Raw genomic sequence first — 49,613 nt, forward strand, 5'->3', positions numbered from 1 at the left:
ATTCAGGAGTGAGTACACAAGCCGATGAAGCTGCCTCCCCATTCAAACCCGTTGCCTCTGAAAGTAATTTAACGGCAACGTTTCCTGAAGAGGAAGCCGCCTATTTTGTGGCCATAAAAGATTACGCTGCAGACATACAAGACATGTCACTGCATTTTGTAGGTGCCGCCAGCCCCTACCGCCTTTTCGTTGACCAGTTCTCGAATCAATGGCATTTGATGCAAACCGCCATGCAGTTATCCATGTTTGGGGCGAGTGATGAAATAAACATGCCATGGAGAGTAAAGCGCAATCACCAAGAGCTTGCCTTCTATGGTGACATGGCAGAATATTATGATTCATCGACCCACCTTAATTTAGCTGAAAAAAACAAAGGGGCGATTCAGTCAGGCTACCCTGCCCAATTTTCTTCGGGCGCTATTGAATCCAGTCAAAATACACAGTCTGCTGTTGCTCAGTCTATCCAAGAGAAATACGGTATATCCGCCAGTCGTTTTGGCTACTACGAACAGTGGATTGCTAGCGACCGCTGGCGCAAGCAGCTCAATTGGAAACAGATGTTGAGTGAAATGCAGGCGCTATCAGAGCAAAAAGAGACCATTCTTGCTCAAGTGACTTCCGTAAAGCGTGACTTTATTTCGGTATTAGAAACGCTCACTCCTCATCATCTTGAACGTATCTTCGACCTTTACAACGAGGAGACGCAATATAGCCTCTATCAGCTTCACCTAGCAGCGGTAGAAGCGTTTAGCCTTGTGATTGAAGAAGAAGACCGCATTTGGGCAGAAAGCCAATGGGAGAAACCGACCAGCTTATTACCACTCTATACCTCAGGCTTCAGTCGAAGTGTCTATAATGAGTTGAAAAAATCAATTCCCGAGCCCCTATCAATATCGACAAGCGATGAAGATACATGGTTAAAGCATGTCTCTTCGGTGAGCAATAAAACGGGGATGTATGCGAAGGTCATGGACTTTGTCACAAACCCGAACACCTCCGAAACCGACATTTTGAAAGACTTGGCAAAAGGCTTTAAAGAGCTCGATACCCTATTCAAAGCCTCTATCAGCGCTGCTTTAAAGGGGACGTTAGAGCTGGGTGTGAGTTTTACCTCTCAAGCTTCCATTCTATTGATGCCAACACTGGCTAAGCCATTGTCACGAAATGGTTTCGTATGGCGAGCGACTATAGCTGAGCGTATGGCGCAAACGATGCCAGTGAGTATTAACGACAATTATGCTCAAGGATTTAAGGATTGGAAAACGCGCATTGAAGATAATCTTGCTGAGCTAAAGAAAAACAACCTCATTATTGCTGAGGTGAATCAAAATCAGCGCAAGGCGACGGCTAAGTATAAAGAGGCGTTAAAGAATCAGCGTCGACTCAAAAAATCATTAGCGGTGGCGACGTTAGAATACCCACAACGCATTATACTTCCGGACGACCTACCAAAAGCAACGGTAGAATTTAGGACAAGGGTAATCAGCGATGCCGTAGGTGATTTACACAAACTGTTCGAAAACGCAGGTGGGTTGGGGTTTCTCGCTCTTCTGTTTAACAGCATTGCCTTGACCGATGCCATGAGCAGTATTGCCGATACTGGCTTGATGAATTCAGATGAATTTTTAGACATACAACAAAAGCTGTTTTACACCGCCAGCGCGTGGACGGGGATTCGGACGGGTAAGTTGTGGGAGAGCGTGAAGGGGAGTGACGAACTCAGAGAGCACTCGCTGAAAACTCTTAAAAAGTTAGTAGATCGAAATGCAAGTGGCTTTGAAAACTTGATCCTTGATGACTTGAAGGTATTCAATAAATGGCTCGCGATCACAGGGGCTTTGGGGGCGCTAGCTTCAGGTATTGAGGCATATCGTTCTTGGCAGAGTGCTGATGAGGTTTATGGTCTTGAAAAATACCTGCATGTAGCAAATATAGCAACACTTGGTTTAACTGGTGCAATTGGTGTGTTCCAGTTCATAGGAGCTTCTAGTGGTACCTTTTCGACTAACTTGCTATTTGGTGGTCCGGTAACGGCAGCTTTAGTTATTCTTACTGTTACTTACCTAGCCATTAATTATAAGTTGAACAAGCTGAAGCAAGACGATTTCCAAAAATGGTTAGATAAACTGCCTTGGGGTTATCACCCGAGTCGTACTCAGTGGAGCCAATCTACGAGCTTGCCTGAAAGAGAAAAGCATAATTCAGCATTAGTACGTCAAGCGCTGTTTGACCTGCAATCCATTATTCAGCAGCCAACAGTATACCATCAGCCGATTGAAAAAGTGCAAGCCTATCCGGGTTACACACATCGTGAATTAATTGGTTTGGACGTGCATATTCAACTGCCACGTCATTCTGCAACGAATGGTATTACCGTGAGTACAAATACCAAGGCAACAGAAGATGAATTGACGTCCGGCTCGTGGCATCAAAACGCAGATTTAGTCACGCTACAAACTCAGAGCCAAGCTAGCAAAGAATTACTGGTGTATAAGGTAACATTACCGATCAAAGAAGCCGATCGATACCTTGCCATGCAAGTAGCGTACGATGTGGAAGATGATGCCCCAACTAAGCGTGAGTATTGGTTCCAAAACGGCGTAAAACAGAGTGCAACTTATGGTGTGATTTCAGACAATAGCAAACAAAGCACTATTCAGAAATCACTTACCCCCGTTGTCGGCACATTAGGTTTTCAGGAGTAACCCTTGGCATATTCACCATTTTATATCACCCCAGAAGAGTTGGTAGTTTACCAAGAGGCACAAGAACAAGAGATTCTTACAGGGAACAATTTAACAACGTGGCACAAATATGATGTAGAAGAGCCGTTTCGCTACTACTACAAACTATTTGCGCTTCCATTTGTGAGCGCGCCATTCCTATTAACTTTTTTGATACATACAAGTGACACGGTTGGTGCAACCATTTTTTCTTTTATTTTGTCGGTGATGGTGTCTGGAGCTTTCTACCTTACCATCGGCCTCGATTATCGGTATGACTACATTTTTTCTGACAAGGGCTTTGTGATGAAAAAGCGTCGCAATATGCCTAAGTGGGTAAATACCGCCACGCAAGCTGTTGGTTGGATAGGCGCGGTGGTGTGTGTGACGATGGTAGCGGTGGTTGGCCCAATGGCATTAGCGGGAGCTGGCGCCCTTATTTTACTCTCATTTGGTATGTTAAAACGCCAGCCCGATGAGAGAACCGAAATTAAAGTGGGTGAACGAGAAGATTGGCTGTTTGCTGGGTACCACAAGAAAAGAAAAGTGATCCAGTTTTATTTTAAGCATGACATATGCAGATATCGAGATACTGCTCATAAGACTATCTTTCGCTCACAAGACCGATTTGATTGTTATGTTTTCTTTAAAACTGAAGCGGATTTAGAATCCATGGTCGCGCAAATGTCAAAGGTCTACAAACTGAATTGTACAGAGGTCGATGACCATAAAAAGCTGTTTGAAGCAAAGCCAGAATCAAGGCTCTTTAGTATCCCTGTTTGTAGTAGAGAATATCAAACTGATGAGGTGTTTGATTTAAGGGCTGCTAAAGAGCCACTACCAGAGTGTAAGTACCTTTACAACGGCAAGTGGCGAACCGAGTCTGAGATTGAACAATTTGAGGCAGAAGGTACAAACAACCTGAGTGACAATATCTGATATCACCTTTGTCACTCGCGCTAGTTGTTAAAGTGTAGAAACCAAGAAGCCTCCAACATTGGAGGTTTCTTTATATTCACAATATGTAAAAGAACTAAGCTCGGGTGGGAAGGTGCAAAAGATTTAGCATTCGTGCTCAGCTAGGGTAAGCATGACGGAACCAGTAAATTGCTACTTTTGAATATCTATTCGAAACATACTTAATAGCAACTGAGATAAATGCCATTTTTCATCCAAAAAAGTAAGATCAGGAGAGCTAATTAGAGTTTTATATCTAAGTAACTTTTGTCCAAAAACGAGATGAGCGAAGCCGCTCGGCGATTATGACCCGACTACCAGCTAACCCTGTTTAAAGTCCGTCAATTTTAGCAAACCTTCATAATCGCTGAGTTGATTTTTCATATACGCCAGAAACGAAAAATGTCGCATCCATGCGACATTTTTCTTTTGGCGGCCAAACCAGTTTTGCTATATCCATTCTAGATTTCAATCCATTAGGAGATTATTCAGAATGTACATATAAGACGCTGTTAATGTTGATTAGTTCCCGTTACGCCGCATTTTTTTTCGATTTATTTTCTAAGTCGAATGACGCTGCGATTAACTTCTTGGTGTAGTCATTTTTCGGTGCATTGAAAATCTCTTCTGCAGACCCTTCTTCCATCACTTCACCCTTCTGCATCACCAATACACGATCCGACAGTGCTTTCACTACCGAGAGGTCATGGCTGATGAACAGAAAGCCGATATTGTGCTTGGCTTGAATGTCTTTTAGCAGGTCAATCACGGTCAGTTGTACTGAGCGATCGAGTGCCGAAGTTGGTTCATCCAGCAAAATGAAAGAGGGCTCTAGAATCAGTGCGCGAGCAATCGCGATACGTTGTCTTTGTCCGCCAGAGAACTCATGCGGATAACGGTTTATTGAATTCGGCTCTAAGCGAACTTCAATCAATGCTTTGCGCGCTCTTTCTAAACGTTCTTGCTTGGATAGATGAGGTTGATGCACCGTTAAGCCTTCGGTGATTATTTCCCCAACGGTCATGCGTGGTGATAAAGAACCATAAGGATCTTGGAACACCATTTGGACATCTTTCTTGAGCTTGTGACGCTCTTTATCATTTAATAAGCTAACGTCTTGGCCTTTGTAAACAATACGTCCGGTACTTGGCAGCAAGCCGATTAATGCACGTCCAAGGGTCGATTTACCTGACCCTGATTCACCCACAATGCCTAGCGTTTCGCCTTGTTTAAGATTCAACGAAATGCCTTTTACGGCTTCGAAATACTGACTTTTACTCTTGATGAAATGTGATTTAACTAAGAATTGAACTCGGATATCGTCAGCACACAATAGTTCTGGAGCTGACGCCTCAACAGGAACCTTAGCGCCTTTAGGAATCGAGTTAATCAGCATGCGTGTGTAATCGTGTCTTGGATTCTCGAATAAGGCTTGAGTCATCCCTTCTTCAACTAGCTCACCTTTGCACATCACCAAAACACGGTCGGCAAAATGTTTCACGACGCCAAGGTCATGGGTGATGAACAAAATTGCCATGCCCATTTTGTTTTGGATTTCTTTGATAAGAGAAAGCACTTCCGCTTGTACGGTCACATCCAATGCGGTGGTGGGTTCGTCGGCAATCAAAATGTCGGGCTCGTTGATCAAAGCCATCGCAATCATGATGCGCTGTAACTGACCGCCTGAAAACTCATGCGGATACTTGTTGTAAGCCTGTTCTGGCATTGGTAAGTGCACAAGATTGAAGAGCTCTAGCACACGCTGTTTTGCTTTTGATTTCGATACATTGCGATGACACATAATGGCTTCAGCCACTTGTGTGCCCACGCGCAGGTATGGGTTGAGAGAGGTCATCGGTTCCTGAAAGATCATGCCGATTCTGTCGCCACGAATCGACTGCATTTCTCGTTCAGTCTTGCCAAGTATTGATTGCCCCTCAAATTCTATTTCAGATTGAGCATCAATGATGGCGTTATCAGGGAGCAAACGCATGAGTGCGTTAGAAGAGACTGATTTACCTGAACCTGATTCACCAACAATGGCCAAGGTTTCGCTAGAATTAAGGGTAAAGTTAACCTTTTTTACCGCATCAATGATTCCATCATTGGTTGTGAAGCTAACGGAGAGGTTATTGACTTTAAGTATGGCCCGGTCCGACATGATATATCCTTATCAATTTAAGACATTAGGTGAAGATTTCACTTCTGACGTGGTTTTAAGTTGCCCAAAATGGTGATGAGCACGTTGAATTTGTTCTAGTTCGAGCATCCAATACGAACTGCGTTGAGCACTGCAAAAAGCGATCAAGTGATTGAGTAGATCTTCACTCTGTTTTTCCAGCAGTGAATAGGTGCGTTGGATCAGTTCTGTACTTTCGAGAGAGATAAATTGCATCAGTGCGTAAGACTGATTCAAGGTGTCGAAGGCTTGCTGATGATGGCCTAAACGGTTGAAAATCTCTGATTGAGCGACACTTGCGTCTCGAAGCCCTGCAAGTAGACAGGCAAATTGGCAGGGCTTGATGTCGCTTTGGTATGCAGCATCTTGGATGTGGTGAGGAAGAGACGTTAGAACATCACCATACAGGCGCTGTGCTTCTGGCCAGTGACCTTGTTCCATTAACTGTTCAGCTTTTAGGTAGTGCATCCAGCATCGTTCAATTTCCATATCCACATCCTCAATTTATAATATCCGAAAATGTTAATGATATTTATTATCAAATGCAAATTAAAATCATTCACATGTTAAGTTGGTAAATAAAGTGGCCGGTTATTCTTAAAAATGGCTCAAATTGTGCGTTATTTGCTCAGTTGAACAGCGATGTTGCGTAAGTCACTAAATTTATAGGAAATTACATCTACACTGATTTTATCTACACCCAAGTAATGAAGGACTAAGGAGGCGGCGATGGCGATGCAAAGACTCAATACAGAACAGCTGTATAAGGTAGCGGAACTCGATAAGCTACCATGTAAGTCGACCAAAGAACTGGCTCCAATTGACGAAATCGTCGGGCAAGAACGTGCACAAAAGGCCGTTGAGTTCGCGATGTCAATCAAGGAAAAGGGTTACAACATTTATGCGATAGGGCGAAATGGTTTGGGTAAGCGCACCATGATTTTGCGCTATCTAAACCGACACACTCAAGAGGTCCAAGAGCTTTTTGATTGGTGTTATATCGCGAACTTTGAAGATATTCGTACACCGAAGGTACTCAAGTTGCCACGTGGCGTGGGCAGCAGCTTAAAGCAAGACATTGAAAAGCTGATGCGTAAATTGCTTAAAGCCATGCCGCTCGCATTCGACAATGAGATGTACTTTAGCCGTGCAGATAGGCTTAAAAACCAATTGGCCACGAAGCAACAAGCTGCGCTCGAAACAATTAGCCAAGAAGCGAAAGACAAGGGCATCAACCTGACGATTACCACTCAGGGTGATTACCAGTTTGTCGCAATGAATGGGGATGATCTTCATACCGAAGAGAGCTTTGATCTACTTTCGCCGGAAGAGCAAGACCAGTTCGATAAAACCATTGATGGATTGGAAGTGGGCCTACGAACCATTTCTCGCGAACTGACCGAGCTTGAAGAGACGTATACAGAGAAAATTCAAAAGCTTAATGATGATACGGCGCGAGATGTGATCACGCACTTCATCAAGCAGTTGAAGCAAGACTACAGCCAATATCCAGATATCAAAAAGTACCTGACGGCACTGCGTAAAGACATTGTCGACAACGCAGATATTTTCTTGGAAGAGAGCACAGAGCAAGCAGAAGTTGCGACCGCCTCTTTGGATAAGAAAATGCCACGTCGTTACAAGGTTAATGTGATTGTGAGCCAGAAGGAGGAGACGCTGCCGATCGTGGTTGAAGAGAATCCGAATTATCACTCTCTGTTTGGTTATGTCGAGACGGCAACTTTTAAAGGCACTGTATTTACGGACTTCTCATTGATTCGCGCCGGTAGCTTACACAGAGCCAATGGCGGTGTGTTGTTGATGGATGCGGTTAAAGTCCTCGAACAGCCTTATGTTTGGGAAGGCCTGAAGCGCGCGCTACGTTCGCGTCAATTGAGCTTCACTTCATTAGAAAAAGAGGTCACGTTAACGGGAGCGGTATCGCTTGATCCAGAACCCATTCCATTAGACGTTAAGATCATTTTGTTTGGTGATTACCGCACTTATCAACTGCTGCAACATTACGATGCGGAGTTCGGTGAACTGTTCCGTGTCACAGCCGATTTTGAAGATGAGATGAAGCGTACTGCGGATTCTGAAATGCATTATGCACGCTTCATTTCGAGCATCGTACATGACAACAACATGCTGCATTGTGATCGTAAAGCGATTGCTCGGATCATTGAGCACAGTTCTCGTCAGGCGGGTGACCAAGGTAAGTTGTCGCTGCACTCGGCACACATTGCGAATCTGCTTCGTGAGTCAAACTACGTAGCGAGAGGCTCAAAATCGAACTTGATTCGTGCAACGCACGTCGACCAAGCGTTATCTAACCAACAGATGCGTGTCGGACGACTGCAAGACAGCGTAATGGAAACCTTCACTAACGGCACAACGCTGATCCACGTAGATGGTCAGGCGGTTGGGCAGGTCAATGCGCTTTCTGTACTCAGTACTACCGATCATATGTTTGGTGCGCCGAACCGAATCACGGCTACCACCGCTTACGGTGACGGTGAAGTGATTGATATTGAAAGAAACGTAGACCTAGGTGGCAGTATTCACTCGAAAGGGGTGATGATCTTGTCTGCTTATCTTTCTTCAGTGTTTGGTAAGACGGCCAAAGTTCCGCTCACCACTAACATCACCTTCGAACAATCGTATGGTGGCGTCGATGGTGACAGTGCGAGTATGGCCGAGTTCTGTGCGGTGGTGTCTGCGTTTTCTAAGCAGCCAAACCGCCAAGATATTGCGATTACCGGCTCAATGAACCAGTTCGGTGAGTCTCAGCCTATTGGTGGTGTGAACGAGAAAATTGAAGGTTTCTTTGATGTGTGTGAAATCAAAGGACGTTCAAACGAACAAGGCGTGATAATCCCACGCTCGAATGTTCATAACTTAATGCTGCGCGGTGACATCGTGAAAGCAGTTGAAAAAGGCGAGTTCAATATCTGGGCCATTGACCATGTCACAGAGGCGATTGAACTGTTCACAGGCAAAGCCGCAGGTGAGGCAAGTGATGAGGGTAGCTATCCAATTGATACTATTTTTGGAATCGCTCAAGCTAAACTGAACGCACTGCGTAAATAGTTGTATAGCTAGATAGCTAGTTTATGCCCAGATAAACAGATAAAAACAGCCAAAACGCAAAAGCCATCGATTCTAGAGTCGATGGCTTTTTATTGGTTGCGACTTTGCTCGTGAGTGAGTTGTATTTGGTCAATTTACGAATTAGACGAGCGCAGCGTGTTAAATGATCTTAGCCGTTTCGTAAGCAGAGCTTGGTGCCATCGAACTTCAATTTTGCCAACAAGTGTTTAGCGTTAGCGCGGCCAATATCATCAAATTCCACACCGTATCGAGCGTAGTGCGTCGATTTTTGCAGATTACAGATGATGCCTCTCAATGGAGGGATAAGAGGGCCATTGTAGTTTTCAGGTGTAATCTCGATAGACACTCGATCGGCAATCTGAATTGCACGAGAGGTCGGTGAGGTCACAAAACGACAACCACTTTTCGATAAGTCTCTTATCTCACAGTTTGCTCGTTGGTCGTTGAAGATAATTCTTGAAGCCAAGTTCACTTCATAGCGTGTTTCTTTACGCAGCTGAGTGACTTGCATCGTGCTTGGTGTCGAAAGCACAAGAATAGGGAAGGGTTCACCAATCTTATGGTGAATTTGGCTTCTAAAGTGAATAAGTGCGCCTTCACCTCGTAGAGAATAGGCACGAGCGGTCATCCAAAAACCTTCTTGAAAGAAAAAATTCAGATCTTCATTGGATACCTCGGGAACCTCAACCACAATACAGTTATCACTGTGTGTACCGATAAATTTGGTGGTGGCGAGAAACTTAGTGCCAACCGGAGTCGAGACATTTAATGTCAGTTCACTGCCGTGCTCAATCATGGCCAGTGCATCGGTGCTGTTTATCGTAGAAACGGTGCGGTTACGAGGGTCTTGAAGTGCCTGATTATGCTCCAAAGGCTTCTTCAGTGGTGCGTTCATTATATATTCTCCATGCGCCAACATGCGTCTGTTAGTTATATTGGTAACTTGCTAACAAGGGGTTATTACGTGCTAGATTGAGTGGGCGTACTCACATAGATTTATAGAGTGCCTTTTATCATTGCTGTTTTTATATTAAGCCGATGGCACTGAATTAACTACTTTGTTTGTAAGTACTTAGTTTTATTTATATGCACTTGCGTTAGTCTATTACAAGGAACTCATACTTCAAACTTTTATTGTTTGTCGTATCAATTATTTGCAGGAGTTGAGAATGCAGGCAGTAAAATGGGATCAAGAAGTGAACCAGATCACAGTTGAGCTAGAACCCAACCAGTTCGCGGTCGTTAAGTATCAAAAGGACGGAGATGTACTACATATCACTTCGACACGAATCCCTGATGAACTACAAGGCAAGGGCTTTGGCAAGGTGATGATGGAGTCGGTCTTGCCTGAAATTGAACAAGCAGGTTTCAAAATTGTGCCAGTTTGTAGCTATGTCGTTCACTACATGAATAGGCAGCCTCAGTGGTCACATCTTCTATCTGATAAAGCATAGCAACGAGTAATATGTCTCAATCAATATCGTCAAATAATCGGGCTCAACCTGAGCTTTATCAAAATGAGCTTTATCAAAAAATAGCGACCTCGTTGGGTTGTCATGAAGGGTTTGATGTCCAAGTGATTCAACGCCTGTGGGGTGGATATGGCGAGTTAGTTCGCTTGGTCTTTTCTCAAGAAAGCCATACTGAACTGAAAAGTGTGATTGTTAAACATGTGGCGTTGCCAGATAAAGCAGAACACCCAAAAGGTTGGAATACCAAACTCTCTCACCAACGAAAGGTGCACTCTTACCAAGTGGAAACGGCTTGGTATCAATCGTTCACTCAACAGTGGGATGAGCGTTGCCCTGTACCTGCAGGGCTGCATTGTGAGCTACAAGAAAGCGAGTGGCTGATTGTGATGCAAGACTTAGCCGAAATCGGCTTTCCGTTGGTTTCTCAGTTTGATGTGCTTGCTGTTTCTGACGATCTGGCAACCAAAGATACTCCGTACGAATGCGCGTCTACCTACACCTCAATCGAGCAAAAACAACGTGATGCCTGCCTAAAGTGGCTCGCTAATTTTCATGCAAAGCATATCCATATTGCCCACGAACAATCAGCCTCATTGTGGCAAGTCGCCACATACTGGCATTTAGACACACGCCCTGATGAGTTTAATGCGTTGACTGACTTACCATTGAAGAATCAAGCACAGCACATCGACCGTTTACTAAAAGAATGTCCATATCAAACTTTGGTACATGGCGACGCCAAGCTTGCCAATTTCTGTTTTGATTCAGAAAGCCAAAACGCAGCTGCCGTCGATTTCCAATATGTGGGTCATGGTTGTGCGATGAAAGACGTGGCTCTATTTATGAGCAGCGCAGTGAGGCCACAAGATTGTGCAGAGCTTGAATCACAGATGTTAGAGACTTACTTCCGATACTTGGAAGAGGCATTGACGTACTATCAGCCACAGCTTTCGTTCGATGAAGTCGAAGCTTCATGGAGACCAATGTTTTATGTAGCGTGGGCTGATTTTCAACGTTTTGTAAAAGGCTGGAGTCCAGAGCATTGGAAGATAAACCCGTATACTGAGCATTTGACTCAAACGGTGATTGAGCAGCTAGAAAGCCCAGAATACATTGCCTCATATCTGCAAACCAAATAAGAAAAAATCGCCCAATTTATGATTGGGCGATTTTGATTTTATCTAGCGTAGGCCTTAGTTCGTTTGGCTATCAGCTTCTGTTGTTCGTGTGTAAGCGAGCTTATTGGCAAGTTTGAGTTTTTTATTGAAACTCTCTTTATCAATATCTCCCATTACACGCGCAGGCTCTATTTCACCGCTGGCGGGTGAGTAAAAGAAAATTGCTGGTGGGCCAAATACATTCTTATCATTAAGCCACGCCATTTGCTCTGGAGAGCTTTCTGTCACATCAAGCTTTATTGTCTTCCACTCTTTAAGTTTTTGGCTCACTTGTTGGTCGTTGAACACGTTGGTTTCAATCACTTTACAAGACACACACCAATCTGCGTAAAGGTCGACTAGCACCTTTTGGTCGCTGCTCGCTGCGGTTTGTAACTGTTGTTCTAGCTGAACAATAGAGTCAGTTTTTTCGAAGGGAGTGACGGCAATGGATTGGGTTGATTCTCTATTCGCGAGCGGGTTAAGAGGATCGGTATTACCTAAGAAGAATCCGACAAATAGAATGAGACCGTAACTCAGTGGCAGCAAAGCAGAAAACTTACGAGTACGCGCCCAACCCGGTTGTGCGGCTTCTAAAGCACCGAAATGTACACCAGAACCGATGGCGAGCAGCGACCATAAGATCATGATGACCGATGGAGCGACAAAGCGGCTCAACAGGACAATAGCAACAGCTAACAACAGCACGCCAAACACTTGTTTAACTGACACCATCCAAGCGCCACTTCTTAATAACAGACGCCCGCCACTTGCGCCGATAGCGATAAGCGGTATGCCCATACCAAGCGCCATAACGAACAGAGTCGCTCCGCCAAACACCCAGTCTTGAGTTGTTGAGACGTACAGCAACGCACCAGCCAATGGAGCACTGACACAAGGTGACACAACCAAGGCTGATATTGCGCCCATGGCAAAGACACTGGCGATCTTACCGCTGCCAAGCTTGTCTGAGCCGCTGTTGAGCTTTTGCTGCAGGGCGGCAGGCAGTTGGAGTTCATAGAATCCGAACATCGCCAATGCGAGCAGAACAAAAACCGCTGCAAAGCTACTTAACAACCAAGGCTGTTGCATCGCGGCTTGCAGGTTGACGCCTTTTGCCAAGGTGGTGACTAAGATCCCCGTCATGGCATAGCTGGTCGCCATACCCAGAACATAGGAACTGGAGAGTGCCGCCCCTTTCTTGCCTGTCATCGCTTTTTCGCCACCGATGATACTGGCTAAGATTGGAATCATCGGCAGTACACATGGGGTCAGTGATAAACCTAATCCAAGTAGGAAGAATACTAGTAGTGCTTGTAACTTGCCCGCTTGGGATAGGAACGAAGATAAGCTATTGGTATCTTCACTGAACTCACCTAGGGTTTGATATAGAGAGTTTGATGGGTCCTCAACTAGGGCTTCAGCTACGGTTTCGAACATCGGCAAATCGAGCACTAACTTTTGCGGCAGATAACAAAGTCCTTTGTCTGCGCAACCTTGATAACGCAAGGTGAGTTTCCCACTTCCCGAGTAAGGAACAGTAACGGTAACGGGCTCGTGAAACACGATGACGTTACCAAAGTTAGGATCCTCTTTCTCTTCACCTGGCAGCGAATAATTCGGTTCTAACGTTGATAATGACGACTCCCCTTTGAACGAAAATCGAGATTGATACAGGTAGTAACCCTTGTGGGTATCAAAGCTGATGACCGCGCCTTGGTCTGTGGCTTCCCATGTGACGGGGAAGGCCTCTTCAACGGGAAGAAACTCGTTTTCTTGAGCATGTAACAATCCGCTAAACAATAGAATTAACGTAAGTAGGTAGCACTTCATGGATGAAGGAACTCCGTGTTTTGGTGAATGTGTAATTGATCGTCGATGTAGATAACAGCGCTATCTTCAGGTACTGATATGTTGGGATTCAATGTCAGTGAAGTACTGAGCACGCCGGCTTCCAATGTGGACGACGAGATAGCGGTAACAGAAAGGATCTTCTGCTCGACATCTTGCTTTGACAGAATATGAGAGGTGGTCTTGTCACCAAATTGCACTTGGCGTTCACTGTGAGCTGAGGTCGTGAGCGCTGCGTTCGTTAACGGAACGGCGAAAAATGGGGTCTTGTTGTCTCTTGGATCTAATACAGCAATGTTAAATGCCGAGCCATCCGGTTTGGTGCCTAACGCATAGATGTCACCGCCAAAATTCACTAACATCGACGTCGCGCCGAGTTGTTTTCCGATCGCTACGGCTTGGTCGACGGCGTACTCTTTGATGACGCCGCCAAAGTCGAAGCGAGTACGGGAATCAGGGACGTGCAGCAGTGTTCCTTGTAGATCGACGGTCCCTTGTAGAACGACGGCCCTTTGTAGAACGACGGTTCCTTTTAGACCCATTGCTCCTTTCAGCTCCCACGCTTGCTTACCCAAAGCAGAAGACAAGGCTTGGAAAGCATGGCTGTGCAACATCTTCGGCTTTTGTTTTAAAAGATGTTTGATGCTGCCAACCGTAGTATCAAAGGTATCGAACGTCAGTTGACTTAACCGGTCGAGGTGTTGGAAAACCTCGGCAGATTCGGAATCGAGTTCGACATCACATGATGCTCGCTGATTAATGTGCTGTGTTAGCCATGAGTCATCGCAGTAGAAGTTATATTTGTCTTCCAATCGGCGTGTGTTTTGCTCTATCTCAGTCGCTATTGCTGTTGCGCTTGCCTTTGGAAAGTTAGCCAAATCCATCGACAAAATTTGCACTTCACACGGTACGGTCATGGCATGAAAGCGATGTACAAAGGGCAGGTTAGAACTCATAGGTTGCTCCAACAGCCCACCACTGTGCTTCAAAACCGTTGCTTTGTTCGTAGTACGCAGCAAGCGCATTTAAGCGTAACTTCTTATGTACCTTGATACTCGCCCCTAGTTCATAGGCATTGGCCGTGAAGTTGCCTAAGCGAAGGTCTGAAGTTGCGTAGCCTGACGATGCAAAAGAAGGATCGGCACTACTTGGATCGCGATAGAAATCGGCTGCATCTTGCGTGTACCAGAAATAGCCCGGTGCCAAGGTTAACCATTCACTCACTCGCCAAGATAATTTGCCGCCTAACTGGTGAGACATTACGCCCCAATCATCCATAAACCATTTGTATCTTGGTCGTATTTTTAGACTGTCGGACACTGAGTAAAAAGCTTGGATATTAATACCGCCAGAGAGTCGCGTATCCGGTCGAGAATCTTGTCCCAAGAACACTTCATCATCATCGATCTTTCCGTCGTCGTTGATATCGACTTCACGCAGAACCGTTAAATAGTGATTGCTCAAATAGCCACTACGGTAACCCGTGTAAGCAGTAAAAATGCTGTATAGATTCGGCGTGAAGGTTTGTGATAATCCGGCTTCTAAACTGCCCGTGAAAATGTCTTCCCAGCTCTGGCTGTTTGATGAAGCCAACGAGTATTTGCCGAACGCTTGAGTCTGATCGAAAAGGGCAGAGCCACCTAGACTGTAAGAGCGGTTTTTAGTGCTATCGGCATAGACCAAACCTTTGGCATTGATACCAAGGCTTTCGTAATCTTCTTCTTGAGAGGCGTTACCACCGAGAGTCCATTCATTACGTAAGGTATCGCGATAGGTCGCGCTTAAGCTGATGGATTTTCTAGTGTCTTCAAGGCCTACTTTTTGGATTTCATAGCCACTGCGGTGAGGATCGTAGCCTGCACGAATAACCTCGTCGGTTTTATTCTGTGCTTGTTGAGTTTTCAGGGCGCGGCTTACCTGATCGGCATTGGAAGCAGGAGGTGTTGTAGGCCCCCATGCTGGAGAGGCGCCTGAAACACTGTCGTAGCTTATCTCTGCGTTGAGTGTCCAATCTAAGCCGATACTTTTCTCAATCGAAACCATGGTGTCATTGGCTGATACTCTGTCATCGTATTCCTCATAGCTAAGGTAATGAACAGAGATATGATCTTCAGCTAATGCCACGTTAGCCACTGCCGCTGCACTCAGCAGCGTAATTGGTAATTTTTTCATTTTTTTCTTATTTTGTTTTTTTAAATACTGATTTGTTCGTTGATGGATCGGTTAGTTACAACCACAGCCACCGCCACCAACACCACTGCCGCCGACGGAACCTTGTTTGTAAGCGAAGACCTTTTCAGAAAAGACGTCGAATTCAGGCACCGTGCCACCGGGTTTCATCTCTTTTTGAGCCAATGTGCCTTTTTCCCAAGGCTTTACGGGTTCAATACCAAGGAACTCATCAACGAAAGCCAAAGCAGAAGGTTTGTTACTCTCTTCTGGTGCTTTCTGTTCGATAACCAGTTGCTTTGCCTTGGGTTTAACCATTTCAATGTTTCGTCTGGTTGCACGTTTTGCTTCTTGGTTTGAATAATCACCGCCACTTGAATAAACGGTGCTGGAGATGATCTCCTCTTCAACGAGAGGACCTTCGTTTTTGTCAGTGGCTTGCTGCTCAACGGGCTTTTTGCCCAGACCACTGAGGTCGAGTTCTAGCGTGGCATTAGCCGTCATTGGAATAGCGAGTAGCCCAACAAGGGTGACTTTGATTAGCATTAAAGTTGCACTCCCATCTTGGTGAGGTCATCAGTAATCACGTCACTAATGTGGTTAATGGCACCAAAACGAATCTTGATAACCTTGCCTTGGTAGATGTAGTAAAGCGCAGGCATGCCGATAGGTTTAAACTCTGCGATCAACGCTTGTTCAGGGTCGTTAACAATAGGGAACTCCAGTCCGAGTTGTTTTTGAAACTCCAAGCCAACCTCAACATCTTCATCCACATCAACGCCTTTAAACGTGACGCCTGTGCCTTTGAGTTCGGTGTAGAGTTGATTAACTTCTGGTAGCTCTTCGCGGCAAGACACGCACCACTCTGCAAAGAAGTCGACAATGGTCAGTTCATCCTTGTTGAGTTGAAGTTTTTCGATGACGTCTGGCGACAACGAATCCCCTTCTTGATAAGCCATTGCAGGTAAAGAAAGGCACAGCGCCAATAGCGTTAGGGCTCGTGTAAACATGTTTTTCTCCATATTGTTTTTAACTTGTTTGTTTTTAATTCAATGCTTAAATTCAGGTGTTTCGAATCAAATGCTTTGTTTGGATTAGCGAGTGAGTTTGATGGTTGCCGAGTATTCAACGGCTAAAATGTCGGAAAAATACTCGTTGAGTTGGGTGGTATTCGTGGCACTAAACACGCGTTGTGGATCCCCAGCACAGTTCTCGAATTGAGCGATTCGAGAAGGGCTGACGCCATAGCCGATGAAGTTCATTTCGATGCCATATTGATTGATTGCGGTAGTACAGAACCCGGCGTTAACCAGTTGGTCAAACGTGTCTCCTTCGTCAGCACCGTCGGTGAAGAGCACTAGCTTTCTTCTGGTTTCGGGTACTGTGCTGACGTTGATTCCCCATGCTTGTTGCCAGCTAGGGATCAGTTGTCTCACTCCCCATAACAAGCCGTGAAAAGAGCGAGTACCGCCATTTGCTGTTAGGTTGTTTATCGAGTTTTGGACGCGGGAAAATACGCTGGTCAATGGCAGCATTGGTGAGTCTTGATTGCAGTCGCTTAACCATTGACTTGGCGGTGTAAATTTCACTGGTCGCTCTGAGTGAAGCGTCGCGAGGTTATCGACGGTCAGTGCCGCAGAGAAATTGCCATTGCGATAGCTAAGCCCATCAATACAGTAGATTCCTGCCGCTTCTTTGGATAACCAAGGTGGGCGCTGCGCTGCGACTCCAGAGTCGAAGGGAACGATTGAAATGCTTACAGAATCTAAATCGTTAGCGTTATTGCTCTGAGATTGAATCGTATTCAATGCATTGGATAAAATGGATTTCAACGACTGGATGTTTGAACCCATCGATCCAGACACATCAAGTACTAAAACCAGCTCCGTTGGAATCGAAGATTGCTTGCTTTCAACCACACCTTTATAACCACCACCTGTCGCCGTTACCTTGTTTGCATAGCTCTCATATTTGAAGTTAGGCAGTAATGTTGAAACTGAATAACCCAAACTAATACGGCAGCCTTGGTTTTCTGGTGTTAAGCCACTCACGCCTTTCAGTGTTGGGTGATAGTAATCTCGGTAAGCCATCATCATTGGGAGAGTGGCTTGGTCAGCAAAAGCACACGCTAATGCGGCCGAATCGGCGGCTTGCGCTGCTCGATTTGAAACCATCACTTGTGCGGAGATCATCAGGGTGCCAACAGCGATGAAAAGCGCGGGAAACAGTAACGCCAACAATGAAATGGTCATGGAGCCTTGCTGTTTTTTAAGCGCAATGCTGCCGAATATTGGTTTAACCATAATGCTTTCCTATCACGGCTGATGAACTTGAGAGTGTTTTAGGAAGATTGAGTCGCTTGTAGTCAAACGGTGTATTCACACATAAAGTGAGTTGAACCAAGGTGGATGGTCTTCCAACTAACGCAGGGTCGCCGCTACCCTCAACGATAAGTGCCTTTAGTTTCTCGATGGGAGGAGTGTCGCTTTGACAGATGATCCCGGCATGGATGTGCTTGTATTCCCAGTTCGAAGCAGTGGTATCAAATACACGGCTTTCAAGTACCAACCCAATATCGCTGCGCTTGATGTCTTGCGGAAGATAACGTTCGGCGAGATCGAGAAGCTGATCCTTTAACGTATTAGGTAATCCGTTTGGGCCTTGCTCTGGTTTCAGTTGCGTTAGTGAAACGGCGTTGACTAGGTTATATGTCACGTTGTCGAGCTGAGTCTGTAGGTTGAATAAGCGGTAGGTAGCAACAAGCCCCCACAAAATGATCATGAGTGCGAGTACAACGAAGGGGAATTCAATCGCTGCTGAACCCGCTTGTTTTTTTCGAGGTGTTTTATTTGTTGTCATAACTAACCAGTACCTTTCTTTTCAAGGTTGTCATGTTGCCGATAGACTCAGAAAACTGAGTTGATAGATTAGGTAATAAGGCAAATGAAAATGAGTAAGACACCTTGTACTCGCCTAACACTGCTCTGCTTTTGGATACCGGTTTCTCATTAACTAAATCTGAGAAGTTTTCGGCGTATAGCGGCGATGGATCCAAGACGAGCTTGCTCTTATCTATCAGTGGGAACTTTGCGATAGTCTCGGCAAAAGCTTGGTCTGAAATAGGACTAATCGGCCGTGTCTTGGCCTCACGAACACCCGCATTAACGGCTACATCAAGGATGATGTTGACCAACAGCAGGCGGCAGATCTCAAAGAAACCGATGATCAGTATCAGGAACGGTACCACCAACATTGCAAACTCGACGCTCTGCGCACCTTTTTGACGTAAGAGCATCACTGTTCTCCTTGCTCTGTTTTAGCAGCAAGCTCTTGGTAATACAGACTATTGTTGGCGAACTCAGGTTGAGATAGATGTGCACGAGCGATACTTTTCGCGGACGCACTGTCTCCAGAAAGCGCATAAGCCAGTGCTAGATTGAGTTGCAGTTTTACACTCGCTTCACCTCGGACAAAGATCGGGTGCAGAATTCGGATCCCTTGCTCTGGTTTACCATCGAGTATCCAAGCCATGGCTAAGTTGTTGCGATACTCATTACTGGATGGCATCAAGCTGAGGGCATGAGAGTAAGATTCACGCGCTTTTGAATACTGCTTATTGAGCGAGTAACTCACGCCTAAACTGTTGTGGGCGACATCATCAGTTGCGACTAATCTGACAGATTCTTCGAGAGCTGATGTGGCTTGTTCAAGCTCACCAAGCGCCAACCACGCGCGGCCAAGTTCTCTGTAAATCGCGCTCGATTGATTAAGCTCGATACCGTGCTTTAGATAATGCAGTGCCTCATCATAACGACTGGCTTGATTCGCAGCGGACCCCATTAGCAATAGTAACTGTGGGTCATCAGGCTTCGATATCAGCATCTTTCGGTACAGATCCATGGCACTTTCTGGTTTGCCATTCATCAGTGCAACCTCGGCGACTTTCATATCTTCAGAGGTCTCTTTTTCAACGTTATTCGTTGACTGACAGCCAACCAAAATCAGCGCTAAACCCAAGAGAACGATCTTGTTCATAAGCCCCCCAGAGTTTGTTTAAGGGATAACATGATTGGCACGACAATAATGCCCACGACAGGTAGCATGATGAAGACCACTAAAGGGAATGACATCTTGGCTGGTATTTTTCCTACCCACTCTTCAAGCTCTAAGAAGTGATATTGGCGGCTATCAGAGGCAATCAGCTTTAACGCTTCAGCGAGAGGCGTGCCGTATTGAAGCGCTTGATTCATGGTGGTCACAATATTGTTGATGTCAGGAAGCTGGACTCGTTTGTCTAGGTTTGAAAGTGCCGTTTGTGGTGAATCAAGAACCGATATCTCAGTCGCAGTGAGTAGCCATTCGCGTGACAATGCTGGAGAGATCGCACGCATCTCTTCACCGACACAGCGAAATACCGCTTCGAGTGTTAGGCCTGATGCGACACATACCACCATCAGATCGACGGCATCAGGAATAACGCGGCTAATTTGCATTCGGACTTGGTTCACGCGCCAATCTAGAATGCGGTCGAACAGGATGCCAACCACAATGGCGATTGCGATACATTCGGCTACAGAGTTCATGTTAAGCACTTGGATTCGAGTGACGTACCAAGCAATAGATCCCGTCACCATCGTCAGTAGTCTTAAGCCAAGAAAATAGATCTCTGCATTAGGACTCAACCAGCCAATGAGGATTAACTTCTGGCGTCGTGGTTTTGCACCTTGGAAGCGCCATTTACTTGAAGCGGTGGTGTACTTAGAGGAGTAGCTCGATACGCGAGTCAGTCGTTCAGCGACAACATCTCGTTTGAAGGAAGACAAGTGTGCGACAACTGTGAGTAGTAATGCACATCCCAACAGAAGCAAGGCAACATACATCATGATGAGAACCTTCTGTTACGAGTCAGAGCGTTCAAAATGAGTGTGCCTGAGCTGATGCTAATGACGGCGTAGGTTAGTACCCGCTGTCCCGATTCTGTGTTGAACAATTGGACTATCATGGCGGGTTCCATCAAATAGATACCACCCAATAACCCCAAGGGTAAGATAGAAAGAAAGAGGGCTGTCATACGAGGCTCCGAGGTTAAGCTCTTGACCTTTTTTCTCATCGCTCGATTGTCATGCATGGTTCTGCTTAAGCTTTGAAGAATGTCGCGCAGTTGGCCACCATTCGATTGATTCAGGATCAACGCGACCGAGAAGTAGCGGAAACTGCTGTAAGGAAGGCGAACGCATGCATCATCGAGGCTTTGTCGAAGGCTTAAACCGAGCGTTAAGTTATCGCGAATATAGGAGAACTCACGTCCTAATAGCCCTGGTTGGGTTTCTGACACTTGTTCAATTGCTTGTGGGACTGAGAGCCCCGCAGCCACCGCTCTAGAAATTAAGCCAAGTACGTTGATGATGCCTTGTTCGAACTCTTCTACCTGCATTTTTCGGCGGTACATCACCAAGGCACATGTGCATACAACCCAAAGTCCAACAGCGGAGAAAAGTTGATGATGCATTGCCAGTTGGGGAAATAACATGTGGCCTGATGCTGGGAAACCGATAGCTGATAAGACAATAAAGTACTTATCCCAAACTGGCAGCAATGCATTCATTCGTAAAAAGAAAGCATGCAGTTTGTTGCTACGCTGGTGGTTGGTTTTTTTGATTGAAACGTCAGCTGTAAGCGGTCGTTGACTGCCGCTTACCAATAACAGCCGTTTATTGACGGTGGCTTGCTTTGAGCTCAACCTGAGTAACCCGATCGCGATAAACAAAACGAAAACAGTGAGAACTAAGATCATCAGGCTTCAAGCTCCATCGCTACTCTTAGTTGAGCATCGAGTTGGTGGTATTTGGCTTTTTCATTGAAGCTTGGTACGCACTTAGCACTCTTGTATTCGCCAATCAGGTTGCCTTGTTGATCCTCTGATAACGGCTTGAATTTGAACAAATCTTGAGTGATGTATTGTTCTCCTTCTAACCCTTGCACCTCGGTGATCGAAACAATGCGTCTTTTGCCATCACGCATTCTTTCGACTTGTATAACCACATCGATGGTGTCTGCGATTTGGCGGCGCAATGAGAACAGAGGCAGAGTCGCTTGGCTCATCATCAACATGTTTTCCATGCGAACTAGTGCATCAGTCGCCGAGTTTGCGTGCAATGTACAGAGTGAACCATCATGGCCGGTGTTCATTGCCTGCATCATTTCAAAGGCTTCATCGCCACGAACTTCGCCTAAAATGATACGATCTGGTCGCATACGTAGAGCATTTCGCACCAATTCTCGCTGAGTAATCGGCGTTAAGCCTTCTGCATTGGCTAGGCGGGTTTCTGCTCGTACAACATGAGGTTGTTGTAGACGCAGTTCTGCGGTGTCTTCAATGGTAATGATGCGTTCTTGAGGTGAAATGCTAAAAGACATCGCATTGAGCAGTGTGGTTTTACCTGCACCAGTGCCTCCCGCAACAAGCACATTAAGGCGTGAGCGAACAATAATATCGATAAGCTTAACCATCGATTTCGACATTGCGCCAAACTGAGCCAATTGGCTGAGTGTTAGCTTATTCTCATTGAATTTTCGGATGGAAATGTAGGTTCCATCAAGCGCTAGCGGTGGGATCATCACATTGACACGGCTACCATCATCCAATCGAGCATCGACTAATGGATTCGATTCATCGATTCTTCGCCCGACCTTGCTGACGATGCGTCGCGCTAGGTTGAGAAGTTGTTCTTCATTGCGAAATTGAACTGCCGTTTTTTGCAATTTTCCTGAGCGTTCTACGTAGACTTCACGGTACCCATTGACCATGATGTCGGTAATGCCTTGGTCTTCAATTAAGGGCTGCAGTGGGCCTAATCCTAGAAACTCATTGAGCAATTGTTCCACTGAATGAGCGACATCTTTGTGACCAAGCGGTAACTGCTTAGAGACCACGATATCTGACACCATTTCGGCAATTCTAGCTTCAAGATCGGGTGCGCTTAAGCTCACTACAACCGATGGATCGATCGCCTTGATGACCTCTTCATGAATCACATGATAATGCTCACGAACTGAGGGTGTTGATGAGAGGGCTTCATGAGACCGAGCTCTATTCGTTACAATCGGATCTATGGCTTGTGTGTTCTGACCAAACATTATGCGCCTCGCTTCCAAAAACGGCGGCTGCCTTGTTGCGGCTCACCAGTGACTAGTTCAAGTAGAGAGTTAAACGCGAGCTTCACTTTCCTATTGCCTTTATGGGCAGGCTGACCAAGCGATGACTTGCTCAAGAAATGGTTAGGCAAAAATGGAATCATGACGTCTACGGATGTACCGAGTGATTTCTTCACATCATTGACCGAAATAAGGGATGCGGAATCGGACTTACAATGGTTCAACACCACAATGGTTTGTGAAGCTGCTTGGTTTTGAAGTCGTTTGATTATCTGGCCTGCATTGCGAATGGAGCTGAGTGTAGGCTCGACCACAATGATTCGGATATCGGCACTTTTAAGCGCTTCAAAGCCAACCTGGTCACGCAATGAATAGGTCGGAATGTCGATCAGTAAGTAGTCTGAACTTTGCAGGCAGAACTTTGTAAACTGATCGAATGCACTCTTTTGTGGCCAAAATGGTGTGGTGTCTAAAGGTAGATAACCGGTAAAGAGCGTGTGCTCGGGTGACACACTGATCCCACTGCGCTCAAACACGAGAGGTTCTAATCTTTCTGGGTATTGTAAAAGCTCTACCAACGCCGTGTTGCCTTCGACATTGAGTAGCAAATCTAAATCACCCATCGAAAAATCGAGGTCCATACAAGTTACTCGTTTATCGAGTTCGGCAAGCTGCTGCGATAACGTCGCTATAATGGTGCTGCTTCCTGAGCCACCTTTTGCACTGACAATGGAAACGATTTTTTCATTTCGTTTTTCGTTGTTGAGTTGCAAAGCAGCAAAGGAGACGTGTTCAAGATCTTGTGGTGTCACAGGGTTGACTAAATAGTCACTGGCACCGGATGCGAGCATTCCACGGTAAGCAAAAATTTCGGTTGAATGACCAATCGCGATAACTTGGCACCCAGTACGTTGTATTAAACGTTGCACAACCTGTTTCGACTCTGGCAATTCGCTATTCAATACATCGAGGAAGATGGTTTTAACGTCATTCTTAAGTACCTCTCTCACTACGTCATCTTCTTGATTCGAAGAGGTTGTGATGTTGTTGATACCGAAATCATTCAGTGTGTATGTGAGCGCTAATGTATCGAGTTGCTCCGATGCCGCGATCAGTACCGTTAAGTTGTGTACTTGATTCATTGCGAACCTCCTAGCGTGGTATTCGAAGAGCCAGAGTTTGTCTGTTGGTTTTGTGCTGGTGGCGCAAAGTAGTTATCGATGCTGGACACCGCTTTTTGTCCTTGTGTACTGTCGATGGGCTGACCAACTATCAGGTCTTTTGGATTTGCGACCATTTGCGCCAGTGCATTGGCATTCGCACAGCCAAAATTGCGCTGAGTACGATAGGCGTTGAGTGTGGTTCTTGGTGTTTTACCCGCGTCACATGCCGTTACTTTGGCACGATAAGATTCAACAAAAATCGTGATGTCGCCTTTACCTTGCGCCGCAGTGTCTGACACTGAAATTTGCGAAGGGTAGAGCCCTGACTCGATCAGACGAAGCCTAACTTTTTCACTTTGGCTTTCTCCTTTCTGAGTCGTATTTTCAATCTTGACCATTAAGTTGGATAGCGTGCCTCGGCGAGCAATAAAGTCAGAGATATCAGCTTTCTCTTGAGCCGATAACGTTTTGCCCGACAGTGTTAAAGTCAGTTTGTTTGTCACGGACACCACATCCACAGAAGGTTGTTGGGTTGTAGGCGTTGGCGCGCAACCCGCAAGCGCAATGAGAGCGGGCAGTAATAAGGATAATTTGTTCATGATGTCCTCAGTAGTAGAACCCGTTGTCACCCAGTAAGCGAGGCTTCTGGTTGTCGGTATAAGTCGCTTTATTATTTGATGTTTTTTGTTGCTCTCTTGGCCATGCCAGTAAACGTTCAACATCGCTCAATGGGATTAAGCCATCGGTTGGTAGTGGCATTGAGTCCGAACGAGTCGGTTGAACTAGGTAAGCCGTTACAATGATGATCAGCTCTGTTTCTCTACGAGTGAATTCAGTCGAGCGGAACAGGCTACCGAGTACTGGTATCTCACCGATGAGCGGGACTTTTTGTAGTTGTTCGATGTCTTCCGATTTCAATAGCCCACCTAAAGCAAAGCTCTGCCCACTTGCCAATTCAATGGTGGTGGAGGCGCTACGAGAAGTAAAAGAAGGGAAGTTAGTTCCGTTTATCACTTGTTGGCTCTCGATTGAGATGTTACTGACCTCGGGATTTACTTTTAAGCTGATACGGTTTTGACTGAGCACGGTTGGGGTGAAGTTCAGTTTTACACCGAAATCCTTGTATTCAATCTGAGTGGTGTCAGCCGTAATCAGTGGTAGCGGTACTTGTCCACCAACCAAAAACTCAGCATCTTCACCTGACATTGCGGTCAAGTTAGGTTCAGCAAGCACAGACATCATGCCGTTGGTTGCTAGCGCATCAATCAGAGCAGTAATGCTCGGCTTGCCCCAACTACTGACATTAGGCAGCTTTGAAAATGAAAATTGCCCCACACCGCCAGCGATTGAACCCCATTTGATGCCCAACTTATTGGATACATTTCTTGAGACTTCAGCGATTTTTACACGAATGTTGACCTGATTTGGCATGGTGACAACCAATTGATTGATCAGCTCATCATCATTGAGTTGAGTCTGCTGATTTTGATTGGTTGAACTACTGCTGTTGTTACTGTTTCCCTGTGAATTCGAGCTCTCTTGTTGTTCGGTAGAACCGACAATAGGGGATAAGTAGCCTTTCGCGAGCGACACGATATTGTGTGCCATCATCGGAGAAGGAACGCGTCCTTTAAGCCATAACTTTCCGCCCAGAGATTCCGCGTTGACTGACGCTTCTGGGAACTTGTTTTTAACCAGTTCATTGAACTCGCGGCTGTTATGCGTGACGCGAATCTTGTTGGTATAAATCACGCGTTCTTGTTCATTCAAAACGGTGATCGTAGCGCTGCCAGCTTGCTTACCGAATATCATCACTTTGGTATTGGTTAAGGTTTGGTAATTAGCGATATGGGTGTTAGAGATGAAAATGGATTTCGCTTTTTCAGGTAAGCGAATCATTCTCGCCTCATTGATCGTCACATCAAATGTTGATGCTGTAGATGCAAAAGAGACACATAGGCTTGATAGTAGGAGAACACTCCACCAACGACAGATGTTAGCCATTGTTATCAGCTCCAGTTTTATTATTGACGGTTTTATTTTCGGCTCTAAATTCCACCAAACCCACGTCAGGTAATACCTGAGTTGTGTCTGGAGAAATGACTTTCAGCGTCACGGCATTTGCGTGTTGAGGTTGATCTTGAGCCTCGTTTTGCCCGCGTAATACAAGCGTTAACTTTCCTAATTGCTTCGCAAGTACCACTTGGTTTGCTTGCTCGGGTGTCACTTCTAAAGAGACACTGCTGTCGTCAGGGATACCATTTTCGAAACCATTCGATTCCCGAGCCTTTTGATAAGATTCTGCCGTTTGCTTGTTATTAAACGCCAAGACTCTTGCATCATGCACTATCGTTGTAACGTACAATCCTTGAGATGAATTGCCATAACGAAGTAGCTCACCATCTTGTGAACCGAGTAGGAGAATATCTACTCGGTCGCCCGGCTCAATGAAGCCTGAATTAGACGTGACTTGATCGACAGGGACTGAAATCGCGCGATAGCCCGGTTGCAACTTCAATGAGAGCGAGTAGCCACCTTCGGGTTCGGTAATGTCCGCTTTCGACAATATTGAGTCTTTGACGAGTTTGGTGCGTGCTAGCCCTGACATCGTGTGGTCGGCAGAAATATCTTCCGGTGTCACGTGGTCGATGTAGTTCTCTAACTCTTGCTGTGGAACTTCTTTCCATCGAAACGAGTTTGGAGTGTAGGTTTGGCCTATCTCGATAGTGCGAGTTGGAACCAGCACTTTGATCGTTTTCTCAGCAGCCGATACGGAGGTGCTCGCAGACTCGTTATTGGTTTGACTCAACAGTAAAACGGACAATCCGAGCACCGAGCAAAATAACGACAGCAACATGAGTCGCTTGGCAGTCATAACTATTCCTTTAATTTACGGTAAACGGACTTATTCTGATTTTTGAGCGTCTTTGAGCTTATCGACGACAGTCTGGTAAGTGTCAGTAATGGCTTCGGTTAGATCACCATTCTCGCCGCCTACAAAATTAAGCAAGACCACTGACATTGCTGCTGCGAGAATTGCGTATTCGATAGCGGCCGCGCCGCGCTGTTTTTTCTTGTTAAACATGTTGTTATTTCCTAGATGAAAGCAGCCTCAGCTGAGGCTGCTGTGGTCATTAATAAAGGTGTCGTTAGTCTGCAACTAATCGATATAGATAAGCTGATGAATAGCTCGCGGTAGACACGTCAGTCTCCGCCATCGTCGTCATATTCAACCCTTTGAAGCGGCCATAAGGTGCAGGGTCGCTGGTGATGTAGTAGCCATAGCTACCACCAGTTGCTTCGTTGAACTCAAACACTTCGTTGTTAAGTGGCAATAGGCTATACAGTTCAGCTTTTGTCGGGTAACGCCAATTGGCTTTGCCACAAATACTTTTGGTGTTTTGTGCTGTGATAAGAGGGGCAATATCTACGTATTTCTTGAAACGGCTGCTATCACCTCGAGAGAAGAGTTGCCAAACCAAGTTGCTGTCTGTGTCTTGAGCACACACTGCATTTTGTCGATTGGTTACTACCGTTCCTTGCGCATTTAGATACTGATAATTAGCAGACTTTTCTCTGAATAATCGAGCTAAGACGACTTTGTCTTCAGAACCATCGGTACGAGCTTTATCTAAGGTTTGGCTACTTTCTTTAGTGTCGTAACTTGTGATGTATTGTTGATCACCGCTTGCTGCACTAGACCAGTAATAAAACGTGGTTCCATTATCGAAATAAGATTTGTCGTATTCTGGCTTGAGTCCCAAGTAATTTGGAAATACGTCTGTATCCAAGGTCATTTTCGAATTTGAACCTTCGACAGCTTTGGTGTTAATCGACAGCAACTGCGCTAAGTGTGGAACTTCCCAGTCACTAAAACCACACAGCTTGTTGTTATTCGTGCTAGCGAGTAGTTCGTTGCTGCCTAGTATGCTGGCGTATCCGGTCGCTGAAGCATCATAGGCAAGATCGTCAGCACCATTTGGTCGGCCGTCTTTGAGCAGTGTCCATACTCGGCGTTTGCCTTTGATATTAGTGTCTTCAACACAACGCCAGCCTTGTTGGTAGGTGGTGCTTTTTGGTAGGTAGTTGCCTAACTCGTCCAATTTAGCAAAGCGGCTGCTTACCATTGCGTCTGTTTGAGAAACGCTAAAGCCATTGTCTTTTGCCAATTTCAGTCCATCTTTTGCTAGCACTTTTGATTGTACTAAGTTGTGGATTTTGGCCGTCGTGTTCATCTCACCGACAAACTTCTGGAACAATGTTGTTAGGGTGGCAAACTCCGAGCCCATCGATTGTGTTGATGTATTCAGCTCACTTGTGAACGAATTAACCATGCCATATTGATACTCTAGGTCTGAGATAGCCTTGTACAGGTCTAAACTTGCCTGGTGAATGTCCTTAGCCAATGACGCTGAGCTTAGTGCGTTGGTCGAGCTGGATAGACTTATGGACTTTTGCTGCATGAGCGCTAATTTTTGAGCAAACTCAGAACCAGAGACTAGTGCGCTTAGTACAACGATGTTTTGCTCTAATTTAGCGACTTGATCCTTATACGCCTTTACCTTGTTAATGAATTCAAGGCTCTCAGCATCAGTTCGGCTTTGAGCAACAGAGGCCTGAAACTCAAGAGCTTTTAGCTTTAGCTTTGTGTTCTTAAGATCATCTGCCCATGGTTGGGTCAAAGCCTGCAGTTCTACTACTTTAGCTTGAGCTTCCGCTTCTAATGCAGCGTAACCTTTGCTCTTAGATTGATTGTCGGTTAGCCAGGTTTCTAAATAAAGCTCCGTAGCGTTAATTTTTGTATCTTGTGTACTCAAAAATGCGGTTATTTCAGTCGTCGCGCTGTCTACACCAGTAAGTAACTCTGCACCCGATGGTAATTGCCATTTAGCGTATGCGTATTTTGAATAATATTGCTCAACAGATTCCTGGCCTTTGTTGATAGTGACAGCGACGCCATTTTTATCCGCTAATATATTCATTGACTGATTCGATACCAAGTAACCACCACTTCTTAGATTTGATGGCAGTGTTGCAGGATCTCGTTGCGATAGCGTAATCACTTCATTGGTGTCTGGAAGCGTCCAACCAGCGATATCACAATCATCCAGTTGTGCGACTTTATCGAAGACGGTATTGATTTCTGAAGAGAATCGTTTTGCCCAGAACGTCGGTTCCCCTTGTCCTTTGTCATCGTATTCAGCAATACAATTTAAGGAGTAGGTATTCCATGAGCCACCGTAACTAAAATCAGCGACCTGCGAACGGGTTTTCATCGGTACGAATTTTAATGCAGTGAAGCTACTAACAGCATCTGTAGCCCAAAGGGTGTCACTGACTGAATTGGAAACGCCTTCTTTTGCTTGTTTCTTTAGTCGAACTCCGACATTAGCCTTGTCGTACGCTTCTGGGCCAATAAATTGAGGTTTTGAAACAACAGGATGCCAAGTGACACCTTTATCGTTGGTGAACTCATAGTATTCGGCTTGGTCAAAACGAACCGATTGACCCTCAACGTTGGCGGTTAAGTAATCCCATTGAAATCCATTGGTATTGATTGGGTTACTACCAGTGAATGTATTCACGATTTTAGGCGAGGTTGGCGCGGGTATTTCAAACACCTTAGTAAAGGCTTCTGTTGTTAATGCTGATGCGCCATGAGGCATACCATTAGTTGGGTTCTGCCTTACTCGTAATTGCACTTCAGCGATGTTCTTATCTACATTGCCAATCACTACAGGCTTAGCGGTTACTTTTGTCCAAGTTGAACTGGAGTCGAGTGTGACTTCGAAGTGCTCGGGCTGAGTGAATTCGCCGAAGTATGTCCAATCGAGCGTGTTGTCGGTGTCGTTAACCACCAGACCAGTCGGGGCACTTGGTGCTGACGGACGAACAGTAAACGCGACATCGTTGGTTAACTCTGAACCGCTAGGACGACCCGTAATCGGATCTCGTTTAACGCGTACTTGGATTGAATCGATAGCGTAAGCTTGGTCATTTAGCTGATATGGTTTTGTGGTAACCACTGCCCAGCCGGTGTTGAGTGCATTGATCTCGTAATCCGTTACCTCTGAAAACCCGGTAACAAACGTCCAGTCAAATGTATCTAATCCGTCATGAGAGTTTGGTGATGTCGGTGCGGCAGGCATACTAGGAGTAACAGAGTAGCCCTTGTCTGAACACAGCGCTTCGCCAGGATCATGTTGAGGATCTGTACCTGCTTTTACTCTTACACAGATTTGCCCTTTGGCAAACGTCTCATCTGGGATAGCCTGTGGGTTGCTAGTTACAGGGGTAAAAGTAATGCCTCTATCGAGAGAGTATTCGTAGAAATCACTTCCCGTAAATCCTTCAACGTCTGTCCATGCGAATGTGTTTTCTGCATCGTCAACAATCGGTGAGGTTGGTGCTATAGGTTGATTTTCTGAGCGAGTGAATACAGAGCTGATAACCAACGGAACTCCCGCGGGGCGGGCATCCAGTGCATTTGACTTAACGCGAACCGAAATCGTGTTTGCAGGAAGTGAAACATTGCCAACAAGATACGGCAGTGCGGTGACGTCCTGCCAACCATTACCTAGATTAATCTCGTAGAAAGATGGGTCGTTGTATCCATTAACCCAAAGCCAGTTGATCTGATTGGTGCTGTCGTTAGCAAATTCCAATACCGGTTTTACTGGTTGGATTGGGGTTACCGTCATCGATTGTTCTGATGCTGAACTTAATCCTGTTGGGTGACCTAGCGAGTCATCTTTGGCTACACGAACTTTTAGATGTCCAACTGGAATATCTAGATCTGGAATGTCTTGAGGCTTTTCAGTCGCTTTTGTCCAGTTTGAGCCGTTATCTAATGAATATTCATACAAACCTAGTTCATTAAACGAGTCGACAAATGCCCAATCAAATTGATTGATCGCGTTATTCACACTAATCCAGGCTGGAGCAGCAGGCACTGTCGTTAGCGTAAACGCTTTGTCTGAAAGCATGGGCTTTCCGGCAGGGGTATTACGAACGTTAGACGCAGCAACTCGAACTTGAACGGCTCCTTTGTCGAACGCCAGTTTCCCTACAACAATCGGCTTACGAATTACCGTTGTCCAAGTCTTCCCTGAATCCAATGAATATTCGTAATCTGTGTTGTGAGTGAAGCCACGCACAAGCTGCCAATCGAAGGTGTCTGAGGCATCATTGACTTGACCGTGCTTAGGAGCTGGCGGCCTAGTGATGATTTCATTTCCATCGATGTCTTCTTGGGAAACTTTGAGTTGGTCTCGGTATTCCTTACCAAGTTGTTTCAATGCGCTATCGGTTCCTGATGCGCCATGAGACAGCAAATCGGTCTTGGCTTTAAATTCTGCTAAATCAAGCTCTGCCAGCTTGTACATAGATCCTTTTCGAGCATTTACTTGGTCGACACCTGCATCAACAGAAGCCATTTGTGCTTCCTGAAGTACGCGAGTAACACCGCGCGCAAACATGTGTACTTCACGGCTTTTGGTTGAGTTTGATGCGGAATAATCACCAACAGCCAGTTGTTTATCGATGCCTAAGTCGCTGGCTACAAGCTGGGTTGCTTCATCAAAACTGATTCCACTGGTTCTCGATACACTTGCAATGAGAGACGTCACGGGGCTAATCACGCCCGAATTGCTACTCGGTACTTCTAGCGTAAATCCGGATTCAATAGGCTGATTCGGTGAATCCATATCGATAGTTATACCGGCAACCGCTTCGACCAATATTGGGTATTGGGCGACATCATTGTCGACGTCTAGTTGGAATCGTCCTTCGGCGTCCGTAGTGGCAATTTCTCCATCAGCAGAATCACACATGGCATTGCTGTTTCTGTCTAAACAAACCTTCGCGTTGCGTAAATAACCATCCAAAGCTATGCCCGAAATATTCTGAGAACTTAGCTTAGTTTGTGACTGTTTGAGCTTCGGATCTGACTCTGCTCCGCCACAAGCAATCAGCATTGTGGAAACGAGTGAAACACTCATTAATTTGTATGGATTCCTTACCACCTGAACTCCAAATAATTTATAAATTACCCATAGGAAAGGCGGAGGATATTAATTTAAATGATAGTAATTATCAATATCATTTGATCTTTTATTTCGTTAAGTGATTTAATAGCAAAATAAAATACTATCAATCAAATCATAAACTAGGTGAATCGGTCGAAAAAATGCACAATAAATTCTTAATATGCAAATTGTCACTAGCAATATCTAGTGTCTTAATGGTCTCTGGATGTGGAGGTAGTTCTGATAGCGAAAACCCAGTTGGGTCTACGGCTTCAGGCTATGCATTTCTAGATTCATTAGTATGCGCTGATGCAGATCTGAATGGCGTATGCAGTGATCAAGAGAAACAGATTGCTGATGTTTCTGGGTACGCACAGCAAAGGCAATATGATGGTGCAATTTTGACTGCTTCTCCTGGTATGAAAGTGGTGACGCCTTTCACAACTTTGATTCATAGCGAGATGATGTTTAACCCAACGGTAAGTAACGATGTAGAGCAAGCAAAGGCATCGCTTCAAAGTAAGTTAGGCGATCATGTTGGCATCAATTTTAGTGTGCTGGATTCAACTCATGGGTCTAAAGATCTATCAAATCTGTTGTTAAAATCTATGAAAAAGGCGCAAAGTGACGGTAAGCAGTCTTCTTATACCAATATTGCCCATGCTCTTGATTTGATGATAGAACATAAGACTTTAGACTTATCTAATATTGACGTTGCTGGTACAGTTTCTCGGCATCTACAAATTGAAGATTCTTTGGTTGTTCGCGGTTCACAATCGGTACCGCAATTGTCTGGTGCGAAGTCGATAGCTCTGAATCCAGCGAGCAGTCAGATTGTGTTTTTAACGGCTAATGATGTGGTTATGCAAATTGATAGCTCTTCACGCAATAAGCCGGTGACAATCAATGGTGACCCTGCATCTCAAGCGGTTTCTGGTCTGGTTAGTATCCGTTCGCACGACGACGATGATTATGACGACCATGACGATGATGATGACGACGATGATGATGATGACGATCACGGAGGTGGCACTGGAGGCGGAGAAATACCGGTAGACTCGAGTGAAATCATTCAGTTAGTTCCTGCGCTAAATGGTGTTCAGGCATACAAGGTTTACAAACCGACCGCTTACGTCTCACCCACATCGAGTGATATTTGTAATAGCCAAGGCGCTAATGGTGTTTTCCTCACAAGCCTCAATGGTTCGAATAATAACGATGTTGGCGTGAAGGCTTTTGCGATTGATACATACAGCAGTCGTAGTGGAGGCACGCTTCCACCCATTCCAAAACCTAATCCAGCCGTGCCGCCTAAATCGAGTGAGTCGTGCATCAATGATAACTTCGCAGCAGTGGTTCCTCTGTTACAAAGTGGCTCGTTACTAGCGATTAAAAATACCGGAAGCTCGATATACTCACAGCAAGAACTCAAATTGCTAAGTGCTAATAAGCTAGTAATGAAAAGCTGGAGTCACGCATTGAAAGCTACCTCATCGCAAGTCATGCCATCTTATGATGAAAGTGAAGCATTGGTTGTCTATAAGAATTACCTTTCAAACAGCAGCTTAGCGGCAGAAGTTATCGATACGGCTAACCTATCCACTAAGATGACGATTGATAAGTTAAACCTTAAAACAGCCAATATTGTCGTGAATCAGCAGATATTGTTGGGGTTGGATAGCAATAAGGTTGAGTGGGTGTCTAACTCGATACAACAAACCGTACTTGGGGAGCTGACCGTTGATTCTGCTATTAGCAAGATAGCGACATCGCGAGACGGAAAAACCAGTGCGATTACCACAGCAAGTTCTCTTTATATCGTTGATAACATGACGAGAACCTTACTTGTAACAGAGTCTCTGAGTAACAATGCTATCAAGTCTTTGTATGTGTTAGAAGATAAGGTGATTGCGTTAACTTCTTCGGGTGCGGACTATTATCAGTTCCGAAATATCAGCGGCCCGGCTCTCAAGGTTGGCAGCCAGTTGGTGACCAAAGAACTCCTCAAAAAGTGGGAAGACAGCGGCAATTCAAGTTGGAGTTCAACGAACTTGGGCTACATTCTTTCTCAAACGGGCACGGAAAGTGAAATCTCCGATCAATTCAAAAACGTAAACCTCTCGTTTTCTCCGACCAATGCGACAACTTCAAGTGGCATCTCTGGTGTGCACGTCAGTGGCTTAGAACGAGGTGAATGGCTAACTTTTTATAAGGCGCTGTAAGCCTAATAGTTCAATGGAAGGGGAACATTTTTTGTTGAGCTAGGAAGTCAACTTATGTGTTTGGTTGACTTTTTTCCTTGCTACTAGTTCTATCTGAAATTAAAAGCGTGGTATTACTTAAGTGTTGTATTGCGCTTTTCTGTTTTAGATATTGCCTTTTTTGGTGTTCTTTGAACCTATTTACCTTATCGGAATTCAAGGTAAGTTGTTGTGTGAAATTTCCTCCTGATCTTTACTCCTCCCAAAGTTCTACTACATCCAATATGGTGTCTATATCATTATTATTTTTGTCCTCTTTATTCTCCAAAATGACGTATAAAGATGATGATATCTTATCCATGTTAGAAGTTTTGTCCGAAGAGAATACGAGGTTTTCCTCTTTATCGTACTGGAAGCTAGTATTTTCTATCGAATGCTTACAAACGATACTAGAACAACTTCTATCTAGGGGGAGGTATTTTTCATTATCAGCATAGGCTGTATTTATCCATAACATGAAAATACAGCTAGTAGTAATGACCGATATTCGAGTGAGCATGGCTAAAACCTTGGATTTTGTTGGCGTTGAATTTTTTATTGTACTATTCATTATCGATTAAATGAAACTGTGACTTAAAATAAATATCGAAAATAGTACTTCTTACGTCATTCAATTTGATGTTAATAGGTGGTTCTCTCACCATTGATAGTTCAACGTTGTAGGTGGATTCTTTGATTTCTTCATTAAATATATAATTTAATGAAAGTGAATTTAATAAATTTTATATTCAGTTGAATTCTATCTAATATTTTCTGGTCGCACATCTTACCAGTGTCTGTTAACTTTCTTGAATAAATAGAATTAAGTCTAGTCATGAATGGTTATTAACAGAATTAACGTGTTGTTATGATATATTTCAAATTGTGACGAGTTGTTAATAAGATTTAATGTAAATACATACAAAATATCATTGAATACACCCTAACTAAGTTGTACCTTAGCCTTGATTTATAAAATGTATATCTGGATGTATAATGAAAAAAATAAGTAAAATAATCATTGCGTTACCTATCATGTTTTCTAGTTTTGCGCATGCTGAGCAGAATTACTTTAATAGTTTCAGTTTTGGCCTTCAAGGTGGGCAAAATGAAGGTTTGGACCAATATTTAGGATCCAAATTTTCAGAGAAAGAAGAGCAAGACCTTGTGGGCGCATATGCTTCACTATCTTTCTCATTGACTAACAATGTATTCGTGGAAACTGAATTCTCTGGGATGAGCACCGGAAAAACTCAGTTTAGAGATCATTATGCTGGATTAGGGTTTAACAGTAACTATGTCAATGGAGTCGTGCCTTTTTTATCTGTTGGCGTAAATCGTATCGATGCAGAGCGACGCGAACTTGAGTTTAGTGAATATGCTCCTTCTGCGCATGTTGGTTTCAAATATACTCCAATTAGCTTTCTGACTTTTACTCCTAGTTATCGTTACTCTTACGTTGATAAAAATACGATGAATAAATACTCGCTAATGGGCGAGATAAACTTTACTGATTTTTTTGCGATTGAGTTAGGTGCAAGCTATAAAACTTATAAAGAATCTGAACAATGGTCTGGGGTAACAGGTTTAAAGTTCTACTTTTGATTTAAAAGTAAACCTGATTCCTTCCAAGGTTGCTACTTTGTAAGTTAAGAATACAGATCCTCATAGAATTGTTCTATGAGGATTTTTTCGTTCTTGCTGCTTATCTATAATACCCATTCAGTCTTCAGTCATTGTAGAGCTATGAGGATGCATTATGTACACCGAATGAATGCTACTCAATCACTTATTAAGGTCGATATGGTGTAATTCATAATTCATAATTCATAATTCATATTTTTTTCGACATTTAAAGCCTCCTCGTTTACCGCCACATTCTAATTTTACTATCAAAGGTTTCGTTGCTCACCTTGTAAATGCCAAGTTAATCATTTGTTGATTCTAATGAAACGAGAGTATGATGTTGGATTAATGATAAGGAAATTCTACTCATGAGTGAACCTGTTACGAATTGGAAAACGCCGCAAAACTTCTTATTACTGATTTCGATTGTTGTCCCTATTGCGTTTTCGAGCTGGATGGCTTTGCTGAATAACTTCGTGATTGAGAAAGCGAACTTTGATGGTGCCGATATTGGCTTGCTGCAAAGTGTTCGTGAGATCCCAGGCTTCTTAGCGTTTACCGTGGTGTTTGTATTGGCATTCATTCGTGAGCAACGCTTTATGTTGATATCGCTGGCGATGCTGACTGTAGGCACGGCGATTACCGGTTTATTTCCTACACTCACAGGCTTGTTGCTGACTACGGTTTTGATGTCTACGGGTTTTCACTATTTTGAAACGCTGAAGCAGTCTCTGTCACTGCAATGGTTGAGTAAAGAAGAAGCGCCAGAGATGCTAGGTAAGATGATCTCCGTTGGCGCGTTAGCCTCGTTAATCACTTATGGCTCGATTTGGATGATGCTAGAGCAATTTAAACTCGACTTTGCTTGGGTGTATGGCATTACCGGAGGCATCGGTTTTATTTTAGTTTTGGTGATGACCTTTGGTTTCCCTGAGTTTCAAACCAAGACTCAGCAAAATAAGAAATTGGTATTGAGAAAGCGTTACTGGCTCTACTACGCTCTCACCTTTATGAGTGGTGCAAGAAGACAGATCTTCACGGTGTTCGCAGGCTTTTTGATGGTAGAGAAGTTCGGTTACTCGGCTGCTGATATAACGCTACTGTTCTTAATCAACTATCTGTTTAATTTTTTGTTTGCCAAACGTATTGGTCGATTTATTGGTGTAGTCGGTGAGCGCAAAGCGCTGATCTTCGAGTATGTTGGTTTGATTGGCGTGTTTGTCGGTTATGGCTTGGTGCAAAGTGCCGAGTGGGCGGCTGCGCTGTATGTGGTCGATCATCTGTTCTTTGCATTGGCGTTGGCGATCAAAACCTATTTCCAGAAAATTGCAGATCCTGCTGACATGGCATCAACCGCGGGTGTCTCTTTCACCATCAATCATATTGCAGCGGTTGTTATTCCAGTCGCGTTTGGTGTGATTTGGTTATCGTCTCCTGCAACGGTTTTCTACATTGGTGCAGTGATGGCGGCGGTTTCTTTGGCGCTGTCTTTAAACATTCCTAAGAAGCCTGAAGAGGGTAACGAAGTCCGGATGTTCAGCTGGCGCTAAGTTGGTTTCAATCTGATGAGATAGACAAATAGCTCCAATAGCGATATTGGAGCTTTTTTGTATGTGCTGAATGGAATACCTAATTAACTTTTAATCGGATTAGCTTCTTACGGTTTTTAATCCACCACGCAGCTTGAAGATTCCCTTTGGTGCCTTGGTCAGCAAGATGCCACAAAGTAGAGGGATCATCATAAGCAGAGATTGTTCAGATAGAACCTCACCATTGATGTAGCAAGAGATCAGTAGCGCAACCACTGGGAAGATTAGGAAGCAGATAGACGCTTGGAAAGGCGTCGAAACTTGTCCTAATTTAAAGTAAGCCACAATGCCGCCAACACTCGCCACAAAGCCTAGGTAAACCACGGCTGAGATTGAATCCCAAGTGAAGGATTCAACATTCACGCTTTCACCCATCGCTGAAACTGCGAACAAGAATAGAGAAGCAATTAAGCTCGGAACGGCGTTGTAGGTAAGTACTTCGATGCCTTTACAGTGCTTTTGAACTAAAACATACATCACTGCGTGAATGGCAACAGCAAGGCCTAAGCAAACCGTGCCAATAAGGTAGTCATCACCACCCATTTGCATTTCATTGCCAAGGATTAAACATAGGCTCACAACAGCTGTGACCAAACCAAAGATTTGATGTTTCGCCAATCGTAGACCTAAGAATAAACCCGACATCAGCATGACAGCGACTGGCATGTTGGCGAAGATGATCGACGCTAGACCAGAAGAGATGTATTGCTCACCATAGATCATCAAAGTGAACGGAATAGCAAAATACATCAGTGCCACAATAAGCAGCCATTGACGTTTACCTTTAGGGAAAAGCAAAGGTTGGTTGAAGATTTTTGCTAATACCGCAAGCAGAGGTGCTGCAAGTAAAAAACGTAACGCAGTGGCAAAAATAGGTGGGATAGAATGCAATGCCACTTCCATAGCGAACCAAGTGGTTCCCCAAATTAAGCAAACAGAGACAAAAAGCAAGATAGTTAGCGACTTCGAATTCATGGTGACTACTCATTAATAATTATTTTAAATCATAGGCTTGTGGCGCCTTAATGACGTGGCACAGTATAGAAAGGTAGTCGGAGAAAAGTTTTGCCTTTTTATCTCTAATTTGAGTTTATTGTGGAAATTAAATCTCTAATGTAGTTATTTTGAAGAAAATTATTTTATTTTAGATAACTTAAACAAAGTCATTATTCTTTGTGAGGTTTAATGTTGGTCGATAAATCGTCAGTTTAGCGACGTATGGCAATTTGGTTGAAAGATATTAAGAATAAGATTCAGCGTGTTGTTTTAGGTGTTCAATAAAGGCGCGAATTCTGGCTGGCACCTGTAACCCATAATTATGGACGACATAGAAAGAGGCTTTAAGAACTTGATCTTTGGGCAAGATGTTTACCAATGTCCCTTTTTTCAGGTCTTCTTCAATTGCTTGTTTAGGTAAACAGGCAATCCCCAATCCATTTAAGGCCATCATGCGGATGGTCGGAACGCTATCTCCGATTCGACTTGCCCTGAATTGATACGTGCTTACTTTGCCCTTATTAATTTCAAAGCTTCTTTGGCTGTTGATTCCTTCCCACTGATTGGCAATGTAGTCATATTGGGAGAGGTCACTTGGCGTGATTGGCTGCGGTATTTGCGCCTTAGTAAGATAATCAGGGTGACAGCACAGTACCTGATGAAGCTCTCCGAGCTTAATTGCACGAGACGTTGAATCAGGAAGAGCCCCAACAGTGACCGACAGGTCTATGTATCTCTCGATAAGATCTACGCGCATATCGTTGGCCAATAGTTGAGGCTCGATACGAGGGTGGCTTTTCATAAACTCACACATTGCAGGTCCAATAAGATGTGTCATCAATGTGTGTGGGGATGTGATGGTGATAGTGCCTGCAAAATCAGAACAGGACTCGCGCACTTCTTCTTCCGCAAGCGACATTAATTTTCGCATTTCTAAGCATCGTTGATAAAAACGTTGTCCAGCGTCGGTTAAGGATTGGCGACGTGTTGTTCGAGTGAGTAATTTCACACCAAGGTGTTGCTCAAGCCCTTGTAAGTGATGGCTAACGACAGACTTTGAGAGATCTAGCTTATCAGCTGCTTTCGTTATGGAGCCCGATTCTACAATTTGGGCGAACACTTGCATGCGATGCAATTCGTTTTTCATGGTGGTTCATTGTCTTATTAAATCGAACTATGTTTCAAATATTACTGTATTTATCTATTTTAACAAACAAGTAAGATTCTCCTCGTACCTTAACAAAATAAGAAAACGGAGAGAATGATGACTATTTTAGTGCAATTTACCTTGAGCCATACTGAAGATAAAACGGCAGAGATCGTTGAGTTTTTTAACGAAATATTGCCAGATACTCGTACTTTTAACGGCAACCTTTCTGCGGAGCTTTATCAAAAAGATTTGGCAGAAAATTCCTTGGTTTTATGTGAAGAATGGAAAAGTACCGCTCACTTTAATGAATACATTGCTTGGCGCAAAGATATTGGTGATTTTGACCGTTTAGGCGCGATGCTTACGGATATGCCAATTATCACCGTCATGTCAAAAATCGTCACAGCCTCTGAGGGGTAATGATGAATAAGATATGGAGCCCTTCTTCAGTACCCGCTCCAGCCGCTAATTATCATCAATGTGCGTTAATCCCCGCAGGTTCAACGCGGTTGCACATCGCTGGGCAACTAGGGATTGATTGCGAAGGGATGGTGGCTGAAAGTGCGGAACAACAGATTGTACTGGCTTGGAAAAATCTGAGAGGTGTGCTTCAGGCAAACCAAATGGATATCGAAGATTTAATCAGTGTAAGGCTGTACTTAGTGGATCGGAATGATATGTCTGATTATCAAGCCGCAAAGCAGCGATTGCCTTTCGATGTTGGTGGTCTCCCAACGACATTACTGTTTGTACAAGGGCTCTTTGACGAGCGATGGAAAGTTGAAATTGAGGCCGAAGCGGCGAAACTGATTTAAGTCGATCGCTGTATGCTCAATTGACACGAAAGACATGATATGAAGCAAAAAGCCCCTTTATTTAATCAGACTATAAAGGGGTGATTTCTTATCTAGAAATATTGCTACTCAGCGACGCATAGTGATTTGGTTGAAATCGATCCAACCATTCGCCAGCTGCTCAACAGGATTAACTGTTTTAGCATAATTGAGTTGCTGTTTTACGTGGAAAATCGGTCTATAAACACCGAACTCTATTAATTGTGCCTCAAGCTCTAGAAAGGCCGATTGTCGCTGGTGGTAGTCATTGAGACCCCATAGCTGTTCAAGGCTTTTGTTACGCCACTGTTTTTGCTCGTCAGTTAAACAAACCTCTAAGGCAATAGAACTTTGTAGCCATCCCATCCAGCTGCTGTCGAGATTGTCTGAAAACACTTCACCACTGATCAATATATCCGCATTTTGTAGATTGCTTTGTTGGCAAAAGTCCGGGAATTCGAGCACTTGATATTCGCAAGCAAAACCAAGTTCATTTAATCGCTCACAATAATGGCGAGCCATTTTTATGTGATCAAACAATTGGTAGGTCAGAATCTTTATTGGTTGGGTCGGTTTAGTTAGTGAGTCAGCCAGATGCTGGGCGGCTTTCAATGCGTCTTGGTCACTGTTGTTAATAAGTTTAGAGCTTGATGGCTGGTTAGACGTAGCAAGCATTCCGCAGGCGTAGCCGACAGTGTCTAGAGGAATATCTTTAGCGACACCAAGTATGCGGAGTAATTCATTCAGTGATTTAACGCGCTTTGCTTCTCCGAACCAAGGATGGCGATGTGGGTTTATTAATGCGTGTTCACAACCCTTTTCCCACTGTTCCATCTCTGCTAGTTCACCGATGGCCTGGCCACCAACAAAAACGCGCCTATGTAAGGCGCGTTTTTATCAATACGTTTAGGATACAGTATCTACTGCGTAACAGGCTTAACTTGTTTGGTTTGTCTTACTGCAAGGATGAGCTGCGGTAGTAGTGACATTACGATCATGCCTGTCATTAGCGAGTACTGTACTGGAGTGAAGGATTCACCCATCAACACCATGCCTGTTACGATGCCAGCAACCGGGTTAGCGATGCCACCGAAGGTGAAATCAACCACCGACATACGTTGCAGTAACCATACATACATGCCGTAACCTAGTGCTGTATTCAGCCCAATCACCCACAATAGACCCATAGCGTTGCGAGTATCGAAATGAGTGACAGCATTAACATAAGGTTGTGGGTCGATGAACGCATGAACGCCAGACGCGACAGATAAAATCGTACCGCCTAAAATCAGCTGCCACGTTAATACCTTCCACCAATGCATGCGGTTACCCAGTGACTTGGTAATGCTGCTGCCGATGACAATACACATGATCGCGGCGAACATGGCGCCTAAACCAATTGGATTCAAAGCGATTTGGCTTGGATTAAACAATATCCACGCTAAGGTGATCAAGCCAATACCAGACAGCGCTTGAATCAAATGTGGGCGTTGCTTTTTCACTACCCAGTGGAAGATCATCGCGAACACCGGCACAGAGATCATACCCACTCCAGAGATCGCCGAAGGTAGCGTTAACGCCATTACGAAGATCAAGCCAAAGAAGGTCGCAATATTGATAAGGCCCAATGTGAAAATGATCTGCCACTCACCTTTTTTAGGCAGTGTTGGTTTTACCGCTAGCAATAACAAACCAGCAGGTAACGCACGCAAAGCACCCAATAATAATGGTGGCCACTCCTGTAGCGTAAATTGCGTCACTGCATAGGTTGTTCCCCAAAAGAATGCGGGGATCATTGCTAATAATATGTTCATCTGAAATATCTTTACGTTAAGATAACTATTGTGTGAACTGTATACTGAGAACTAGTGGTTGTAAAGTATCTTTATGTTAAACTAGTTTGAAGTAATCAGACTAATAACGGAGCGAGATTGCAAATGGATGCTATCGACCGCGTAGTAGAGCAATGGGCAAAGGAAAAGCCTGAGCTAGAAACTGAGCCTATGGCAATGATGGGCCGGATTATGCGTATTGCCAAGTATATGGAGACGCAAGTTGCCGAGCTTCATAAAAAATACGACATGAAGCTGGGTGAGTTTGATGTACTGGCGACGTTGCGACGTTCTGGAAAGCCTTACCGACTGACTCCGTCAGAACTGATCGGGTCGATGATGCTGACATCAGGTGCGATGACCAATCGCCTTGATAAGCTAGAAGCCAAAGGGCTGATCAGTCGTGAGCACAGTAAAGAAGACAGACGTAGCGTGAGTGTTCAGTTAACCAAAGATGGTCTCATTCTGATTGATCAAATGATGACCGAACATGTCGAAACGCAGAAAAAGCTCGTTAAATCACTGTCTACTAGTCAGAAGAAAAATACTAACCAGTTGCTTAAAACATGGCTGAGTGCTTACGAGTAATTGACTGGCTGGATCGGCTTGCTGAATTTATTGAACTTAGCTAACTCAAACTGATTTGAAAACCGAAGTGATGAGCTTCGGTTTTTTTGTGCTTGTTAAACGGGGTTATTTCTCTGACTCATTTAGATGGCTTAGGTTGAGCCGAGGCTCTCCAGCACTTCTCTAACTTTTTCAAAGCAAGTGCTTCAATGAATTTAAGGCAATGGTAACAGCATTGAGGTTGTTTAATCTTCGGATTTAGTCAGTAATTTGTATGCGAGTATGTCTACTAAAATTTCAAACAAGTTGTTCTATTTTTCTCGTTATCATCTTAATGCTAAGTCGAATAACCTATCGGCAATGAAACTTATCAAGGCTTAGAACTATGAACACCAGATTGAACGACACACTGACTTTTTTCGCTCGTATTTTATTGGCTTACTTGTTTATTCAAGCGGGTTGGGGAAAGCTATTTAGCTATGAAGGAACGGCGGGATACATGGCTTCTCAAGGAGTCAGCGCTTACTTATTACCTTTGGTTATCTTACTTGAACTTGGTGGTGGGCTTGCGATTCTAGCTGGATTTATGACTCGCTTTACTGCGTTTTCGATTGCGTTTTTCTCTTTGGTTTCTGGTGTTATGTTTCACTTCGATCCAAGTTCGTCGGGGCAAATGATTCACTTCTACAAAAACGTCTCTGTTGCTGGTGGGTATCTAGCGTTAGCGGTACTTGGCGCGGGATCGTTTAGTGTTGATTACTGGCTGTCTAACAAGTTGAAGGAAGACGCTAAATGGACGCGCTTAATGGTTCTTGTTCGTTAGTGTTTTTGTCCAATCGCAGTTTATTCGTTAGCGTTGTTGGCGCAGCTTATGAATAAAAAACCGAAGCCTAATCGCTTCGGTTTTTTGTTGCTGAATCAAAATTTAAAGTAATGTTTTCAGTATGGTTTGTTTTAAATATGGTGCTAAGTGACGGACTAAGCTTGGAGCATCTCGTCACTGAATAGCTCAGCACAACCAATGCCGTTGATGGCGCAGCTTTCGTCGATGTCTGAGATATCACCGCTGACCCCAATTGCACCCAATACCGTTTTATCCTTATCTCGAATCAGTAGCCCCCCTGGCACTGGCACCATGTTTCCGTGTGCGAGCACGTTTACGGCGGAGATGAATGCTGGTCGGTTGTCAGCATCTTGGGCGAGTTTTCTAGAGGAACAGCCCAGTGCGAGTGCTCCCCACGCTTTAGCGATCGCGATGTCTGGTCGCATCATGCTAGAGCCGTCTTGACGTTGCAAAGAAATCAGCTTGCCACCGCTGTCTAAGACGGCGACCGTCAAAGGCTCAGTGTGGATCTTGTTTCCTGCTTGTAAGGTGCCATCAATGATGGTTAACGCTTGTTGTAGAGTCAAACTTCCCATGTTATCTCCTAGTTTTTCAAGGGGCTGTGTACCAAGCTAAGTCAGCCAATCATTACTCTTGTTGTGAATATCATCGACTGATTCATCTCGGTACAAGAGTCCTAACTGGACTCTTGTAACAGCCCATAGCTGGGTAAAGTTAGGAAGGCGGCGAACTCTTCGGCTGTAGAAAGTTGATAGAAAAGATCAGCTGTCTCTTCAAATCGACCTGCTGAATAGCGCGAGTCTCCGACTTCATGTTTTATCGTGTCTAACTCCTGGTAAAGCCAAGAGTGGAACAGTTGTTTGGTAAAGGTTTGGCCGTCATCAAGCGTGACGCCGTGGTGGATCCATTGCCAAATATTGGCTCTCGAGATCTCAGCGGTCGCCGCATCTTCCATAAGGCCGTAGATAGGTACACAGCCGTAGCCTTGAATCCAAGCTTCGATGTAATACAGCGCGATGCGGATATTTTTACGTACTCCTGCTTCGTCGCGGCTGCCTTCACAAGGTTTTAGCAACGAGTCTGCATTGATCACATGCTCTGGGCTTTGGAAGTCCATTTGGTTTACTTTGCCATCGAGGTGCTTATCAAAGATCGACATTGCCAAATCAACCAGTGCAGGGTGCGCGACCCATGTGCCATCGTGTCCGTTTTGAGATTCTCTCTGTTTGTCTTCAATTACTTTGGCAGTCACACGCGCCATCTCTTGTGGGTCTTTTGCTGGAATAAAGGCTGACATGCCACCCATTGCTAGTGCGCCGCGAGCATGACAAGTGCGTACTAACAGTTGGCTGTAGGCGTTAAGGAACTCTTGATCCATGCCGATCCCATGACGATCTGGCAGGATGCGGTCTTTATGGTTCTTCAGCGTTTTGATATAGCTGAAGATGTAATCCCAACGGCCACAGTTCATCGCTACGATATGATCGCGCATTGCATACAAGATCTCTTCCATCTGGAACACGGCTGGTAGTGTCTCAATCAAAACCGTCGCGCGAATGGTGCCTTTGGGTACATGGAAATAGTGTTCGGTGAAGCTGAAAATATCGTCCCACCATTGTGCTTCTTCCATGCTTTCTAGCTTTGGAATGTAGTAGTAAACCCCTAAACCTTGTTGTGCACGTGATTGATAGTTGTGGAAAAAGTACAAGGCGAAGTCCATCAAGCAACCGCCGATAGGCTGATTGTTGAATTGGATGGACTGCTCAGGCAAATGAATGCCACGTGGTCGAGCGATCAGCAGTGCAGGATCGTCGTTTAATTGGTAACTCTTCTGCTTCTTCTCATCGAAGTAGCTAATGGTGCCAAGGTTGGCGTCTCTTAGGTTGATTTGCCCTTCGACCATATTGGCCCAAGTAGGAGAAGACGCATCTTCAAAGCAGCACATGAAGACTTTCGCGCCTGAGTTTAGCGCGTTGATCACCATTTTTCGTTCGATAGGCCCGGTGATCTCTACGCGGCGATCAAGCAGCTCTGGCGGCGGTGTTGCCACTTTCCATTCATTATTCTGGCGAATGGAAATGGTGTCCTTTCTGAAATTGGGTAACTCACCCTCGTCATATTGAGCTTGTTTTACGTCGCGGTCACTTAGCAGGGTATGACGGCGATCTCCAAACTTATTGACGAGAGCTTCTAAGAATTTTAATGCATCTTTAGACAAGATCTCTTTGTACTCGGAGTTGTCCATCTTCCCAAGTACCTGCATACATTGTACTTCTTCTCTCTCTTTTACGTCATTCATCATTGTTGTCTCCTTTAAACAATACGATGTCACTTTGTATACAAAATGCTCTTTTTAAGGATATTTATATTGCATAAATTGTAAACAAGCAAAGGGTATTTAACATTTATTTATCATTTGGTCTTTTTGTAATTTATTTTTACGTAAAGATATTTTATGTAAAGCAATGAATTGTAAGCTTTTCAGGGTTAGTGCTTACTCAAAGCGGCTGTGTGATGTAACGAAATTGTTTCATTTTGGGGTTGATAAATAGCTAGGATGGTTCATAGTACACAAAAGTTAGTTTAATTGTATACAATCTGAACTGGAGGTTCGAATGGCAATTATGAAAGCGATTGAAGCAGCGGTAGAGGTGCTTAAACGTGAAGGTGTAGACATCGCATTTGGTGTTCCCGGCGCAGCAATTAACCCTATGTATGCGGCTATGAAAAAGCTCGGAGGAATCGACCACGTCTTAGCTCGTCACGTAGAGGGTGCATCCCATATGGCTGAAGGGTACACGCGTACTAATCAAGGCAATATAGGTGTGTGTATTGGTACTTCTGGTCCTGCGGGAACGGACATGATCACGGGTCTTTATTCTGCGACTGCAGATTCGATTCCAATTCTATGCATCACCGGCCAAGCGCCACGTGCTCGTCTTCACAAAGAAGATTTTCAAGCGGTCGATATTGAATCTATCGCTAAACCAGTGACTAAGTGGGCGACTACGGTGCTGGAACCTGCACAAGTGCCACGCGCATTCCAAAAAGCCTTTCATTTAATGCGTTCGGGTCGCCCGGGTCCAATCCTGATTGATCTACCGATCGATGTTCAGCTGGCTGAGATTGAGTTTGATATCGATACCTATGAACCGCTAGAACCTTATAAGCCACAAGCAACCCGCGCGCAGGTTGAGAAAGCATTAACCATGATGTCTCAATCGGAAAAACCGCTGATTGTATCGGGTGGTGGCGTGATTAATGCTGGCGCTTCCGAATTGTTGCAACAGTTTGCCGAGATCACTGGAGTTCCTGTGATTCCAACCTTGATGGGTTGGGGCTCGATCCCAGATGATCATGAATTAATGGCAGGCATGGTAGGGCTACAAACGTCTCACCGTTACGGCAACGAAACCATGCTCAACTCTGACTTTGTGTTTGGTGTCGGTAACCGATGGGCAAACCGTCATACCGGCTCTGTCGATGTTTACACCGAAGGTCGTAAGTTTGTTCACGTTGATATTGAACCGACCCAAATCGGTCGCGTGTTCTGCCCAGATTTAGGCATTGTCTCTGATGCGAAAGCAGCACTAGAGCTAATGGTTGAAGTGGCGCAAGAGTGGCGTGATGCTGGCAAGCTGCCAAACCGAAATGCTTGGGCAAGTGAGTGTCAGGAACGCAAATCGACCATGCTGCGTAAAACCAATTTCGATGAAGCGCCAATGAAACCGATGCGTGTTTATGAAGAGATGAACAAGGCGTTTGGTCGTGATACTTGCTATGTGAGCACCATTGGTTTGTCGCAAATTGCTGCCGCTCAGTTCCTGCATGTTTATAAGCCTCGTAACTGGATCAACTGTGGTCAAGCTGGCCCATTGGGTTGGACAACGCCAGCCGCATTAGGCGTACGAGCTGCTGATCCAAATCGCGATATCGTTGCTATCTCTGGAGATTACGATTTCCAATTTATGATCGAAGAACTGGCGGTAGGTGCTCAATTCAACCTGCCATACATTCATGTGTTGGTGAACAACTCGTACTTAGGATTGATTCGCCAAGCACAGCGCCAATTTGATATCGACTATTGTGTACAACTGGCGTTTGATAACCAGAATGCGCCTGAGCTTGAAGGCTACGGTGTTGATCATGTTGCGGTTGTTGAAGGCCTAGGCTGTAAGGCAATTCGAGTTCGTGAACCAGACCAAATTGCCGCTGCGTTTGAGCAAGCCAAAGAGCTGATGAACAAGCATAAGGTCCCGGTTGTTGTTGAGTTGATTCTTGAGCGAGTAACCAACATTGCGATGGGCGTTGAAATCAATGCTATTAACGAATTTGAACCGCTTGCCGAAAGCCGTGGCGATGCTCCAACGGCGCTGGCGTACAAGTAATCATTAAGTCATGTGTATCCGTAGAGTTGAGGTTTAGCTCTACGGAAAGTCTCCAATAGAGCGAGGCTTTACTACAAATAACCAGATTTTTACAGATAAAGAATAAGGACAGAGTCATGGCAAAATTTGCAGCAAACTTGTCAATGTTATTCACGGAAGTTGATTTTATGGACCGCTTTGAAGCTGCCGCAGAAGCGGGCTTTCAAGGTGTGGAATACCTTTTCCCTTACGCCTTTGATGCTCAGGCAATCAAAGCAAAGCTCGATGCTAACAACTTAGAGCAAGTGCTATTCAACCTGCCTGCGGGTGATTGGGATGCTGGCGATCGTGGTATCGCGGTCGACCCAGCACGAGTTGAAGAATTTCAAGCGGGTGTACCTAAAGCCATCGCTTACGCAAAAGCGCTCGGTTGTACTCAAGTGAATTGCTTGGCGGGGATTGTTCCGCAAGGTGTCACTCAACAAGACGCGCAATCGGCGTTTGTGATTAACCTGCATTACGCGGCGAACGCGCTAGCAGTAGAAGGCATCAGCTTAGTGATAGAAGCGATCAACACCCGTGATATTCCGGGCTTCTTCTTAAACACCACAGAGCAAGCCAAAGCGATCATCAAAGAGGTAGGGAGCGATAACCTTTCTATCCAATACGATATTTATCACATGCAAATTATGGAAGGCGATTTAACGCCGACCATGCAACAGAACATTGGCCAAATCGCACACGTGCAACTGGCTGATAACCCTGGCCGACACGAACCGGGTACTGGCGAAATCAACTACCCATTCGTGCTCAACTATCTTGATGAGCTTGGCTATCAAGGCTGGGTGGGCTGCGAATACAAACCTAAGACGACAACGACAGAAGGCCTTGGTTGGCTGCACCAGTACCGTTAATTGCGTCTGGTAACCCTCAAACGTTAAGGAGAACAACATGTCTAAAATTGCATTTATCGGAACTGGCATCATGGGTAAACCTATGGCGAGTAACCTTCAAAAATCGGGTCATGAATTGATTCTGTCGGATCACTTTAATGCAGCACCTGTCGATCTTGTGGCAGCAGGCGCAACGGTCTGTCATTCACCAGCAGAAGCGGCTGAAGCAGCAGATATCATTATCTTAATGGTGCCGAATACCCCTCAAGTTGAAGATGTCCTGTTTGGTGACAACGGTGTTGAGAAAGGCCTAATGGCGGGCGGTGCAGCTGGAAAACTGGTTATCGACATGAGTTCAATTTCGCCAATCGCGACCAAAGCAATTGCAGCGCGAATCAACGAAGGCGGTGCTTCATACCTTGATGCACCGGTATCAGGTGGCGAAGTAGGCGCTATCAATGCGGCGCTGACTATCATGGTTGGCGGTGAGCAAGAAGCCTTTGATAAAGCACGACCTCTGTTCGAAATCATGGGTAAGAACATCACGCTAGTAGGCGACAACGGTGCGGGTCAAACCTGTAAGGTCGCAAACCAAATCATCGTTGCTCTGAATATCGAAGCCGTGTCTGAGGCGCTCGTATTTGCTTCGAAAGCCGGTGCTGATCCAGCGCGAGTACGTCAGGCTTTATTAGGTGGCTTTGCTAACTCTAAG

The 49,613-nt window shown here is 44.7% G+C and carries 42 protein-coding genes; 15 read left to right on the plus strand and 27 right to left on the minus strand.

The features are described 5' to 3' along the window. Together AACR09_RS17760 and AACR09_RS17765 are read left to right on the plus strand one after the other, a co-directional pair. Positions 1 to 2,705: T6SS effector BTH_I2691 family protein (locus AACR09_RS17760; RefSeq protein ID WP_228010735.1), on the plus strand; the 2,705-nt coding region annotated here is incomplete at its 5' end. 3 nt (positions 2,706 to 2,708) lie between these two features. Then, positions 2,709 to 3,662, plus strand: coding sequence for a hypothetical protein (locus tag AACR09_RS17765; protein ID WP_108150120.1), 954 nt, complete (start codon positions 2,709 to 2,711; stop codon positions 3,660 to 3,662). A gap of 550 nt (positions 3,663 to 4,212) precedes the next feature. On the opposite strand, the gene AACR09_RS17770 is transcribed toward AACR09_RS17765, so the two are convergent. Together AACR09_RS17770 and AACR09_RS17775 are read right to left on the minus strand one after the other, a co-directional pair. Further along, on the minus strand, positions 4,213 to 5,841 hold the full coding sequence (locus AACR09_RS17770) for an ABC transporter ATP-binding protein (protein WP_004732799.1): 1,629 nt from the start codon (positions 5,839 to 5,841) through the stop codon (positions 4,213 to 4,215). Positions 5,842 to 5,853: 12 nt separating this feature from the next. After that, positions 5,854 to 6,348: a hypothetical protein gene (locus tag AACR09_RS17775; RefSeq protein WP_004732800.1), complete on the minus strand. Its 495-nt coding sequence runs from the start codon at positions 6,346 to 6,348 to the stop codon at positions 5,854 to 5,856. Between the two features lie 240 nt (positions 6,349 to 6,588). On the opposite strand from AACR09_RS17775, the gene AACR09_RS17780 reads away from it, so the two are divergent. Then, positions 6,589 to 8,949 carry a Lon protease family protein gene (locus AACR09_RS17780; RefSeq protein WP_017083022.1) on the plus strand — a complete coding sequence of 787 codons (2,361 nt, stop codon included), beginning with the start codon at positions 6,589 to 6,591 and terminating at the stop codon, positions 8,947 to 8,949. A 169-nt stretch (positions 8,950 to 9,118) separates the two neighbouring features. Here AACR09_RS17780 and AACR09_RS17785 read toward each other — a convergent pair whose 3' ends face one another. Continuing rightward, positions 9,119 to 9,865: a flagellar brake protein gene (locus AACR09_RS17785; RefSeq protein ID WP_004732802.1), complete on the minus strand. Its 747-nt coding sequence runs from the start codon at positions 9,863 to 9,865 to the stop codon at positions 9,119 to 9,121. Between the two features lie 274 nt (positions 9,866 to 10,139). On the opposite strand from AACR09_RS17785, the gene AACR09_RS17790 reads away from it, so the two are divergent. Continuing rightward, entirely contained in the window at positions 10,140 to 10,424 is a 285-nt protein-coding gene (locus AACR09_RS17790; protein WP_004732803.1) for a GNAT family N-acetyltransferase, read from the plus strand. Between the two features lie 11 nt (positions 10,425 to 10,435). Beyond that, on the plus strand, positions 10,436 to 11,581 hold the full coding sequence (locus AACR09_RS17795) for a phosphotransferase (protein ID WP_193835473.1): 1,146 nt from the start codon (positions 10,436 to 10,438) through the stop codon (positions 11,579 to 11,581). Between the two features lie 54 nt (positions 11,582 to 11,635). Here AACR09_RS17795 and dsbD read toward each other — a convergent pair whose 3' ends face one another. From dsbD to AACR09_RS17885, 18 genes are all read right to left on the minus strand, one after another. Continuing rightward, a complete protein-coding gene (dsbD, locus tag AACR09_RS17800) occupies positions 11,636 to 13,432 on the minus strand; it encodes a protein-disulfide reductase DsbD (protein WP_193835474.1) in 1,797 nt (598 codons plus the stop codon). Continuing rightward, a complete protein-coding gene (locus AACR09_RS17805; protein ID WP_193835475.1) occupies positions 13,429 to 14,406 on the minus strand; it encodes an FAD:protein FMN transferase in 978 nt (325 codons plus the stop codon). Before AACR09_RS17805 ends, dsbD begins: the two co-directional genes overlap by 4 nt. After that, positions 14,396 to 15,622 carry a DUF3570 domain-containing protein gene (locus tag AACR09_RS17810; RefSeq protein ID WP_193835476.1) on the minus strand — a complete coding sequence of 409 codons (1,227 nt, stop codon included), beginning with the start codon at positions 15,620 to 15,622 and terminating at the stop codon, positions 14,396 to 14,398. Before AACR09_RS17810 ends, AACR09_RS17805 begins: the two co-directional genes overlap by 11 nt. A 51-nt stretch (positions 15,623 to 15,673) precedes the next feature. Then, positions 15,674 to 16,165 (minus strand): DUF4266 domain-containing protein, encoded by a 492-nt coding sequence (locus tag AACR09_RS17815; RefSeq protein WP_004732808.1) that lies wholly within the window; start codon positions 16,163 to 16,165, stop codon positions 15,674 to 15,676. Beyond that, positions 16,165 to 16,629: a TlpA family protein disulfide reductase gene (locus AACR09_RS17820; RefSeq protein WP_061021285.1), complete on the minus strand. Its 465-nt coding sequence runs from the start codon at positions 16,627 to 16,629 to the stop codon at positions 16,165 to 16,167. Before AACR09_RS17820 ends, AACR09_RS17815 begins: the two co-directional genes overlap by 1 nt. Positions 16,630 to 16,713: 84 nt before the next feature. Then, a complete protein-coding gene (locus tag AACR09_RS17825) occupies positions 16,714 to 17,922 on the minus strand; it encodes a VWA domain-containing protein (protein ID WP_193835477.1) in 1,209 nt (402 codons plus the stop codon). Further along, a complete protein-coding gene (gene tadF, locus AACR09_RS17830; protein ID WP_108185343.1) occupies positions 17,915 to 18,478 on the minus strand; it encodes a tight adherence pilus pseudopilin TadF in 564 nt (187 codons plus the stop codon). The genes AACR09_RS17825 and tadF overlap by 8 nt, the downstream gene beginning before the upstream one ends. Beyond that, positions 18,465 to 18,914, minus strand: a complete 450-nt coding sequence (locus AACR09_RS17835; RefSeq protein WP_193835478.1) for a TadE/TadG family type IV pilus assembly protein — start codon at positions 18,912 to 18,914, stop codon at positions 18,465 to 18,467. Before AACR09_RS17835 ends, tadF begins: the two co-directional genes overlap by 14 nt. Continuing rightward, complete coding sequence (locus AACR09_RS17840) at positions 18,914 to 19,654, minus strand: tetratricopeptide repeat protein (protein WP_108085869.1); 741 nt, start codon at positions 19,652 to 19,654, stop codon at positions 18,914 to 18,916. The genes AACR09_RS17835 and AACR09_RS17840 overlap by 1 nt, the downstream gene beginning before the upstream one ends. Continuing rightward, the gene (locus AACR09_RS17845) at positions 19,651 to 20,502 is read right to left on the minus strand and encodes a type II secretion system F family protein (RefSeq protein ID WP_017076994.1); all 852 of its coding nucleotides are present in this window, start codon (positions 20,500 to 20,502) and stop codon (positions 19,651 to 19,653) included. The genes AACR09_RS17840 and AACR09_RS17845 overlap by 4 nt, the downstream gene beginning before the upstream one ends. Beyond that, positions 20,499 to 21,413 carry a type II secretion system F family protein gene (locus tag AACR09_RS17850; RefSeq protein WP_193835479.1) on the minus strand — a complete coding sequence of 305 codons (915 nt, stop codon included), beginning with the start codon at positions 21,411 to 21,413 and terminating at the stop codon, positions 20,499 to 20,501. Before AACR09_RS17850 ends, AACR09_RS17845 begins: the two co-directional genes overlap by 4 nt. Then, positions 21,413 to 22,756 carry a CpaF family protein gene (locus AACR09_RS17855; protein WP_193835480.1) on the minus strand — a complete coding sequence of 448 codons (1,344 nt, stop codon included), beginning with the start codon at positions 22,754 to 22,756 and terminating at the stop codon, positions 21,413 to 21,415. The genes AACR09_RS17850 and AACR09_RS17855 overlap by 1 nt, the downstream gene beginning before the upstream one ends. Beyond that, positions 22,756 to 23,916, minus strand: a complete 1,161-nt coding sequence (locus AACR09_RS17860) for an AAA family ATPase (protein WP_004732817.1) — start codon at positions 23,914 to 23,916, stop codon at positions 22,756 to 22,758. Before AACR09_RS17860 ends, AACR09_RS17855 begins: the two co-directional genes overlap by 1 nt. Beyond that, positions 23,913 to 24,536: a CpaD family pilus assembly lipoprotein gene (locus tag AACR09_RS17865; protein WP_193835481.1), complete on the minus strand. Its 624-nt coding sequence runs from the start codon at positions 24,534 to 24,536 to the stop codon at positions 23,913 to 23,915. Before AACR09_RS17865 ends, AACR09_RS17860 begins: the two co-directional genes overlap by 4 nt. 7 nt (positions 24,537 to 24,543) lie before the next feature. Beyond that, positions 24,544 to 25,941 carry a type II and III secretion system protein family protein gene (locus AACR09_RS17870; protein ID WP_193835482.1) on the minus strand — a complete coding sequence of 466 codons (1,398 nt, stop codon included), beginning with the start codon at positions 25,939 to 25,941 and terminating at the stop codon, positions 24,544 to 24,546. Beyond that, the gene (cpaB, locus tag AACR09_RS17875; RefSeq protein WP_102571812.1) at positions 25,934 to 26,812 is read right to left on the minus strand and encodes a Flp pilus assembly protein CpaB; all 879 of its coding nucleotides are present in this window, start codon (positions 26,810 to 26,812) and stop codon (positions 25,934 to 25,936) included. Before cpaB ends, AACR09_RS17870 begins: the two co-directional genes overlap by 8 nt. A gap of 30 nt (positions 26,813 to 26,842) precedes the next feature. Next, positions 26,843 to 27,022 carry a Flp family type IVb pilin gene (locus tag AACR09_RS17880; protein WP_193835483.1) on the minus strand — a complete coding sequence of 60 codons (180 nt, stop codon included), beginning with the start codon at positions 27,020 to 27,022 and terminating at the stop codon, positions 26,843 to 26,845. Positions 27,023 to 27,086: 64 nt separating this feature from the next. Next, the gene (locus AACR09_RS17885) at positions 27,087 to 31,937 is read right to left on the minus strand and encodes a DUF1566 domain-containing protein (protein WP_193835484.1); all 4,851 of its coding nucleotides are present in this window, start codon (positions 31,935 to 31,937) and stop codon (positions 27,087 to 27,089) included. Positions 31,938 to 32,179: 242 nt separating this feature from the next. Here AACR09_RS17885 and AACR09_RS17890 point away from each other — a divergent pair, with 242 nt between their 5' ends. The 3 genes from AACR09_RS17890 (at position 32,180) to AACR09_RS17900 (ending at position 37,380) form a co-directional block, all read left to right on the plus strand. Then, positions 32,180 to 34,186: a hypothetical protein gene (locus tag AACR09_RS17890; RefSeq protein WP_193835485.1), complete on the plus strand. Its 2,007-nt coding sequence runs from the start codon at positions 32,180 to 32,182 to the stop codon at positions 34,184 to 34,186. Between the two features lie 1,014 nt (positions 34,187 to 35,200). After that, positions 35,201 to 35,809, plus strand: coding sequence for a hypothetical protein (locus AACR09_RS17895; protein WP_065105153.1), 609 nt, complete (start codon positions 35,201 to 35,203; stop codon positions 35,807 to 35,809). A gap of 389 nt (positions 35,810 to 36,198) precedes the next feature. Next, positions 36,199 to 37,380 (plus strand): MFS transporter, encoded by a 1,182-nt coding sequence (locus AACR09_RS17900; RefSeq protein ID WP_102556190.1) that lies wholly within the window; start codon positions 36,199 to 36,201, stop codon positions 37,378 to 37,380. Between the two features lie 99 nt (positions 37,381 to 37,479). On the opposite strand, the gene AACR09_RS17905 is transcribed toward AACR09_RS17900, so the two are convergent. Continuing rightward, positions 37,480 to 38,394: a DMT family transporter gene (locus AACR09_RS17905; protein ID WP_193835486.1), complete on the minus strand. Its 915-nt coding sequence runs from the start codon at positions 38,392 to 38,394 to the stop codon at positions 37,480 to 37,482. 265 nt (positions 38,395 to 38,659) lie between these two features. Next, the gene (locus AACR09_RS17910; RefSeq protein ID WP_102458619.1) at positions 38,660 to 39,562 is read right to left on the minus strand and encodes a LysR family transcriptional regulator; all 903 of its coding nucleotides are present in this window, start codon (positions 39,560 to 39,562) and stop codon (positions 38,660 to 38,662) included. Between the two features lie 114 nt (positions 39,563 to 39,676). Between AACR09_RS17910 and AACR09_RS17915 the strand changes: the two genes are divergently transcribed. Further along, positions 39,677 to 39,985, plus strand: coding sequence for a putative quinol monooxygenase (locus tag AACR09_RS17915; protein ID WP_193835487.1), 309 nt, complete (start codon positions 39,677 to 39,679; stop codon positions 39,983 to 39,985). Then, positions 39,985 to 40,380 (plus strand): RidA family protein, encoded by a 396-nt coding sequence (locus AACR09_RS17920; protein WP_017105672.1) that lies wholly within the window; start codon positions 39,985 to 39,987, stop codon positions 40,378 to 40,380. Before AACR09_RS17915 ends, AACR09_RS17920 begins: the two co-directional genes overlap by 1 nt. Positions 40,381 to 40,488: 108 nt before the next feature. Here AACR09_RS17920 and AACR09_RS17925 read toward each other — a convergent pair whose 3' ends face one another. Both AACR09_RS17925 and AACR09_RS17930 read right to left on the minus strand, forming a co-directional pair. Next, positions 40,489 to 41,232: an ABC transporter substrate-binding protein gene (locus AACR09_RS17925; RefSeq protein ID WP_081008119.1), complete on the minus strand. Its 744-nt coding sequence runs from the start codon at positions 41,230 to 41,232 to the stop codon at positions 40,489 to 40,491. 86 nt (positions 41,233 to 41,318) lie between these two features. Beyond that, positions 41,319 to 42,212 (minus strand): DMT family transporter, encoded by an 894-nt coding sequence (locus AACR09_RS17930; protein WP_017088615.1) that lies wholly within the window; start codon positions 42,210 to 42,212, stop codon positions 41,319 to 41,321. 123 nt (positions 42,213 to 42,335) lie between these two features. Here AACR09_RS17930 and AACR09_RS17935 point away from each other — a divergent pair, with 123 nt between their 5' ends. Together AACR09_RS17935 and AACR09_RS17940 are read left to right on the plus strand one after the other, a co-directional pair. Continuing rightward, on the plus strand, positions 42,336 to 42,818 hold the full coding sequence (locus AACR09_RS17935; protein ID WP_004732835.1) for a MarR family winged helix-turn-helix transcriptional regulator: 483 nt from the start codon (positions 42,336 to 42,338) through the stop codon (positions 42,816 to 42,818). Between the two features lie 364 nt (positions 42,819 to 43,182). After that, positions 43,183 to 43,620 carry a DoxX family protein gene (locus AACR09_RS17940; protein WP_050653186.1) on the plus strand — a complete coding sequence of 146 codons (438 nt, stop codon included), beginning with the start codon at positions 43,183 to 43,185 and terminating at the stop codon, positions 43,618 to 43,620. Between the two features lie 155 nt (positions 43,621 to 43,775). Here the strand turns inward: AACR09_RS17940 and AACR09_RS17945 are convergent, their stop codons facing one another. Next, positions 43,776 to 44,216 carry a GlcG/HbpS family heme-binding protein gene (locus AACR09_RS17945; RefSeq protein WP_004732837.1) on the minus strand — a complete coding sequence of 147 codons (441 nt, stop codon included), beginning with the start codon at positions 44,214 to 44,216 and terminating at the stop codon, positions 43,776 to 43,778. 101 nt (positions 44,217 to 44,317) lie between these two features. Further along, positions 44,318 to 45,943, minus strand: coding sequence for a malate synthase A (gene aceB / locus AACR09_RS17950; RefSeq protein ID WP_193835488.1), 1,626 nt, complete (start codon positions 45,941 to 45,943; stop codon positions 44,318 to 44,320). A gap of 313 nt (positions 45,944 to 46,256) precedes the next feature. Here aceB and gcl point away from each other — a divergent pair, with 313 nt between their 5' ends. The 3 genes from gcl to AACR09_RS17965 form a co-directional block, all read left to right on the plus strand. After that, a complete protein-coding gene (gene gcl, locus AACR09_RS17955) occupies positions 46,257 to 48,029 on the plus strand; it encodes a glyoxylate carboligase (protein ID WP_102445661.1) in 1,773 nt (590 codons plus the stop codon). A 116-nt stretch (positions 48,030 to 48,145) separates the two neighbouring features. Further along, a complete protein-coding gene (hyi, locus tag AACR09_RS17960; protein ID WP_017092289.1) occupies positions 48,146 to 48,922 on the plus strand; it encodes a hydroxypyruvate isomerase in 777 nt (258 codons plus the stop codon). Positions 48,923 to 48,959: 37 nt separating this feature from the next. After that, positions 48,960 to 49,613 (plus strand): NAD(P)-binding domain-containing protein (locus AACR09_RS17965; RefSeq protein WP_228010737.1); only part of this gene is annotated, 654 nt, incomplete at its 3' end.

The sequence above is a fragment of the Vibrio sp. OPT20 genome, from assembly GCF_963889365.1.
Taxonomy (GTDB): domain Bacteria; phylum Pseudomonadota; class Gammaproteobacteria; order Enterobacterales; family Vibrionaceae; genus Vibrio; species Vibrio splendidus.

Excerpts from the sequence above, each read along its gene's own strand:
- hyi (WP_017092289.1), top strand. The coding sequence starts at position 48,146 with ATGGCAAAATTTGCAGCAAACTTGTCAATGTTATTCACGGAAGTTGAT.
- AACR09_RS17895 (WP_065105153.1), top strand. The coding sequence starts at position 35,201 with ATGAAAAAAATAAGTAAAATAATCATTGCGTTACCTATCATGTTTTCT.
- tadF (WP_108185343.1), bottom strand. The coding sequence starts at position 18,478 with ATGACAACAAATAAAACACCTCGAAAAAAACAAGCGGGTTCAGCAGCG.
- AACR09_RS17900 (WP_102556190.1), top strand. The coding sequence starts at position 36,199 with ATGAGTGAACCTGTTACGAATTGGAAAACGCCGCAAAACTTCTTATTA.
- AACR09_RS17910 (WP_102458619.1), bottom strand. The coding sequence starts at position 39,562 with ATGAAAAACGAATTGCATCGCATGCAAGTGTTCGCCCAAATTGTAGAA.
- AACR09_RS17820 (WP_061021285.1), bottom strand. The coding sequence starts at position 16,629 with ATGTTTACACGAGCCCTAACGCTATTGGCGCTGTGCCTTTCTTTACCT.
- AACR09_RS17920 (WP_017105672.1), top strand. The coding sequence starts at position 39,985 with ATGATGAATAAGATATGGAGCCCTTCTTCAGTACCCGCTCCAGCCGCT.
- AACR09_RS17860 (WP_004732817.1), bottom strand. The coding sequence starts at position 23,916 with ATGAATCAAGTACACAACTTAACGGTACTGATCGCGGCATCGGAGCAA.
- AACR09_RS17940 (WP_050653186.1), top strand. The coding sequence starts at position 43,183 with ATGAACACCAGATTGAACGACACACTGACTTTTTTCGCTCGTATTTTA.
- AACR09_RS17835 (WP_193835478.1), bottom strand. The coding sequence starts at position 18,914 with ATGCTCTTACGTCAAAAAGGTGCGCAGAGCGTCGAGTTTGCAATGTTG.
- AACR09_RS17775 (WP_004732800.1), bottom strand. The coding sequence starts at position 6,348 with ATGGAAATTGAACGATGCTGGATGCACTACCTAAAAGCTGAACAGTTA.
- AACR09_RS17850 (WP_193835479.1), bottom strand. The coding sequence starts at position 21,413 with ATGATCTTAGTTCTCACTGTTTTCGTTTTGTTTATCGCGATCGGGTTA.
- AACR09_RS17845 (WP_017076994.1), bottom strand. The coding sequence starts at position 20,502 with ATGATGTATGTTGCCTTGCTTCTGTTGGGATGTGCATTACTACTCACA.
- AACR09_RS17885 (WP_193835484.1), bottom strand. The coding sequence starts at position 31,937 with ATGAGTGTTTCACTCGTTTCCACAATGCTGATTGCTTGTGGCGGAGCA.
- AACR09_RS17915 (WP_193835487.1), top strand. The coding sequence starts at position 39,677 with ATGATGACTATTTTAGTGCAATTTACCTTGAGCCATACTGAAGATAAA.
- AACR09_RS17905 (WP_193835486.1), bottom strand. The coding sequence starts at position 38,394 with ATGAATTCGAAGTCGCTAACTATCTTGCTTTTTGTCTCTGTTTGCTTA.
- AACR09_RS17825 (WP_193835477.1), bottom strand. The coding sequence starts at position 17,922 with ATGGTTAAACCAATATTCGGCAGCATTGCGCTTAAAAAACAGCAAGGC.
- AACR09_RS17855 (WP_193835480.1), bottom strand. The coding sequence starts at position 22,756 with ATGTTTGGTCAGAACACACAAGCCATAGATCCGATTGTAACGAATAGA.
- AACR09_RS17930 (WP_017088615.1), bottom strand. The coding sequence starts at position 42,212 with ATGAACATATTATTAGCAATGATCCCCGCATTCTTTTGGGGAACAACC.
- AACR09_RS17780 (WP_017083022.1), top strand. The coding sequence starts at position 6,589 with ATGGCGATGCAAAGACTCAATACAGAACAGCTGTATAAGGTAGCGGAA.
- AACR09_RS17890 (WP_193835485.1), top strand. The coding sequence starts at position 32,180 with ATGGTCTCTGGATGTGGAGGTAGTTCTGATAGCGAAAACCCAGTTGGG.
- AACR09_RS17880 (WP_193835483.1), bottom strand. The coding sequence starts at position 27,022 with ATGTTTAACAAGAAAAAACAGCGCGGCGCGGCCGCTATCGAATACGCA.
- AACR09_RS17815 (WP_004732808.1), bottom strand. The coding sequence starts at position 16,165 with ATGCTAATCAAAGTCACCCTTGTTGGGCTACTCGCTATTCCAATGACG.
- AACR09_RS17925 (WP_081008119.1), bottom strand. The coding sequence starts at position 41,232 with ATGGAACAGTGGGAAAAGGGTTGTGAACACGCATTAATAAACCCACAT.
- AACR09_RS17785 (WP_004732802.1), bottom strand. The coding sequence starts at position 9,865 with ATGAACGCACCACTGAAGAAGCCTTTGGAGCATAATCAGGCACTTCAA.
- gcl (WP_102445661.1), top strand. The coding sequence starts at position 46,257 with ATGGCAATTATGAAAGCGATTGAAGCAGCGGTAGAGGTGCTTAAACGT.
- AACR09_RS17805 (WP_193835475.1), bottom strand. The coding sequence starts at position 14,406 with ATGAGTTCTAACCTGCCCTTTGTACATCGCTTTCATGCCATGACCGTA.
- AACR09_RS17840 (WP_108085869.1), bottom strand. The coding sequence starts at position 19,654 with ATGAACAAGATCGTTCTCTTGGGTTTAGCGCTGATTTTGGTTGGCTGT.
- AACR09_RS17810 (WP_193835476.1), bottom strand. The coding sequence starts at position 15,622 with ATGAAAAAATTACCAATTACGCTGCTGAGTGCAGCGGCAGTGGCTAAC.
- AACR09_RS17935 (WP_004732835.1), top strand. The coding sequence starts at position 42,336 with ATGGATGCTATCGACCGCGTAGTAGAGCAATGGGCAAAGGAAAAGCCT.
- AACR09_RS17865 (WP_193835481.1), bottom strand. The coding sequence starts at position 24,536 with ATGAACAAATTATCCTTATTACTGCCCGCTCTCATTGCGCTTGCGGGT.
- AACR09_RS17870 (WP_193835482.1), bottom strand. The coding sequence starts at position 25,941 with ATGGCTAACATCTGTCGTTGGTGGAGTGTTCTCCTACTATCAAGCCTA.
- aceB (WP_193835488.1), bottom strand. The coding sequence starts at position 45,943 with ATGATGAATGACGTAAAAGAGAGAGAAGAAGTACAATGTATGCAGGTA.
- AACR09_RS17795 (WP_193835473.1), top strand. The coding sequence starts at position 10,436 with ATGTCTCAATCAATATCGTCAAATAATCGGGCTCAACCTGAGCTTTAT.
- cpaB (WP_102571812.1), bottom strand. The coding sequence starts at position 26,812 with ATGACTGCCAAGCGACTCATGTTGCTGTCGTTATTTTGCTCGGTGCTC.
- AACR09_RS17945 (WP_004732837.1), bottom strand. The coding sequence starts at position 44,216 with ATGGGAAGTTTGACTCTACAACAAGCGTTAACCATCATTGATGGCACC.
- AACR09_RS17770 (WP_004732799.1), bottom strand. The coding sequence starts at position 5,841 with ATGTCGGACCGGGCCATACTTAAAGTCAATAACCTCTCCGTTAGCTTC.
- dsbD (WP_193835474.1), bottom strand. The coding sequence starts at position 13,432 with ATGAAGTGCTACCTACTTACGTTAATTCTATTGTTTAGCGGATTGTTA.
- AACR09_RS17790 (WP_004732803.1), top strand. The coding sequence starts at position 10,140 with ATGCAGGCAGTAAAATGGGATCAAGAAGTGAACCAGATCACAGTTGAG.